This window comes from Alteromonas sp. ABH4_456 (assembly GCF_056160645.1).
The window spans coordinates 1-57,671 of record NZ_JBSWXO010000019.1; the positions used below are offsets into that span (position 1 = coordinate 1).

The window sequence follows — 57,671 nt, forward strand, 5'->3', positions numbered from 1 at the left end:
ATATCGAAAAACTTTTATGAATCGTCGGTTGACACTCTTAACGAGTGCCCACACAGATTGTCTTGTTATAAATTTTTAAAGAACAATTGCTTAAGCCTTGCTGTTAGCCGTCTCAAGCGGGATGCGTATGTTACTCTGCATCACTTTTTTGTCAATCATTTTTTTGAAGTTTTTTCTTCTCAAAACGCTTTCCAAAAACTCGTTTTCGGTGCTTTGTTTCAGCTCCCTGAACCGAGGACGCGCATTCTACTCACATGAACCTTCCCGTCAACCCTTAATTACCGTAAAAAGTAAAAAAGCGACCTGAGCGGTCGCTTTTCAAACACATTGATAGTTAAATAAACAAAACGTCTTAATTTCGCCTGTTCTGATATCTCTTTTCTAGATTATTTCAGGTAACCGGTGCTATGACTTATGCTCTGGTTCATCATTATCAACAGTTTTTTCATCTGCCTTATCATCATCAACAGAAAAATCGGCGTCCTTCTCTTCATGATCCCCCACTACATCCTGAAGCGTTACCTTATCAACCGTACGGAATGTATTAATGGGTCCGGCAAGTGCATAAAGGGCAAAGACAAGGAAAAGCACTAATGCAGGCTCTGTCGCCACAATTACAAATATAAGCATAATAATAAGAAGCGCAACAAAAGGAACTTTGCCGTTCCAGTTTACTTCTTTAAAAGAGTTATACTTAAAGTTACTTACCATAAGTAAGCCGGCCGCACCGGTTATCAGTGCTACAACAAAACCGTAATCGTTGCCATTCACATCATATTCAACGCCTACCCAGACCAACCCGGATACAACGGCTGCAGCAGCCGGGCTTGCCAACCCCTGAAAGAATCGTTTGTCAGCAATACCCACCTGCGTATTGAACCGCGCCAGACGTAACGCTGCACCAGCTACATATATAAAGGCGGCGAGCCATCCCAGCTTACCTAATTCACTTAAACCCCAGTTGTAAGCAACAAGCGCCGGAGCAACCCCAAAGGACACCATGTCGGCCATAGAGTCGTATTCAGCACCAAACGCACTTTGGGTGTTGGTGATCCTGGCAGCCCTTCCATCGAGTCCATCAAATATCATTGCAACGAAAACGGCAACCGCAGCAGCTTCGAAACTGCCGTTCATAGACGCGACTACGGCATAGAAACCCGAGAACAACCCTGCGGTGGTAAGTAAATTAGGCAACAGGTAGATGCCTTTCCTTTTTGTGTCCGTCATAAAACCTCAAGTTAATTAATACTGACCAATCCATTATTTCATACATACCCGCACTACGCACGGTTCAAATATATCGGAGAATGATTATTACTTAGTATGAGCTGACATACCTCAATTTAATTTGCAAGATCTTCCAGTAAAACATTGAATTATAACAAATAAAATTAATTTAACTACTTTTGTATCATGTCAGTATTTTTTACGTAGGAATTTTCAAACTTAGATCCAGCCCCAACTTTTTATTTAAAAACAATAACATGAACAATGGCACAGTAAGTGCTTAAATCGGATTGAGGTATGAAATCGAGGTATAAAAGGGGTTTTTAATATGAAGATAAGTAAGATCGCGTCAGTGACGACACTCGTCCTTGCAAGTGCTATTACTGCACCGGCTATGGCAACTGGCTACAAAGGCAATTGGCATAACGGCTGTGGTAATGGTGGCAACACAGGTGATAGCTGTAATGCAGCTGACTATTTCGCAGATGACTTAATGTACAGTCTGGCCAGTGATGGTATCAGCAATGCAGTAGTTGATGGTGTAACCATCAATGCTTCTGCTTACTCTGATACAGCAGCTTCAACTAAATATACTTCTGGTAACTATGTTTACAAAGACGAAAATGTTGAAGCAGCCACACTTCAAAACTATGGTGATGGCTATGGTGTAATCAATGCAGACGAAGGAACATCATCTCCGGCTCACTCTGCTGATAACCAGGAAATCATTAACTCTTCATGGTGGAGCAGTAAGAAATATGTGGAAACAGATTTTGACTACGTACTGATCTCCTTCGACGAAGAAGTAAATGTTACCGGTGCAACTTTTAGTTGGCTGTGGAAGGAAACGGATACACAGGTTTCTGTTGCAGCACTAAGTGATACATCTATGCTTACTTCAGGCGTGAATACATGGGGCGACATAGCAGGTGATGCGCTGGCAGTCGGTTCATTTGATGTTCTGAACTGTGACGATACTGATTTAGCAGAAATCAGCGGTCTGGATAATGTTTATTCTCAATACTGGATTATCGGAGCGTATAACACAGTCTTCGGCGACATCGGTTACGATATGTTCGATGACGGTTTCAAGTTAGCCAGCGTAGGCTTTAACAAAAAGCCAGGTGAAGAGCCACCAACAACGCAGGTAACTGAACCAGGTACATTCGCAATGTTGTTCATGGGCGGCGCCCTGGCAATGTGGCGCAGAAGACGTAGTGCTTAATCGTAATGATTAAGCCTTAACAGGCATTACCCGTAAAAAGGTGGCTTAATGCCACCTTTTTTGTTCGGCAAATTCAGGTGAATTATGAAAAATCAACGGATGTTAGCTTCACGCGTGCGCTGCGCGCTCTTCGGTCTGGCCGGACTGAGCCTTATTGGATCAGCCCATGCTACAACCTTTGAAGATTATGAACAGGCACTGGAAGCCTACAATGCAAAACGATATGAAGAATCGTTTGTTCACCTGAAAAATAGTCTGCAAAAAGATCCTGATAACCTGACTTCCAAGATATTAATGGGTCGCCTGCTTCTGCAAAACGGTTATGTGCGTGCTGCTGAACTGGAGTTTCAGGAAGCCATCGACATGGGCGCTGACCTGAATCTGGTTGCAGAACCGCTGGGAACAGCCTGGTTGTTTATGAACCGCTTCCGCGACATTCTTGATTTTCAGGAGTACAAGCGTCTGGGCTCTAAACAAAAATCAAGCTGGCTACAGATCCGGGCAACAGCCTGTACCAAACTTGACGATGACGTCTGTGCCGAACAAGCTTATCAGGACATGCTTGCCATGCCCTATAATAAGGACAATGCGCTGAACGGACTTGCTGCAATTGCAATGCGGGCCGGTGATACAGATACCGCTGAAGACTTTCTCGCACAATCCCGCGAAATTGATGATAACAGTGCCATTCTGTGGCGCCTGACAGGTCAGCTCAGCTACCGTCAGGGCGACGTTGATACCGCTATCAAAGACTTTAAACGTGCACTTGAAATAAATTCAGACGATCCTATTGCTCTGCGTAATCTGGTTAATATCTACATTGCCAGAGATGACTTTGAAAGTGCCCGTGCCTATGTGGATGAAATAATGTCCCGTACTCCGGACGATCCACTGGCTATTCTGCTTAACAACTGGTTGATGACACAGGAACAGACGGTCACATCAAACAGTACTGAAATTCAGAAACTGAGTAATACACTCTCCGAGTTGTCGCCGGACGTAGTTGAATCCCAACCGCTACTTATTTATATCAGCGGCCTTACTGCCTATTTTAATGGCAACATCGAAAAAGCGGTTGGCGATTTCGAACGTTACCTGGGTAAGGTGCCTGATGACTTGCAGGCAATAAAATTACTGGCCAAAGCATATATTTCTACCCAGCGCCCTAAACTGGCTTTAACACTGCTGGAGAAAAAGCAGTCATTGTTGATGCAGGATTTAAATGCAGCCCTTTTGCTGGGTGATTTGCTTATAGAGCAGAACAAAAGCTTCCGGGCAGACAGTCTTGTTCGCGCATTGGAAGAAGAATTTCCTAATACCCTGCAATTGCAACTATTTAAAATTAAGTTGATGACAGTACGGGGAATGGAAGAACAGGCGCTGGCGCTGCTAGATAAAAATTATCCTGCTCAGCAACTTAATCCGACCTTCCTGTTTACCTACGCATCTATGAAAATGCGATTCGGCATGTATGATGATGCTCATAAAGCAGTAGATGCGCTCATCGACATTTTTCCTGACAAAGCCGATGTTTATAATTTAAAAGCTACGTTATTTATACAACAGGAAGAATTTGCCAAAGCCCGTAACTTGCTGGATAAAGCCCTGAGTATCAATGAGAGCAGTTTTTCAGCCAGATTCAACCTTGCAGCTCTGGATGCTAAGACGGGTAACCTGCCTGCATCGCTGGAACTCCTCGATGCGTTACTGGCACAAGTTCCCCGTCATGTTCCTTCGCAACTGTTGAAAGCACAAAACTTGCTAAGACTTAAAGATATTGATAATGCGGTACTGATATACAAAGATGTGCTTACCTTGCATCCGAACAACCAGGAAGCGCGGGTAAAACTGGTTCAGGTTGCCGCAGCCAAAGGCGACATGAGTGGTGCACTCTACCAGTTAGACAAACTCCTTAAAGAGGATTTTGACAATCCTGCATACTTGCTGCAGAAAGCCGACATTCTGATCGGTATGGACAGAGCTGACGAAGCCGAACAGGCCATTGTGCTTGCCAGGGACTTTATCCAGACTAATTCAAAATATCTGGAGCGTTACGGCAACATCCTGATTAAACTTGGGCGTCCTGATGAAGCCTTGGCTGCATTCACAACTGCCAGAGAAATCTCTCCTTACGATAATGATCTTGCCCTGCATACGGCTAAACTGCAGATCGCAATGGGTAAAGTATCTGACGCGGCGAACACTATTGCTTCACGTATCGAGAAAAACCAGAACAACGCAGACTTCTGGTATGTGGCCGGCCTGCTGGCAGAAAGTCGCAACAGTTTTGATAAAGCTGCTCAGGCATATGGCCGCTCACTGACTATCGCACCTGTTTATGCTCAACCTCTTCTGGCGGCTTATAAAATGGCTGAACGGGGCAACAACCCTGACGGTTTTGTATCGATTGCCAGAAAATTAATGAAAGAACAGCCTGAATACCTGTTACCGGCTAATTTACTTGCACAGTATTTCTATAATGCCGGGGAATTTGAGAAGTCGATACCTGTATATATCGAGCTGGCTAAATTACCCAATGTATTGAACAAACCGAAAGTATTGAATCGTCTGGCAGAAATGTCAGCTCAGACAAATACCATTCAGGCCAGTCAGTGGATTAAAGAGGCATTTCAGTTGAATGCCAGCGATCCGGAAATACTGGATACTTATGGCTGGGTACTGGCGAACGAAGGAAAATATGCTGAAAGCCTGGAAATGTTGAGACGGGCGTTCAGTCGTCAGGCGACTAACCCGAAACTCCGCTTCCACCTCGGGTACACGCTGGTGAAGATGGGACGCGAAGCTGAAGCGCAGGAACACCTTGAATTGGCTGCCAACTCTGAAGTGGAATACAACGGCAAGACGCTGGCAGTCAGACTACTTAACGGTATATGACACACCGCACCTGACTCTGAAATAATCAGGCCGCACTGAACCCCGTTTTCCGTGCGGCTTTTTTGTTCTTTTATCCTGCACAGCACACCCGCGCTCTGTATTCATCCTGTCCCCTTTGTATAAAGACGCATACTTCATAAAGGGCCCGCCCAAACTACAATACAAGCCTGTATTCCGTTCAGCATACGGGTGCCTCCAGGCGTCACGTAAGAGATTTCTGTCGCAACCCTCCGGGTGTAAGAGCAGGAAGATAAACGGTTAATTGTACTCAAAGTGAAGACAGTGATTCATTGTCCCCACGTAAGGTTTTATTTATGAAGTTTAATAAAATTATGAGTGTCACCACACTGGTTGCGTCAGGGATATTCATCGTACCTGCACAGGCTACCAGTTGGAGCAGTAAGTGTGGCGATAATCACACCGGCTGCTCAGCCAGTGACTACTTTGCTGAAGATTTGCGTTACATGATTGCCAACGATGGTATCAGCAGCGCCGTTGTCGATGGCGTGACAATCAGTACAACAGCGTATTCGGATACGGGAGGCCGGGGCTTTTCTTCCCGTAATTACGATTACACCTACAACCAGTCCAACGGCAAGCACTACCTGAGCGACGACATTGTAGAAACAGCCAGCCTGATTAATTATGGCGACGGTTACGGTATCATCAATAAAGATGTGACTAACACGCCGTTTACCAGTGACACCCGCAGTGGCGAATATGGTGTCCCCCAGCATGCCGCAGACAATATTAATCTAGACTGGTATGCCAGCGGTTATCACATAATTGAAACCGATTACGATTTTTACCTTATCTCCTTTGATGAAGAGGTTAATGTAACCGGAGCAACGTTCAGCTGGCTCTGGAACAGCGGTGATACACAGGTATCTGTAGCAGCTCTGAACGACACCTCTATGCTTACATCCGGTGCAAACACCTGGGCAGATATAGCCGGAGAGGCGCTGGCAGTGGGTTCGTATGACGTACTTAATTGCGAAGACACCAATCTGGCGATGGTGGATATGGATACAACCTATTCCCAATACTGGCTGATTGGAGCGTATAATCTGGTGTTCGGAGATATTGGCGGAACCTTGTATGACGATGCCTTTAAACTGGCTTCTATCGGTTTTTCCAAAAAAGAAATGCCACAAACCGATGTACCTGAACCCGGTACTCTGGCGCTGTTCCTGATGGGTGGCTCACTGGCATTCTGGAGACGCAAACAACAAAAGTCTTCAGTGACTCAATGAACTCAGATCATTAATGAATAAAAAAGACCCCTCTGCCAGGCAGAGGGGTCTTTCATTTTGTCCGGACATCTTATTTCCAAACCAGAGACGGAATGGCTTACATCACGATAAGGTGATCGTCCTTCACATCAATACGAATTGTTGATTCAGGTAACAACACACCGGATAACAGCTGCTGTGCCAGCGGGTTTTCGATTTGTGTCTGAATAGCCCGCTTCAGTGGACGGGCACCGAACACCGGATCAAAACCTGCGTCCGCCAGCTTATCCATGGCCGCACCGGACAACTCCAGTTTGTAACCTTTTTCAGATAAACGCTGACGTAATGATGCCAGCTGTATTTTAGCAATGGATTTAATTTGCTCTTTACCCAGCGGATGGAATACCACCAGATCATCCACACGGTTAATAAACTCGGGCCTGAAGTGCTGTCCGACCACGCCCATCACTCGTTGCTTCATTTCATCGTACTGACTGTCGTCGTGGGTGTCCTGAATCACGTCAGAACCCAGGTTTGATGTCATGATCACAACGGTATTTTTGAAGTCTACCGTACGCCCCTGCCCGTCTGTCAGACGACCATCGTCTAACACCTGCAACAAAATATTAAACACATCAGGATGGGCCTTTTCGACTTCATCCAGCAGGATCACGGAATACGGTTTACGCCGCACAGCTTCAGTGAGATAACCCCCTTCTTCGTAGCCAACATAGCCCGGAGGCGCCCCCACTAAACGGGATACCGAATGCTTCTCCATGAACTCAGACATGTCGATACGTACCAGTGCATCTTCCGTGTCAAACAGGAAACCGGCCAGTGCCTTCGACAGTTCGGTTTTCCCTACACCGGTAGGCCCCAAAAACAGGAACGAACCAATGGGTCGGTTTGGATCTGCCAGGCCAGCCCGTGAGCGTCTGATAGCGTTGGACACAGCATTTACCGCTTCCGCCTGCCCCACTACCCGCTTATGAAGTACATCTTCCATTCTGAGTAGTTTTTCCCGTTCACCCTCAAGCATTTTGGATACGGGAATACCTGTCCAGCGGGACAGCACATCTGCAATTTCAGCGTCGGTAACCTTGTTTTTCAATAGGAAGGTTTCTTTTGTTTCGTTCTCCGCCGCTTTTTCCAGCTTCATTTCCAGCTCAGGAATACGACCGTACTGCAGCTCTGACATACGATTCAGATCTGACGCCCGGCGGGCGATTTCCAAATCGAGTTTCGCCTGCTCCAGTTCAGACTTGATGGTTTGCGTGCCCTGCATCGCATCCTTTTCTTCGCGCCATATTTTATCCAGACCGGACAATTTGTTTTCAGCCTGTTCACGCTCCAGCTCGATCATTTCCAGGCGCTTGTGGCTGGCATCGTCTGTTTCTTTTGCCAGTGCCTGCTCTTCCAGTTTTAACTGGATGATGCGGCGCTCAAGCCTATCCATATCTTCAGGCTTGGAATCAATTTGCAGACGAATGCTGGAAGCCGCTTCATCAATAAGATCGATAGCTTTATCAGGCAACTGACGGTCACTGATATAACGGTGTGACAATGTAGCCGCCGCGACAATGGCCGGGTCGGTGATATCTACCGAGTGGTGAAGCTCATAACGTTCTTTCAAACCACGTAAAATGGCGATGGTATCTTCCACACTCGGCTCATCCACCAGCACTTTCTGGAAGCGACGTTCAAGAGCAGCGTCTTTCTCGATATACTGACGGTATTCGTCCAGCGTGGTTGCGCCCACACAATGCAGTTCACCGCGAGCGAGCGCTGGCTTAAGCATATTACCGGCATCCATCGCGCCGTCGCCTTTCCCGGCGCCGACCATGGTATGAAGCTCATCAATGAACAGAATGACACGGCCTTCTTCTTTGGCCAGTTCATTGAGTACCGCTTTCAGCCGTTCTTCAAATTCACCACGGTACTTCGCACCGGCCACTAACGCGCCCATGTCGAGGGACAGTACCCGCTTATCCTTCAGCCCTTCCGGTACTTCACCATTAATAATACGCTGGGCAAGTCCTTCAACAATGGCGGTTTTACCTACACCGGGTTCACCAATTAACACCGGGTTATTCTTGGTCCGGCGTTGCAATACCTGCACGGTGCGGCGGATTTCATCATCACGGCCTATCACCGGGTCCAGCTTGCCCTGTTCTGCCCGTTCGGTCAGATCAGTGGTGTATTTTTCCAGCGCCTGACGCACATCTTCAGCGTTAGGATCTGTCACTTTCTGACCGCCACGCATTTTATCAATGGCCGTTTCGATTTGATCCTTTGTCACATTCAGGCTTTTCAGCAAATCACCTAATTTGCCTTTGTCCTGAAGCGCTGCCAGCACAAAAATTTCAGATGTGATGTATTCATCTTTGCGCTGCTGGGCAATCTTGTCGCACAGGTTCAGCAAAATTCCGCTGTCCTTGCTTAACTGTACATCGCCACCGATGCCGTCAACCCGTGGAAGCCGCTCGATCGCTTCAGCCAGAGAAGAGCGTAACGCATTCACATTTACGTGGGCTTGATCGAGTAACGGACGTACAGAGCCGCCCTGTTGATTCAGCATGGCTGTCATCAGGTGCACGGGCTCAATAAACTGATGATCCCGACCCAGTGCCAGAGACTGTGCGTCGGAAATCGCTAATTGAAATTTACTGGTAAATCTATCTAATCGCATGAAAAATCCCCTGCAAAAGTAGTGCTATTTAAATAGGTATCGTACACATGCTATTCAAGTTCATTACGCAAAAAATTAGTGACGAACCTATCCACTTATTGACGTCAGTCAATCTTTTTAGTGGGTCATTTCGATTCTTCCTTCCACAATCGAAAAATTTACAAACGGCTCTCACGTTTCGCGTACAGCGTTCAGGTTATGAACATGCCAGACAATCGCATTGTTCATTAACTGGACATTTTCGATACCTATTGCCCGAAAACAGCGGCTGGCACAGGTGATGCTGTTAATAAGGTGTACATCGACACCGATGAATCATTCACTGGCTCTGAGAGCCTGAGCGAAAGAGGTTGTAATGACAGAATCATTCATTGCCAATGCGATTTGGCAGGAAAAACTATTTACCGGCAAATGGGTATCTGGTTCAGCCAAGCCGGTTATTGTGACTGAACCTGCGTCGGGAAAAGAACTTGGACAAATCGCCATGGCGAGTCCGGAAGATGTGAGTCAAAGTTGTACTGCAGCGAAAAAAGCCTTCCCTGCGTGGTCTACCACCCACTTTGAAGAGCGGGCTGCGGTATTGCGCAAAGCCGCTCAGGTGATGCAAGAGCACTTTAACGACATCACCGATGTGTTGATCCGTGAAAGTGGTTCGATAAGGGCAAAGGCCGAATTTGAAGTTTCACTCAGTATAAAAGTACTGAACGAAAGCGCAGCCTTGCCTTCACAAAGCCAGGGAGAAGTCTTACCTGCCGCGCCGGGCAAAATCAGTATCGCCCGTCGTAAACCTCTGGGTGTTGTAGGCGTTATCTCGCCATTTAACTTTCCATTGTATCTTGCCATTCGGGCGGTTGCTCCGGCGCTTGCAGTGGGCAATGCGGTTGTGCTTAAACCTGATCCCCGAACCGCCGTGTGCGGCGGCGTTACTATCGCCCGGGTGTTCGAATTAGCCGGATTACCTGAAGGTATACTGCATATGTTACCGGGTGATGGCGCGGCCGGCGCCGCATTAACCGGGCACCCGGATGTGGCGATGATTCAGTTTACCGGCTCGACCAGCGCAGGTAAAAAAGTAGGCGAAGCTGCCAGCCGCCACCTCAAAAAAGTGTCCCTGGAACTGGGTGGAAAGAACTCACTGATTATTCTGGAAGATGCCGACATAGATCTTGCTATCGCGAACGCGACCTGGGGCGCCTGGCTACATCAGGGGCAAATTTGCATGTCAACCGGTCGTATTCTTGTGCAGCGTAAAATCTATCAGGTGTTTGTCAGTAAGCTGGCAGAAAAAGCCGGGCAACTGCCTGTAGGAGACCCTGCCACCGGGCAGGTCGCACTTGGCCCAATCATTAATGAGCAACAGCGAGACAACATTAGCCGGATTCTCAAGGCGGCAGTAGAAGACGGCGCCAAGATAGAGGCTGGCGGCGATTATTCAGATTTGTTTTTCCAACCAACCGTCCTCAGCGGTGTGACGCCGGAAAATCCGGCTTTTAATGAAGAAATTTTTGGTCCGGTTGCCGTTGTTATCCCTTTCGATACTGACGAGGAAGCGGCGCAACTGGCGAATCAAACCGAGTATGGCTTATCAGCGGGCATCATCGCCACTAATGTGGGGCGGGCGCTCAACTTAAGTCAGCAACTCAACACCGGTCTGCTTCATATAAATGATCAGACTGTCAATGATGAGGTAGTTAATCCATTTGGTGGAACCGGGGCATCCGGTAATGGCACCAGTGTGGGTGGCGCTGCTAACTGGGAAGAATTCACCCGGTGGCAGTGGCTGACTATCCAATCTGAAGCCCCCCGCTATCCATTATAAGGAACAAGATAATGTCTGAAATTACTAAAATCCGCGCGGCTGTGACTCGCGCCAAAGGCGCACCTTTCGAAATAGAAGATGCGCAGATCCGTGCACCAAAAGACGATGAAGTATTGGTGAAAGTAGTGGCAACCGGTATGTGCCACACGGATATGATTGTGCGTGATCAATACTATCCCGTCCCTCTCCCTGCGGTATTAGGCCACGAGGGTTCCGGGGTGATTACGGCGGTCGGCCCGCTGGTAAAAGATCTTAAGGTTGGCGACCACGTGGTACTCACTTTCGGTTATTGCACACACTGTAAACCCTGTAACCACGGTCATGCCACCTACTGCCAGGAATTTTATCCCCGCAACTTCAGTGGGGTCGGAACAGATGGCGAAACCGCTATTCAGGATGCCAATGGCAAACCGCTGCACGATCATTTCTTTGCTCAGTCGTCCTTTGCCACTTATGCGCTGAGTTTAGAAGGTAACGCCATCAAGGTCAGTAAAGATGCCAAACTGGAACTGCTAGGTCCGCTAGGTTGCGGTATTCAAACTGGTGCCGGTGCGGTGATTAATTCACTGAAAGTTACCCCGGGTAGCAGTTTTGTGTCTTATGGTTCAGGTGCGGTAGGCTTGTCGTCGGTGATGGCGGCCCGGGTTGCCGGTGCTACCATGATTATTGCAACCGACGTGGTTGAATCCCGTCTTGAACTGGCAAAGGAACTGGGTGCAACCCATGTTATTAACAGCAAAGACGAAGACGTGGTTGAACGGGTAAAAGAAATCACCGGTGGTGGCGCCGACTTTGCCCTTGAGTCAACCGGTCGCCCCGCGGTGTTAAGACAAGGGATTGATGCCCTTGGCCTGATGGGCACCATTGGTGTAGTCGGAGCGCCAGCATTAGGAACCGATGCTACCTTTGACGTGAATGATGTTCTGCTCGGCGGTAAATCGATTCGCGGTATTGTTGAAGGTGATTCCACCCCAAAAACCTTCATTCCACAACTTGTAGAGTTGTTTAATCAAGGCCGCTTTCCATTCGATAAATTAGTTAAATTCTACGAATTTGGCGATATCAATCAGGCTGCTGAAGATAGCGAAAAAGGCATTACTTTGAAGCCCATCATCAAAATCGGCGAACTGTAACCTTGCCGCCACAGGAAGGGGTGAAATCACTCCTTCCTGCCATCAATAGCCATCCGTTATTTTTACATTGTGATAACATCGAAACCAGATAAAGTGGTAAAGGTGTTGCCGTGTTCAATAACAATGATCAAGAACTTATGATAAATCCTGATTTGCTGGATGATGCAAGGCGCCAGTTATTATTGGGGCACCCTCTTCCAGAAAATCTGTTACCGGATGCGGTAGCCCGTTCATGGCAGCGCTCCCGGGACGCGGGTTTACATCCCTGGGAAAGCCGGTTAGTAAACCGGGTGAATGACGACTACCCGCTGTCAGAAACCGATGAACACTTAGCGGCCACCGCCCAACCGGAAATCGACCGTTTATGGGACGTCTTCGGCGGTGAAGATTGGTGTCTTTTCTGTGTAAATAGTGACGCGGTGATTGTAGGGAGCAAAACCAATGCCGGGACCCCGCCGCTGAGCATGCTAAAAACAGGTGTACGTGTGCAGGAAGCGGATATCGGTACCACGGCGCCAGCATGCACTTTGCGGGAAAAGAGGGCTTTTGTCTTCACCGGACCGCAGCATTATCTAAAAGAATTTGACCGGTTTTTCTGTGTATCGGTGCCGGTTTTCGGGCCTGACAATCAACTGGCCGGAGCCCTCGATATGACGGGCATTGGCGAACGTAATACTCAGGTTGTGTTCGAACAGCTTCGCTTATCGGCAATGGCAATAGAAAACCAGTTATTCACCGATCACTATGCAGGTTGTGATATTTTCAGTATTCAGTCCTCTCCCGCATTATTAAACACACCCTTTCAAGGTTTAGTTGCTTTGTCAGCAAACGGCGATTTTGTGGCTGCCAGTCACTCTGCAAGACAATTGCTACAACTACGCATTTCTTCCCGGTCATTACCGTTTAATCAGAGCAGCCTGAAAAACCTTGGTGCCAGAACCGAAAAGCGCGCTTTACCCGATGGCACCTATATCTATGTGCGCAATCTTGCCACTGGTGTCACCACATTTAGAAATGAGCGGCATCAAAGCTATGTACCGTTGAGTGTGAGTTCCGAACCGGCCATCGAAAAACAGTTCGGTATTGCGGTAAAAGCGTGCAAAGCTGATATTCCCATTATGATTACCGGTGAAACAGGTACGGGTAAAGAAGTTTTCGCCAAAGCACTACACGACACCATTGATGCTGACTCGCCCTTTATTGCAATTAACTGTTCAGCGATACCTGAAAACTTAATTGAATCGGAATTATTCGGTTACGAAGAAGGCAGTTTTACAGGTGCTAAAAAAGGCGGGGCAAGAGGAAAACTGGAAGACGCGGATGGCGGCACTTTACTACTTGATGAAATCGGTGACATGCCACTTCGATTACAAACCCGCTTACTCCGGTTTTTACAAGAGCGACAAATCACCCGCATCGGCAGCTCAATGAGTCGCCCGCTATCAATTCGCATCATTTGCGCTACCCACAGAGATTTACCGGCCATGGTGGCAAAGCAGTTGTTCCGCGAAGACTTGTATTATCGTCTGAAAGGTATGCAGGTAAAGTTGCCGCCACTGCATCTTCGTCAGGATTTGCGCCGATTGATCGCCACCATCGTTGCATCGTTTAACCACGGTGAAATTACTGAAGATGCCATACAATGGCTGATCAATCAGCCCTGGCCGGGCAACATCAGGCAATTGAGACAAACCATTCATTTAGCCACGGTAATTGCTGAAGGTGAGAAAGCGCTAAGACCTGAGCATTTTGTCGAATTCGACGCCGGACCTCAGGAAGCAGAGCCGCTGACGTTGGCTGATGTTGAGAAAAACGCCATTGAGGCTGCAGTGCAACGGCACCATGGAAATCTCACTGCGGCAGCGCGTGAACTGGGAATATCCCGCACAACCCTCTATAAAAAGCGGGGAAATTAACCCGGCTCTATGGCTTTAATACCAATAACAGACACCATTCTGCCCGTGGTTTGATGATGCTGATGGGTTGCACGGCGGTGAGAAAAAAACCGGGTTTTGTCTTGATAAGTGCATAAACCAGAGTTCACCACATGCTCTACACCACAAGCTGTTAATTGTCTCGCGGCTATACCAGCTAAATCAAGTAATGACTTTCCGGCGACACCCGCAGGCTTGATTACACCGTCGTATTGGGCAAATCGATCCGCAAGGGAGTCGGGTACTTCATAACACGCCTGACTGATAGCAGGACCGATCCAGGCGATTAAATCCTGACTACAGGTATGCACATGTTTAACGGTTTCAGCAATTATCTGACTTTCCAAACCCTGCCAGCCAGCATGAATCGCTGCGACTTCAGTCCCCGCTTTGTTAGTAAGCAATACGGGAACACAATCAGCAGTCATGATTGCGCAGGCAACATCTGGCGTTCGACTGAACGATGCATCCGCATCAATGGCACCGGCTTCAAGTGCGAGTGATGCGGCATCCAGTTCCACAACCGTGTTGCCATGAACCTGATTGAGCCATACCAGCCTGTCAGATTCCGGCAAGCCCGCACGATTAGCAAGCACGTAACTAGCATTGTCACTAACATGCAGACCCACGTTGCGTCCGGCATAAACACCTGTGCTTTCACCACCCTGCCGGGTCGAGGTATAGGCAAAGATGTTTGATGGCGCAGGCCAGTCCGGAATAATCAGTGATAACAATTAATAGTCACCCATACCTTTGATTTTGGTGTCTTCACGCACAGTGGCGATCAGTTGCACCATGTCATCAGGTAGCGGCGCCTGCCAGGTCATCCATTCATCGGTTTCAGGGTGGAACAGAGACAATTGCGCTGCGTGCAAGGCCTGGCGGGGGAAAGCACGTAGTGCTTCAACACACTCCTCTGTGGCGCCTTTTGGCAGCCGGGTTCTGCCGCCATAGGCAGTATCACCCACCAGCGGGTGCTTGAGGTGTGCCATGTGCACGCGGATCTGGTGTGTACGGCCAGTCTCGAGTTTCAGGCGCAAGTGCGTATGTGCACGGAACTTTTCGATAACCCGATAGTGAGTGACTGCCGGCTTACCGGTTTCACGAACGGCCATGAGTGTGCGCTTAGTTGCATGACGACCGATAGGCGCATCGACGATGCCACCGGCAACCATAGTGCCGTATGCCAGCGCCTCATACTCCCTGCTCATCACCCGGTCCTGAAGTTGATTAACCAGATGGGTTTGCGCCGGAACGGTTTTCGCCACCACCATCAAACCCGTAGTATCTTTATCCAGACGATGCACAATGCCCGCCCGTGGCACCACTTCAATACCCGGTACATGGGCCAGCAACGCATTCAGCAAAGTGCCGTCCTGATTACCTGCCCCGGGGTGAACCACCAGATCAGCAGGCTTATTAAGAATTAAGATCGAATCATCTTCGTATACAATGTTCAGGTCGATTTTCTGTGGCAGGCTGGCGGTCTGCACTTCCATTTCAGCCGTGACCTGTACATATTCATCACCCAGCATTTTTTGCCGGGGAGTGGTCAAAACATCGCCATCCACAGTGACATTCCCTTCCAGAATCCAATTTTTTAACTTTGAACGGGAATATTCAGGGAACAAATCAGCCAAAACCTGATCTAACCTCTGACCAAAATGGTGTGGCCCGGTGTTTGCCTCAAGCTTGACGGTGTTTACAGGCTGGGTCATATAACTCTTTCGCTGTTACAAAAAAGCGCATTATACCAATCTTTACGTTAGTTAAACGGAAAGTTTCCGGTTTTTATGTGGAGTTTGCGTGTTTGAGTGCGCTAGAATGCCGCTATAATGAAAATGCAGTTAAACGTATCAGTCGGTTAAGCAGGAATAGACAACAGATATGAAATCAATTCGATTAGTGATGCCCCTTGTTGTTGGTGTCATGATTAGCGTAACGGGCTGCAGCTCGTCTGACGATTCAGAACAACGCGCGGCGCTGGCGAACATGGGTTCCCAGCAAATGTATGATAATGCCAAACGTAATATGCAGAACGGAAATTTCGGTGCTGCGTCTACCGCACTCAGTGAACTGGATTCACGCTACCCGTTTGGTCCGTTGTCCAATCAGGTTCAACTTGACCTGATCTACAGCTACTACAAGTCAGGTAAAATTGATGAAACGCTGGCGACCATTGACCGCTTCATCCGTTTGAACCCGAACCACTCTGACGTGGATTATGCGTTCTACATGCGCGGACTGACCAACATGGAAGCCGACGCAAACATGTTTCAGCAACTGATGCAGATTGACCGCTCAGACCGTGATCCAAGTAAATCGCGGGAAGCTTTCACAGATTTCAGACGTCTGATCCAGCAGTACCCTGACAGTAAATATGCTGCTGATGCTAAAAAGCGCATGGTGTTTATCAAAGAAAGGCTGGCGAAGTATGAAATTGCCATCGCCCGATTCTATATGCGCCGGGAAGCTTTTGTCGCGGCGGCAAATCGCGGACGCTACGTACTGGAAAACTACTCCAATACAGATCAGGTGCAGGAAGCGCTGGAAATCATGGTATCAAGCTATGACCAGTTAGGTCTGACTGAGCTGAAAGAAAATGCTATGCAAACACTGCGTCTGAATTTTCCGGACAGTGATTTCATCAGTTAATCAGATGATAAACGAAAAAGCGCTACGGCGCTTTTTTTGTGTCTTAAGCATGCTCACAGAGCCGCGAGGAAGGCTTATCTGAAGAAAAGATGACTGAACGGATTCAACAGTCTGGCGATACCTGATGTGAAATGCAGCGGTTCGTCCAGTAAGGTAAATACCAGACATCCACTGATGTGATCCGAATAAGGCGCATGGGTATCTTTGCCATCCATCACCACAAAGTCTCCGGTGCGGTAATGGTGCTTGCCGTCATGAAATTCACCGTCAAGTACCAGCGTATATTCGACACCACGGTGTGTATGCTCTGGTACACTGCCTCCCCGCCCCATGTAAATAAAGTTGGCGACACCGGCATATCCGAGATCGACCGGAGCCTGCCACAATTTACCAACAAGCCCTGACCATGAACCCGTTTTGTGGATAACACGCTGTAACGTCGGCGGGAGTTCGAAAGTCTGACCATCCAGTTCAATGGTTTTCTCTCCACGTCCGCGTTTCGCAGTGATAGAGCTTACAGAGGCGGCCTTTGTTACCGGCTTTGCCGTAGCAGGGAGTTGGGTAATGTCAGCAAGCATGGCGCTGTAACTTTCTAGTTGCTCGTCTTGAGACAGTGATGAAAAATCAAATACCTCTGCAGCGAACCGTGAAGTTTCTTCTGACACTATTTTTCTGCATCTGGGACACAGATCGCAATGCGCCGAGACAATGAATGACTCGGCGGGGGATAAACTACCTTGAACAAATTGTGAAAGCTGGTTTTGTTCCGGATGGTGATTAATCATGGTCCTGTAGCATGCCTTTCAGGCGTTGCAGTGCAAGTCGGGTACGGGATTTAACAGTACCCAACGGAATATGCAGTTCATCTGCAACTTCCTGTTGAGATTTACCATCAATATAGATGGCTTCAATAACAGATTTTTGTTTCTTCGGTAACTCTTCAAACATATACCCGATTTGTTCAAGGGTAATCTGTTCGTCCAGCGACTGTTCATTCACGTCTGGTGTCTGCTCACAAAGAACCGGCCACAAGTCGTCAGAACACACATCTTCTTTTCTGTTCTGTAATTTCCGTAACATGTCAAAACGGATGTTACGGGCAATCGTAAAAATCCAGGTTGAAGGACTTCCCTTCTCTGCATTAAACAGATGTGCCTTTTGCCATACGTTGGACATGGTATCCTGGACCATTTCCATAGCTAAAGCTTCATTACCCATCTGCTTTAACGCATAAGAACGTAAACGCGGAGCAAAATATCCAAACACCCTTGCAAACGATGCTTTGCAGCGCTGTTCGGCAACTTTAACAATATAGTCTGACATTTCTGCCGCACAATCTTTCGGCTTAATTACACTGTTACTTTGTTCCACTGGGATTCCAACTAACATAAGTATTTGTCCATATCCTATCAAGTTAATAGTTGCTACAGACGAGTGTTTCAAGCAGATTACAGAATTGTAATGGTTTCATGCCCCTACCATGTAAAGTTTACACGGCGATTTACTGCACAAGTGCTTTTAAGTAATCCAGTAACTTATGGCAATTGCGTTGAGCAAGAAAATACTGTTTCTGTTTAGCGTCTACGGGCAATAATTCGAGCCAGCGGTACATTACCCAAATGGGATTCCGGAACTCCGGAACATCATATAACTGGCCTACCTCAGCGTAGCGCTCAAAAATCTCCTGTAAACGTTCGTCTATAGGTGAAATCTGTTGAGAAGTAATATCACAGTGCCAGTCTGGTAGTGACTGACAGTGTCCTGTACGTAGCCCGTCGGACTCAGTCTTCACATTACTTATCTCTACACAATTAACACCAGCAACCTTTATGCCAAGCAACCCATCATCGAGCATATCGAAGTCGACAACAGTCGCTGCAGTGCCTACAGGATAGAAGTGTGTATTGGCTTCTTTTTCACCCTGTGTGTTGAGCATACAAACCACCATTTGACCATTACCGGCACATACCTCTTTAACCATGCGCACGTAGCGTGGTTCAAAGATTCTGAGTGCCATCCGGCCACCGGGAAGAAGGTGTGCTGACAAGGGAAATAAAGGGAGATTTTGAGCCGTCATAAACACAGTATTTTCATTATTCACTGAGCTTAACTACGGCGAAAAATAAATTTGGATCGGAGTATTTACACGCTTTAATAATTTGACTGCCGACCTGATTCTGATCCGCGTGTAAGTAAAATTGGTATACATTCAGGACGATTTTACATACTTCATTACTCAGTCAGTAAATATTGCATCATGAGCATCATTAAACGGTTTTGTGAATTTTATTCTGAATTACATAAGGTCAACCCCGACCACCTTGATAGCATTTATACAGCTGACATCGAGTTCATAGACCCTATCACCACTCATCACGGGCTGGATAATGTGATTGTGTATTTCAGTAAGTTACTGAATGAAACCCAATCATGCCGGTTCGATATTCACGAAACCCTGCTGTCTCAGAAAGATAACACCAGCACATATACTGTTACCTGGACAATGCATTTAGTGCTGGCGAAACCTGCGAAAACTATCACGCTGGATGGTGTCAGTGTTGTGAGGGTTCGTGATGACAAAATTTTCTACCACCGGGATTATTACGACATGGGAGAAATGGTTTATGAACACATTCCGCTTCTCCGCTGGATTATCAAAAAAATAAAGGCAAGGTTAGCTTCATGAAAACAATGTTGGTTACCGGTGCAACGTCAGGCATAGGAAAAGCTTTCACACTGCATGCCGCCCGTCAGGGATATCATGTTATTGCTTGTGGCAGAAATGAGGAAGCGCTGGCGGAGCTGGCATCTGAATCCAATATCACCACCGCAAAATTTGATTTAACAGACCTTGATGCTACCCGCACCGCCATCGCGCCGCTGCAATTTGATATCGCAGTACTGAATGCCGGCAATTGCGAATATGTTGACGTAGATAAATTTGAACCTGACATATTCAGACGGGTGTTTGAGATCAACTTTTTCGGGATTATCCACAGCGTCGACGCATTATTGCCTAAACTTAAAAAAGGCGATCAGCTGGTAATCGTAGACAGTATGGCCAGGCTCATTCCGTTTACCCGCACAGAAGCTTACGGAGCAAGTAAAGCGGCTGTGCATTATTTTACTAAGAGTCTGGATGTGGATCTGGCGGAAAAAGGCATTATTGTTCAGTCAGTGTCTCCGGGCTTTGTAGAAACACCGCTGACAGATAAAAATGATTTTGATATGCCTATGAAAATAACGGCAGAAGAAGCGGCAAAAGCGATGCTCGACGGCATTGAAAAACAAAAGAAGAGTCTGTTCTTCCCTACAGGGTTTGGCTGGATTATGCGCACGCTGCATAACCTGCCAGCAGGCATACAGAGGTGGCTGTCTCTGAAAATGAGACAACAGCAGTAAGGTACGAGAATAATGCATCGGCGAATTGCGATTATCGGAACAGGGATTTCCGGACTTACGTGCGGATATTTATTGCACAAAGAACATCAGATCACTGTGTACGACGCCAACGATTATATTGGCGGGCACACGGCAACAAAATTAATAGACGTGAAAGGCAGACAGTGGCCCGTGGATACGGGCTTTATCGTTTTCAATGACTGGACTTACCCCCGCTTTATAAAATTAATGGATAAACTTGGGGTCCGGCGGCAGCCCACTGAGATGAGCTTTTCTGTCCGCAGCGAAAAAACCGGCCTTGAGTATAACGGTAACAACCTGAATACTCTGTTTGCACAAAGACGTAATCTCTTCAGACCACGATTCTGGCGGATCGTACGGGATATTTTGGCATTCAACAAAGCCTGCAAAGAACGCGCTGCGGAAAATCAACAAAGTGATTTCGACATCACACTCTTTGACTATATTAAGTCCCTCGGGCTCAGTGACGACTTCGCTAATTACTACATTCTGCCAATGTGTGCGGCAATATGGTCTGCCAGTCTGGAGCAAACGAAGCAGTTTCCTCTCGCCTTCTTCCTGCAGTTCTTCAACAACCATGGTCTGCTTAACGTCACTGACCGCCCCCAGTGGTACACCCTGATTGACGGCTCTCACAGCTATATTCCTAAGCTGACAAAAGGGTTTGCAGACAATATAAAGTTGTCGACACCGGTTTCACGGGTAGAAAAAAACGGTAACGGCTGGCTGGTAACGGTAGGCGGTCTGGAACCTGAGCAATATGATGAGGTCATCTTCGCCTGCCACTCAGATCAGGCGCTGGCCATGCTGGCTGAGCCTACGCCTTCACAATCTGCCATTCTCAGTGCGATTCCTTATGCTAAAAATGAAGTCGTGCTGCACATGGATACCACCCAGCTACCCGACAGAAAGCTGGCATGGGCAAGCTGGAACTACCGACTGAAAGAAACACCTGAAGAAAATCATGCCCCGGCGGCTGTTACCTATAATATGAACATATTGCAGCGTTTCGATACCGCACCGGTGACCTTTTGCGTCACGCTCAATAATACTGCTGCCATTGATCCGGCAAAAATTCTGCGACGCTACGATTACGCCCATCCTCAATACAGTGCGCCCATGGTCGCAGCCCAGCAGCGGCGCGGCGAAATCTGCGGGAAAGAAGGTCTGCATTTTTGCGGCGCTTACTGGTACAACGGATTTCACGAAGATGGCGTCAGAAGCGCTCTGGATGTGTGCGAACGCTTCGGGGCAACTTTGTGAGTCAGCAAGTGGTTTCTCAGACGGAAAGCGGCATCTACCTGGGCAAAACGTTCCACCAGCGGTTCAGGCCGGTGGAACACAAGTTTGAATACGATATCGCTTTATTCTGGCTGAAACTGTCGGAAGCAGACAGTCTCGGTGAATCACTTAAGTGGTTTTCCGTACACAGGAGAAATTTCACCCGCTTCTATCGACCCGATTATTGTGGCGACGCCAGTGTGCCCCTTGAAACTGCGGTAAAGTCTAAAATGACGTTACTGAACAAGGGAGCTGAACTCGACGGTGATGTTTACTTTCTCGGCCAGTTGCGCACCCTTGGCATGTACTTCAGTCCGGTAAATTTCTATTTTTTACGGGACCCTGCCTCAGGCATCTATACTCACATGATGGCTGAAGTCAGCAATACACCCTGGAATGAAAGACATTATTATCTGGTCGATATGGCCAGCCAGCAGGATACGGAAAAAGCATTTCATGTGTCGCCGTTCAACCCGCTGGAGATGACCTATAAATGGCAGATAACGCCGCCGGGTGAGCGCTTTTCCTTATCCCTGTCCTGTCACACAGAGAAAAAGGATTTTGTAGCCGGCGTGAACATGACAAGAATTTCACTTAATAATGAGAATCTGCGCTCTACACTGAGACGTATACCCAGTATGACAATAAAAACCGTAGCCGGTATCTATTGGCAGGCACTGAAATTATTTATCAAGCGCGCGCCAATTTACGATCACCCTAAAAGTCAGGAACCGAGATAATGTCACACGGCGAATCCACTTTTATATTTCAGCAGGAAGCCAGCAGTATTGACCGCGCTTGCAGAAGTGCATTTTTTAAAGTGTTGTCACTGTTACCCGAAGGTCACATGACAATCAAAGAACATGGCACTACCGTAGCCCAATTTGGCGATCCGGAAAGTGAGCTTAAGGCCGATGTAAACATACTCAACGTAAAAGCTTACCGCCATTTGCTGTTTGGCGGCAGTGTGGCATCAGGTGAAACTTACATTGACGGATTATGGACCAGCCCGGACCTGACTTCAGTGATCAGAGTGTTCGCCCGTAACTTACCCGTACTGGACAAATGGGAAGAGAAATTCCGTCTGCTGGTGCTCCCTCTCCAGAAGGTACAGCATTTCTTACGCCGTAATACTGAAAGTCAGGCGAAGAAAAATATTGAAGCTCATTATGACCTGGGTAACAAGTTATATACGCGGTTCCTTGATCAGACCATGATGTACTCTTCAGCTATTTATCCGGATCCTAACGCTTCGCTGAGCGATGCCCAGACTCACAAACTAAAAACAATCTGTGACAAATTACAGCTGAAACCATCGGATCACCTGATGGAAATCGGCACCGGCTGGGGCGGTCTGGCTGTTTATGCAGCAAAGCACTATGGCTGCAAAGTCACCACCACAACCATCTCTGAAGAGCAACATGCTTATGCTGCGGCCTGGATAGAAAGAGAAAATCTGGGTGACAGAGTCACCCTGCTAAAACAGGATTACCGGACACTCGAAGGCCAGTATGACAAACTGGTGTCCATCGAGATGATTGAAGCTGTAGGTAAACGTTATCTGGGCAACTTTTTTGATAAATGTGCCTCACTACTGAAAGCCGATGGTTTGATGTTATTGCAGTCTATTGTCATTGATGACCGCCGTTACGACAGTTACAGCAAGAGTGTGGATTTTATTCAGAAATATATTTTCCCGGGCGGTTTTCTGCCCTCGCAGCTGGTTATCAACGACTACCTCAAACGTTTCAGTGACTTATCTGTAAGAGATTTACAGGATATCGGGCTGGATTATGCCAGGACGCTGGATGACTGGTACAAGGCTTTCATCAATGCCAAAGAACCGCTGATGCAGGATGGTTATGACGAGCGCTTCATGCGCATGTGGACTTACTATCTTAAATATTGCGAAGGCGGGTTTCTGGAGCGGACTATTTCGACGGTTCAGCTGGTCCTGTCAAAACCTCACTTCAGAGACACAATACAACGGGGAGCGTAGCGCTTAATCGTTGCGCCCTTTCCCCGCGCAGCTATTCTTCCAGCACCGAAATAGGTTCAGACAATAACGGTTTGCCCTGATTGATGTTAATTTCGACCCGGCGATTGCGGGCACGGTCGTCGGCAGTGGCTGCGTTTTCAACCAGAGGTTTAGTGTCAGCCAGACCGGTCACGGACATACGTGACTCATCAAAACCCGGCGCTTTACGGATCTCTTCCGCCACGGCCACAGCGCGTTGTGCAGACAAATCCCAGTTAGAGCGGTACAGCTCATTGGCAATATGCTGGCCGTCACTGTGTCCTGAAATTTCTATTTCCCCGGGCATTTCTGCCAGTAAGGTACCGATTTTTCTCAACACAGGCTTAAACTGAGGCTGCAAAAATGCCGAACCGGCGGAAAATGAACCGTTTTCTCTGATCCGGATAGTCAGTTGCTGACCCAAAGACTCCATTTCAATAGAGCCGTCCGCCACTTCTTTTTGCAGTTGTTCAGCCACCTTCTTCATCATTTCGTTGTCCTGCTCTTTGTCAGAGCTTTGTGACGATGAAGCGGCGGAGTCTGATGCAGTTTGCTGAGCCTGACCACCACGCTGGGACCCGCGCTGTGTCTGCCGGCCACCGGATGAGTCCTCATCCCCGGCCTGAAATTCCAGCGTTGGCTGAGTCATATCGATGGTTTGCTGCTGAATGGTTTCAATAGGCGTCGGATCCGGACGGCCCGGGCGAAACTCCATCGCGATAACACTGGTTCCCTTGGGAATGTCTTTGACTTCAATTTTATTCTGCACACCGAAGGCAAACTTCATGGAGCCGGCGATTTGCTTAAATTTCAGTACATCCATTTCCGAGAAAGACAGCAGCAGAACGAAGAAGCACATCAACAGTGACATCAGGTCAGCGAACGTCCCCATCCACGCTGGCAGGCCGGGAGGGGGACATTTAGGGCATTCATCTGACATAGCAGATTACTCCTCGTCCCCGCCGCCACGTTTACCGGCAGCGATGTAATTTTTCAAAATTCCCTCAATGACTTTCGGGTTCTGACCGTCAGCAATACCGACGATACCGTCAAGGACCAGAGACTGATTCAGTTTCTCTTCCTCTTTACGGTTGTCCAGTTTAGCTGCAATCGGCAAACAGATAACGTTTGCCAGGAAGGCGCCGTAAAGTGTTGTTAAAAGTGCTACCGCCATGGCAGGACCGATTGATTTAGGATCATCCATGTTTGATAACATGGCAACCAGACCAACCAGTGTACCGATCATCCCCATCGCCGGCGCAACATCGGCCAGACCTTTAAAAATTGAACCACCGAACTCATGGCGCTCGGTGGTCATCTGAATATCTTTTTTCAGCGTTTCTCTGACCACTTCAATGTCGTGGCCATCTACCAGCATATCTACGCCCTTTTGCATAAAGGCATTATCGATTTCGGCTTCTTCCAGTGCGAGAAACCCGCCCTTACGGGCCGCATCAGCCATTTCAACGATTTTTTCAATCAGCACTTCCGGCGGATCGATTTTGAACATGAACGCTTTGCCGGCCACTTTACCGGCACCGAAAAACTGGCCCAGCGTAAACTGAGACATTACTACGAAGATAGAACCACAGAATACAATGAGCACTGAGGCAACATCGACGAACATGCCCAAATCCCCACCCAGGATCATGGCCATGACAATAAAGCCGATACCACCTAACATGCCTATGACGGTTGCTAAATCCACTTATTGCTCCTCAAAAAACTCTCTTATCGCGATGCCATTATCTCTATCGGCCGGTATTATGAATTCTATAATCAAAATACAAGATTACCAGATGAATGCTGATTATTAGGTATCACCAATAAAACCAGAGAGATACCCGTCGTTTGACCACACAGGAACAGGACAAACCAATTGACCCCGCGTGCCTGCCCGGTTAATGTGCGCGATTATCATTAAAACTGCACCGGGTATCCGACGTGACCACAGAAAAAACGCCATCTGCGCCCTCTTTTGAAGCATCACTGGCAGAACTTGAAGCCATCGTGACGGAAATGGAATCGGGAGAACTGCCGCTGAATGAAGCTTTAGAAAAATTCGAACGTGGCGTAAAATTATCCCGTCTGAGTCAACAGGCTCTCGCGCAGGCAGAACAGAAAGTCAAAATATTGCTCGCTGAGCAAGGTGAACAAACACTGGTTGATTTCACCCCTTCTGAAGACTGATAAAATCTGGCGGAGAGACCGCTCCGCTCCACCTTGTTATACAGGTAATTCATGACAAATATAGACAGCTTACGTCAGAAGATTAAGCACGACACTGACGAAAGCTTGCTGCGCCTCGTTGCCGCACTTCCTGATCACGCACCACAACTTCGCGCAGCCATGGAATATGCGCTCCTTGCCGGTGGCAAGCGTATGCGTCCGTTACTGGTACATATCATCGGCAATACACTGGATATTCCCGGTCAGGATCAGGCCGCAGTGAGCATGGCGATAGAATGCATTCATGCCTATTCTCTGGCCCATGACGACCTGCCGGCAATGGACGATGACGATCTTCGCCGAGGAAAGCCCACCTGTCACATTCAGTTTGATGAGGCGACGGCTATCCTTGCCGGAGATGCCTTGCAAACCCTGGCGTTCAGTATTCTTGCTGATGCACCCATGAGCGACTTTGCCAATGGTCAGCGCGCAAAACTGGTCAGCATTCTTGCCAGAGCCTCAGGTTACGCCGGCATGTGCGGTGGTCAGGCGATAGACCTTGCAGCTACCGGTTCCACCATCGACATTGCGTCTCTAACCCGCCTGCATCGCTTGAAAACCGGCGCATTGCTACAGGCCTGTGCGGAAATGATTACGGTACTTTGCAATGATCTTAAACCGGAACACCGCGAAGCACTGACGGGTTACGCGGGAGACATGGGGCTGGCCTTTCAAATTCAGGATGACATTCTGGATGTGGAAGGTGATGCCGAAGTCACCGGTAAACCGCAGGGTTCCGATATTGAACTTGGCAAAAATACGTTTCCGGCATTACTGGGAATGGCACAGGCGAAGGCTGAATTAAACCGTCTTCATGCCAGCGCCCTTCAAGCTTTAGACAGTTTGCCCTACAATACCGGATTGCTGTCTGAGTTTACGGACCTGATGGTAAAACGGACATACTGATTTATGCTAAACAACATAATGAAACGATAACAATGAGTTTAGAATTAACGCACTATCCTGTTCTGGCACAGGCACTGACGCCGGATGAACTCAGAAAGCTGCCACAGGAAAAACTCCGTGAACTGGCTGATGAGTTGCGACAGTTTTTACTGGCTTCAGTTAGTCAGACCAGTGGCCATTTTGCTTCCGGCCTTGGCACAGTAGAACTGACCGTGGCTTTACACTACGTGTATAACACCCCATTCGACCGTTTATTATGGGATGTAGGCCATCAGGCTTACCCGCATAAAATTTTGACCGGCCGTGCCGGCCGCATGTCGACGATCCGACAAAAAAATGGTCTGCACCCGTTCCCGTGGCCTCCGGAAAGTGAGTACGACACCTTTGCTGTCGGTCACTCGTCCACATCCATCAGCGCCGCGCTGGGTATGGCTGTAGCAGCAGAAAAAGAAGGCAAAGACCGCAAAGTGGTTGCCGTCATCGGCGACGGTGCAATGACAGCGGGTATGGCGTTTGAAGCGTTGAACCATGCCGGGGACATTAATAAAGACCTGGTGGTGGTACTTAACGACAATGAAATGTCTATTTCGGAAAACGTCGGTGCACTGAACAGTCACCTGGCACGTCTGCTTACCGGTAACTTTTTCAATAAAATCCGCGATGGCGGTAAAAAGCTGCTGAGTAACGTTCCACCGATTAAAGAGTTTGCCAGCCGTGCAGAAGAGCACATCAAAGGCATGGTAGTGCCGGGCACTATTTTTGAAGAGCTCGGGTTTAATTACATTGGTCCCATCGACGGCCATGATGTTAATGGCATGGTCGATACCCTGCGCAACATGCGTCAGTTCTCAGGCCCGCACATCCTGCATGTGGTTACACGAAAAGGGAAAGGCTATCCTGTAGCGGAACAGGATCCGATTAAATTCCACGCTGTACCAAAATTTAATCCGGAAGATAACGCCCTGCCTAAATCTGCACCTTCAGCCCCCACGTTTTCGGCTATTTTCGGCCAGTGGTTGTGCGATATGGCGGCTCAGGATCCCAAACTCATGGCCATTACCCCTGCCATGCGTGAAGGCTCAGGCATGGTGAAGTTTTCCCAGCAGTTCCCTGAACAGTACTTTGACGTAGCAATAGCAGAACAGCACGCTGTGACCTTCGGTGCCGGTCTTGCCAAAGAAGGGTATAACGCCGTTGTTGCCATTTACTCTACCTTCTTGCAAAGGGCTTACGATCAGTTGATCCATGATGTGGCGCTACAAGACTTACCTGTGCTGTTTGCCATCGACCGCGCCGGTGTGGTTGGTGCTGACGGTCCCACTCACCAGGGCGTATTTGATATCGCGTTTTTACGCTGTATTCCTAACATGATCATTATGACCCCTGCTGATGAGGATGAATGTCGTCAGATGCTTTATACCGGTCACAAGGCGCAGAAGCCTGCTGCTGTGCGTTATCCCCGCGGTGCCGGCAAAGGCATCACGCCGCAACAAAGCATGACTGAAATCCCGTTGGGCCAGTCACGTACGCTTCGCAAAGGTAACAAGCTTGCTATTTTGAATTTCGGTACATTGCTACCTTATGCAGAGAAAGCCGCTGAATCTCTCAATGCCACAGTGGTTGATATGCGGTTTGTTAAACCTCTGGATACTGCGGTTATTGATGAAATCTGCAAGGAGCACGAAGGCATCGTGACCTTGGAAGATGGCTGTATCATGGGCGGTGCAGGTTCTGCGGTAACCGAATATCTTCAATCTGCGAAGCAAAGAATGCACACACTTCATCTTGGTCTACCTGACAGCTTCATATTGCAGGGTACCCAACAGGAAATGTATGCTGAGCATGGTCTCGACACCGCCGGAATTGTCCGTCAGGTGCAGGCGTATTTTGGTGACTGAGAAAGGTTACTGTAAAACATAAACGAAAAAGCCGTTCTGCTTCAAACAGAACGGCTTTTTTATTCGATAAGTCCGTGAAAGTTAACCTATGGCGGGAACCAGCCATATGAGACCATGCAGGCACACACAAGCCATAATCCCAGCAAGAATATCATCCAGCATGATGCCAAGTCCCCCGTGAACCGTTTTATCAACGGGTCCGATAGGCCAAGGCTTCAAAATGTCAAAAATACGGAACAACACGAAACCGGCAATAAGCGTAGAAATACTCAGCGGAACAAACAGAAAAGTAAGAAGCATACCGGCCACTTCATCCCAGACAATGGAGCCGTGATCATGAACACCCATATCTGTGGCAGTTTTACCGCAAAAATACACACCCGCAATGCAGCTCAATATCGTCGCCGTGATAAAAATAACGTTACCGGCCGGCGCAAAGAGAAGAATTAAGGGAATCGCTGCCAGAGAACCAAACGTCCCCGGCATCAACGGGATCAGACCGGAGCCAAAGCCCAGTGCACAAAAATGCACCGGATTTTTCATTGATACTCTGGCACGGTACTCAGGTTGCATTAAAAATCGTGCTCGTAGCCCGCAACGTCTTTCAGTTGATACGGCTCGTCATACAATTTTAAGTCTGTTTTGCCTGCCTGGCCGGTTACCTGACCGATGCAGGTAGCCTTTACACCTGTGCTGGCCAGAGACGTTTCCAGATTGCCACGCTGCTCTTCGTTTACAGTGAAGACCAGTTCATAATCGTCACCGGCAGTCAGCGCATAACGGTAGGCATCCTGTGCACCCACACAATTGAATAAGGCCGAAGACACGGGTAAGCGGTCTACGTGCACAGTTGCACCGCAATTCGATGCTTTCAGAATGTGATTTAAATCGGCCAGCAGGCCGTCTGACACATCAATGCAGGAAGAGGCAATGCGTCGCAGCGCTGTTCCGACAGCTACACGCGGAGTGGGATACAAATGACGTTTAACCAGAAACTCCCTGTCTTCCTCTTTCGCTTCACGTGACCCTTTGAGAATATCCAGACCAGCGCCGGCATCACCGGTAGTGCCGGTAACATATATCCAGTCGCCGGGTCTCGCCGTGCTGCGCTTCAACGCTGCTTCAGGAGGAATAAAACCCTGCGCAGTGATAGTCATAGCCAGAGGACCACGTACCGTGTCACCGCCAATGAGCTGCACAGAATAGTATCTGGTCAGCTCATACAAGCCGCTGGCAAATTCTTCCATCCAGGTTTCGTCCACATGCGACATAGACAGGGAAAGAGAAATCCAGGCTGGCTCTGCACCCATTGCGGCGAGATCACTGAGATTAACAGCTACTGCTTTATAGGCTACGGATCTGGCAGGCGCATCTTTAAGGAAATGCACGCCGGACACCAGTGTATCAGTGGTAATGGCGAGCTGCTGATTTGCAGGAACAGACGTAACAGCACAGTCATCACCGATGCCGACGATTACGTCTTTTCGTTGATGGCCGCCATTTGCAAAGTAACGGCCAATAAGATCAAATTCTTTCACGTTTTACCGGTTAACTCAGTGTCGTCGTGTCATTACGTACAGGTACGTAAATGGATCGCTGTTAACGCTCGTGCTGACGTAACGTCTTCACCGCTTTATCTAACGCACCATTGATAAACTTATGGCTTTCTTCGGCACCAAAAGATTTAGCAAGTTCAATGGCTTCGTTAATAATTACGCGATAAGGCACGTCCATGCGCTCAGTTAATTCATAGGTAGCAATACGCAGAATCGCTTTTTCGATAGGATCCAGTTCTTCCGGTAAACGGCCAAGGTATGGCTTAATTTTTACGTCTAATGCTTCTGCATTTTCCGCAACACCGCGCAACATGGCCTGGAAATACACCATGTCGACTTTCTGCATATCGTTACTGGTCGCAAGTGATAACTCCACCTGGGCGATATCGTTCTTGCTCATTTGCCATGAATAAACACCCTGAAGGGCAAGTTCTCTGGCTTTATGACGTGCGGATACTTTCACGTAACCCCCGGTTAAAGATCGTTAAGCGCTGAAACAACGTTCACCATCTCAAGGGCACCCAGTGCAGCTTCTGCACCTTTGTTCCCCGCTTTGGTACCGGAACGCTCAATAGCCTGTTCGATAGAATCTGTGGTGATAACACCGAAAGAGACCGGAATACCATACTCCAGTGATACTTGGGCCAGACCTTTGTTACACTCACCGGCAACAAAATCAAAGTGAGGCGTACCACCGCGGATCACCGCACCTAAAGCGATAATCGCATCGAACTGGCCTTTTTCTGCCAGTTTTTTCGCTGCTACAGGTAATTCATATGCACCCGGTACGCGAACCAGGGTGATGTCATTGTCGCTGACTTCACCGTGACGCTCTAACGTATCCAGCGCACCTTCAAGCAAGCTTTCTACAACAAAACTGTTGAAACGTGACACAACAATCGCGAATTTCTTGCCTGTTGCGCGAATATTACCTTCAATTACCTGCATGGTATTCCACCCCTATGAAAAAACGGCGCGCAGTATAGCATAACTGCGCGCAAACTAAATCGAATGTTCACGAATTACACGGGAACTAATTATGAATGTATTCCACCACATCCAGTCCGAAGCCGGACAACGCGTGGTATTTAACCGGCTTGCTGAGCAAACGCATTTTTTTAACGCCCATGGTCGCCAGAATCTGGCTGCCAACACCTACGGTACGTGATGAACCGGTCCAGGTTTTTCCTTCCGGCTTTTCACCACGGTCTTCTGCAGCAAATTGTCTGACCTGCCCTTCCAGGTCTTCTTCTTTACCCAGCACCACCAGCACACCACCCTCGTCTGCAATGCGCTTCATGGCATCAGGTAACGTCATGGTACGGTTTATCGCGCGGGTAGAACCCAGTAAATCACTAAGCGTATTATGCAAGTGAACACGCACAAGTGTAGGTGTTTCCGGGTCAATGTCACCTTTCTTCAGCGCAAAGTGAATCTGATTATCGATAACATCTTTAAAGGTATGCAGTTCGAACTCACCATATTCCGTAGGCAGGCTGCACTGGGCAACTTTCTCTATAGTGGTTTCGTTCAGATTGCGATATTCAATCAGATCCGCAATTGTGCCGATTTTTATATCGTATTTTTCGGCGAATTTTTCGAGCTCAGGACGACGGGCCATGGTGCCGTCTTCATTGAGGATCTCGACAATAACAGCAGCTGGCTCACAGCCACCAAGACGGGCAAGATCGACGCTTGCTTCGGTATGACCTGCACGGTTCAGTACACCACCTTCTTTAGCGATTAACGGAAAAATGTGGCCCGGCTGCACAATATCAGTTGCTTTAGCATCCTTACCTACCGCGGCCAAAATTGTGGTCGCGCGGTCTGCAGCAGAAATACCGGTGGTTACGCCACGTGCTGCTTCAATGGAAACGGTAAAGGCGGTATGAAATTGTGCGCCGTTTTTATCTACCATCAGCGGTAAATTCAAACGTTCACAGCGCTCCTGCGTCATGGGCAGGCATACCAGTCCGCGGGCATGAGTAACCATAAAGTTAATCGCTTCCGGCGTCACATGCTCAGCGGCCATGATGATATCGCCTTCATTCTCGCGATCTTCATCGTCCATCAGGATAACCATTTTACCCTGACGGATATCTTCAATTATTTCAGCTGTGGTGTTGAGTGCCATAATTTCACTTATGTAGGGTTATTTTCTAAGAAAACCATTTTCGGCCAGGAAGGCCATACTAATGTCTTTTTTGGTGGTCTTTTCTGCTGCCTTGTCACCCATCATCAGGCGTTCCAGATAGCGGGCAACCACGTCTACTTCCAGATTGACCCGACTGCCGGCTTTATAAGTGCCGATAACCGTTTCCTGCAGGGTGTGAGGGATGATCCACAACATAAACTCATTGCCATCCACCTCATTCACAGTCAGGCTGACGCCGTCCACCGTGATACTGCCTTTATGGGCAATATACTTTGCTAACTCAGTGGGGGCAGAAATCCAGATTTCAATGTAAGTACTGTGTTTAACAATCTTTTTGACTTCACCAACGCCGTCCACATGGCCGGATACAATATGACCACCAAAACGATCGGTGGGGCGCATGGCTTTTTCCAGATTCACGGTACTGCCGGGCTTATAATTGGCAAAACCGGTGTAACGGATGGTTTCGGCTGACACGTCAGCACAATAATAATCTGTACCGAAGTCGGTTACTGTGAGACAGACGCCGTTTGTGGCAATACTGTCGCCAAGGGCCACATCAGACATATCCAGCTTTTCTGACGACACAGTCAGCTTGATGTCTTCGCCCCGGTGATCAAGAGACTGAATCGTCCCCAGGGCCTGAATAATTCCGGTAAACATCGTATACCCTCTACAAAAGCGTTACTTAATAATATCGTATGACAAGCGGATATCAGGGCCGGTTTGCCGTACGTCAGTCAGTGACAGTACCGGCGTTTCATCCAGCGACACAAATTCATCCAGCGTGAGCATGCTTTGTGCTTTGTCACCCAACAGTTTGGACGCCTGATACACCACAAGCCGGTCAACTTCACCGGCAGTAAACAATGCACCGGCAAGACCCGGGCCGGCTTCCACCCAAACATCATTAATTTGCCGCTCCCCCAGCTTCTCCATGAGCTGAGACAGGTCTATGTAATTGCCACGCATGGAGACGGCCAGTGCAGGGACACTGGTTTGCGGCGCAACTGGCTGACCGGTTACCCGCAGGGTTTTGTGTCCGTCTGTGAATAATTGCAGATCGTCCGGTAACCGGTTGTGGCTGTCTATCACGACCCTGAGCGGCTGCCTTACCGGCGAAACAGGATAATCAGAAAAATTGGCTTCATTTTCCCTGACCAGCAAAGACGGATTGTCGGCCAGTGCAGTGCCACTGCCGGTTAGAATGGCACAACTTGCAGCACGGTGTAATTGCACATCGCGACGGGATTCGGGACTGGTGATCCATTGACTGACGCCGTTAGACAACGCTATTTTGCCATCAAGACTGATACCCAGTTTCACCGTTACCCGCGGTTTGCCTGATACCATGCGTTTGATAAAACCGGGGTTCAATGCTGCCGATTCGGCCGCCAGAATATCAGACACCACATCAATGCCGGCATCCTGAAGTTTTTTTATGCCACGGCCGCTTACCTGAGGGTTCGGATCAGTCATGGCGATAACCACCCTGCTGACACCAGCCTCCACTAAAGCATCGGCACAGGGAGGCGTTCGTCCGAAATGACTGCAGGGCTCAAGTGTGACATAAGCCGTACCGCCACGGGCCTTATCGCCCGCTTCACGAAGAGCATGTACTTCCGCGTGGGGAGTGCCGGCCTGAATATGGTAACCCTGTCCGGCTAAGGCACCGTTACTGTCAAGAATAATACAACCGACACGGGGATTCGGAGATGTGGTGAACTGACCCTGCGTAGCCAGTCTGATGGCTTTCGCCATCCAGGCGTAGTCCTGAGAAATGGAAACAGCTGACGTGGTTTTCATGGCGGTTATCAGTCTCCTAAACGGGCAATTTCCTCACCAAACTCACGAATATCTTCAAATGAGCGGTACACTGACGCAAACCGCACATAAGCGACTTTGTCCAGCACCTTCAGTGCATCCATAATCAGATTACCAAGGAATTCACTGGAGACTTCCCGCTCACCGGTAGCACGCAATGCAGACTTGAGCGACAAAATCACTTCTTCCACTTTCTCCGTGCTCACAGGGCGCTTTTCCAGTGCCCGCTGCAAGCCGGCGCGCAGCTTATCTTCATTGAACGGCTCTCTCGAACCATCCCGTTTAATGACTCTCGGCATCACTAATTCAGCACTTTCAAAGGTAGTAAAGCGCTCGTGACAGATAACACATTCGCGACGGCGACGTACCTGATGCCCTTCTGCCACCAGACGGGAATCGATAACTTTGGTTTCCTGTGCCGAACAAAACGGGCAAAACATAGCAGGTCCTTTTAACAACAAAGCCGCCAGGCAGCACAGGCTGCTCTGACGGCATCAACTCTTACTGACTAAGAGCGGGGAATTTCATACTGATAAAACGGCTTACCCGTAAACCGGGAACGCTTTACACAGTTCAACAACTTCACCTTTAACACGCTCAACAACACTTTCATCACCCATGTTGTCCAGAATGTCGCAGATCCAGGTCGCAACCTGTTTCGCCTGCTCTTCTTTGAAGCCACGACGGGTAATCGCCGGACTACCGATACGCAGACCACTGGTCACGAACGGTGAACGTGGATCTTTTGGTACAGAGTTTTTGTTTACAGTGATGTTTGCACGGCCAAGCGCGGCATCAGCGTCTTTACCTGTGATATCTTTCTTAATCAGATCCAGCAGGAACAGGTGGTTTTCAGTACCGCCTGACACTACGTCGTAACCACGCTCCAGCACCACTTCAACCATGGCTTTTGCGTTTTTCACAACTTGCTGCTGATATTCTTTAAATTCAGGCTGAAGGGCTTCTTTGAACGCTACCGCTTTAGCTGCAATAACGTGACACAGAGGACCACCCTGGTTGCCGGGGAATACGGAACTGTTCAGTTTCTTGTAGATGTCTTCGTCGCCACAGGCAGACAGGATCAGACCACTACGGGGACCCGCAAGGGTTTTGTGAGTCGTGGTAGTCACTACGTGTGCATGAGGCAGCGGGCTCGGATAAACACCGGCAGCAATCAGACCGGCAACGTGTGCCATGTCGACCAGCAGGTACGCACCTACTTTATCTGCGATTTCACGGAAACGGGCCCAGTCAACCACTTTTGAATAAGCAGAGAAACCACCGATAATCATCTTAGGCTTGTGCTCTAAGGCCAGTGCTTCAACCTGCTCGTAATCGATTTCGCCGGTTTCTTCATTCAGACCATACTGTACCGCGTTGTAGGTTTTACCTGAGAAGTTTACGTGAGAACCGTGAGTTAAGTGACCGCCTTCAGACAGACTCATACCCAGAACAGTATCACCGGCATTAATTAGAGCCATAAACGCAGCAGCGTTGGCCTGAGAGCCTGCATGGGGCTGAACGTTGGCGTACTCAGCACCAAACAGTTGCTTAGCACGGTCAATCGCCAGTTGCTCTACCACGTCTACATGCTCACAACCACCATAGTAACGCTTACCGGGATAACCTTCTGCGTACTTATTCGTTAACTGAGAGCCTTGCGCCTCCATGACACGTGGACTGCAATAGTTTTCTGATGCGATGAGCTCAATGTGATGCTCCTGACGCTCAGCTTCTTTGGCCATGGCATCTGCCAGTTCCGGATCGTAATCCGCAATAGTCATATCGCGAGGTAACATGAAGGCTCCTTACTCTGCGTTTTATGGACAGCTAAAAAATGAGGGGCATATTTTAGTCATTTTAAGCCGCATGTATACTGCTTTATGCCCGTTTCGTTTATATCCGCAGCGGCAGCATTTCTTAACACTGCCCTACCGCTTATACGCCGCGGCCTGCGGCCATATATAACGTTTAATTACAATTCAGAAAGATTTAACCTTTTTCCAGCGCTTTCACACGGTTAAAGAGATCATCGATCTGACGGGTCCGTACAGTCACTTTACGCCAGTCGCGGTTTTTCATGGCCGGCTGACCGGATGAATAAACGCCGGACTCGGTAATATCCTGCACAATCATGGTATAACCGGTTACCTGCACATTGTCGCAAATGCTGATATGTCCATTCACACCACAGCCTCCGCCAAGTATGACGTATTTGCCGATATGACAACTGCCAGCAATGCCTGTAGCGCCGCAAATACAGGAGTGATCACCAATGATACAGTTATGTCCTACCTGTACCTGATTATCGATAATCACATTCTTACCGATGATGGTATCTTCCATTGCGCCACGGTCGATGCTGCTTGAAGCACCAATTTGTGAATCATCGCCAATCTGTACACTGCCGGTTTGCGGAATAGGCAGCCATGTTCCTTTGTCGTTTGCGTATCCAAAACCTGCCGCTCCAATAACGGTCTGGCTGTGAATAGTCACCCGCTTACCAATCACAATATCGTGATACACGGTGACGTTGGGATAAATGGTCGAACCCTCACCAATTTTCGTGCCTTTTCCAATCACGGTATTTGCGCCGATTCTGACGTTATCACCCAGCATGACATTATCTTCAATAATGACATTGTGACCCAGTGACACATTGGTTCCCAGCGTAGCAGAAGAAGCCACAACCGCCGTTTCAGCGATTCCGGATGCCACCTCAGGTGTGGTGTCGAACAACTGGGCTATGCGGGCAAAGGCTGCGTGGGGATTACTGTGAACCAGCGCAGGAACCGGACACTCGTCCAGCATTTTCTCATTCAGAATCACCGCTCCGGCGGCCGTATCAGCCAGTTGCGACTTATATTTTACGTTGGTCAGAAATGAAATCTGGTGGCCTTTGGACCCGGCCAGAGTGCCCACACCACTCAGCTTTGTTTCGTTGATACGGGCTTCATCACCCGCCACACTGCCACCCACGTGGTCAGCCAGCTCAGTTAAAGTGTATGTGCGTTTTGCGTGTGCCGTCATAGCTTAACCTGTTAGTCAATTTCCTGTGTGTATGGTAATGCAAAATCCCGGATTCGTCCTGACCCTCACCATTAATTTCCTGCCATCCGCCATGTAAACGTTCAAAATTAACCCATCATTGAAAATCACTGCTGGCTTTACTGGTCAGATTGAGGACAAAGCGAGTACAATAGATGGCATATCATTTACTTATATTGAAGCAAGGACACTGTTCGGAACATGTCATCACAATACGTATATTCCATGCACAGGGTTGGCAAAATTGTGCCACCCAACCGTCATATTTTAAAAGATATCTCTCTGAGCTTTTTCCCTGGCGCCAAAATCGGTGTTCTGGGTCTTAACGGTGCGGGGAAATCTACCCTGCTCCGCATCATGGCCGGCGTGGACACCGAAATAGAAGGTGAAGCCCGCCCGCAGCCGGGTATCAACATTGGTTACCTGCCACAGGAACCTAAGCTGGACGAGTCCAAAGACGTACGCGGCAACATCGAAGAAGCGGTTGCTGATGTAAAACACGCCCTTACCCGTCTTGATGAAGTGTATGCCGCCTACGCCGAAGCAGACGCCGATTTTGATGCGCTGGCAAAGGAACAAGGTGAGCTGGAAGCGATTATTCAGGCGAAGGACGGTCATAACCTGGACAACGCCCTGGAACGTGCTGCGGATGCCCTGCGTCTGCCGCCATGGGACGCCGATGTTTCCAAACTGTCCGGTGGTGAACGCCGCCGTGTAGCATTGTGTCGCCTGCTGCTTGAGAAGCCGGATATGCTGCTGCTTGACGAACCGACTAACCACCTGGACGCAGAATCTGTTGCCTGGCTGGAACGCTTCCTTCACGACTATGAAGGTACTGTGGTAGCCATTACCCACGACCGTTATTTCCTTGATAACGTTGCCGGCTGGATCCTGGAACTCGACCGTGGTCACGGTATTCCGTGGGAAGGTAACTATTCATCCTGGCTGGAACAGAAAGAAGCCCGTCTTGCCCAGGAAGAACGCACTGAAAATGCCCGCGTGAAATCCATGAAGCAGGAACTGGAATGGGTGCGCTCGAACCCGAAAGGCCGTCATGCTAAATCGAAAGCACGTATGGCCCGCTTTGAAGAAATGTCCACGTCTGATTACCAGAAGCGTAACGAAACTAATGAACTGTTCATTCCACCGGGTGAGCGACTGGGCGATAAAGTCATTGAAGTGAAGCACCTGAAAAAAGCTTATGGTGACCGTGTACTTATCGATGATATGGACTTCGTAGTACCGAAAGGCGCTATCGTCGGTATTATCGGTCCTAACGGTGCGGGTAAATCTACCCTGTTCAAAATGATCTCAGGTCAGGAGCAGCCGGACGAAGGTGAAGTGGTTATTGGTGATACCGTTCATCTTGCCAGTGTGGAGCAGTTCCGCGACCACATGAATGACAAGAATACCGTGTGGAAAGAAATCTCTGACGATTCTGACATTATCCGCATCGGTAACTTTGAAATTAACAGCCGCGCTTACTGCAGCCGCTTTAACTTCCGTGGCAGCGACCAGCAAAAGTTCATCGGCGATCTGTCCGGTGGTGAGCGCAACCGTGTTCACCTGGCCAAACTGCTGAAAGCCGGCGGCAACGTGTTGCTGCTCGATGAACCGACCAACGACCTGGACGTTGAAACCCTGCGTGCACTGGAAAATGCCTTATTGGAATTCCCGGGCTGTGCCATGGTTATCTCGCACGATCGCTGGTTCCTCGACCGCGTGGCCACGCATATCATTGACTACCGCGATGAAGGTAAAGTTAACTTCTTTGAAGGAAACTACACCGACTACGAAACCTGGCTGAAAGAAAACTTCGGACAGGACGTGGTAGAGCCACACCGCTTGAAATATAAGCGTATGGCGAAGAAGTAATACACAGGCCCCGCATTTGCGGGGCTTTTACTATCTGGTTGATTAATTTTCCGGCTTTCACAGGATTAATTTGAACGATCAGGTTGACCTTACCCCGTTGTTTACACTAATAATTAAGGGGTAAGTTATCAGGAAGAACAATTGTGGATAAACGACAGTTTCAGCGTGTAGATTTAAAGGTACCGGGAGAGCTCAGTCTCCATGGTAACAGCATACCTGTTACTGTTGAGGATGTATCACTGCAGGGCCTGCGCCTCAGCGCTGCAGAAGCCATGCTGGACATGTTGCCCTTCGACAGTCACGACCCTTACACAGTGATGTTTAAAGCAAATCCCGACAGTCCGTTAATGACACTGTATCTGATCCAGCTTTACCGCCAGTCTCCGCAAAAAGCCGGCGTCATTTATATCGGCTGTAAAGTTGATCACATCGATGTGGAATGTCTCGCCGAACTGCGCCGCCTGATCAATCTGAACAGCGGCGACGATGCGTTAAGCGAAAAAGACATGGACGCCCTGCTCAATGCAGTCTATCCCGGCAACTGAATGCTTAGCTGAGTGCATCCAGCGCTTCTGACAATTGACTCACCGGCACGACCTGCAATCCGGCTACCGGCTGTTTGGGCGCGTTGGATTTAGGCACGATAGCCCGTTTAAAACCGTGCTTGGCGGCTTCTGTGATCCGCTCACTGCCGTTCGGTACCGGTCTGATTTCACCGGCCAGACCCACCTCACCAAATACAATCAAATCCTTTGGTAAAGCACGGTTGCGGAAACTGCTGACCATCGCCAGCAATAAGGCTAAGTCAGCACTGGTTTCTGAAATTTTTACACCACCCACCACGTTAACAAATACGTCCTGATCGTTCATCTGTACATTACCGTGACGGTGCAACACTGCCAGTAACATGGCGAGCCGGTTTTGTTCCAGACCAACTGCAATCCGGCGGGGATTAGCCATCTGCGAATAGTCCACCAGCGCCTGAATCTCTACCAGCAACGGTCTGGTGCCCTCCCAGACTACCATCACACTGGATCCCGGAGCCTGATTTTCCCCCCGACTGAGGAAAATAGCGGAAGGATTGCTGACTTCTTTAAGACCTCTTTCCGTCATGCCGAAAACGCCAAGCTCATTAACAGCACCGAAACGGTTTTTATGACTGCGTAATGTTCTGAAGCGCCCGTCACTCTCGCCTTCCAGCATCATTGAACAGTCTATACAGTGCTCAAGGACTTTCGGGCCGGCCAGATTGCCATCTTTCGTTACGTGGCCAACGATAAACATGGCGATATGATGTTGTTTCGCAAAACGGGTCAGATAAGCGGCACTTTCCCTCACCTGCGATACGCTGCCGGGCGCAGACTGTACATCAGCCACATTCATTACCTGAATCGAATCAATAACCATAATTTTAGGCTGCTGTGTCAGTGCCAGCTCGCAGATAGTCTCCACATTGGTTTCTGCCAGCATCATCAGCTTATCAGTGGGTAACCCTAACCTTTGGGCACGCATGGCCACCTGTTGCAACGACTCTTCACCGGTAACATAAAGCGCGCTACGTTCTTTGGCTAACTGACACATCACCTGCAGTAACAGTGTACTTTTACCGGCACCGGGTGAACCGCCTATCAACATAGCCGCGCCGGGTACAATGCCACCGCCAAGTACCCGGTCCAGCTCTTTGAAGCCGGAGCTGAATCTGGGTAATGCTTCCAGATCGATGGCATTAAGAGGTTCTATACGGGCATTCGTCTGACCGGCGTAACCGCTGAATCCGGCCTTTGCTGTTTTAGCAGGGGAAACCACAAACTCTGAAATGGTGTTCCAGGATTTGCATTCGCTGCATTGTCCCTGCCACCTTGGAAACTCTGCGCCACAGTCAGAACAGACGTAGGCTGTTTTACGTTTTGCCATTTGAATTATTTTAAAGGTATTATTTTGCGCTATTCTAACGTTATTATGAAGGCACTGCATACCGGATTAAAGTAGGGATGGAGTCCGGGTAAATGTTCACTTACAGTCTCAGCGAAGTCTGCCGATAAGAAATACAACAGGGCAGCCAATTAAGAACAGTAGTTAAAATGGAAAAAGAACTTCAGCAATATGCAAACATTATAGAGCAGCTGAAATCATCAATCGGCGCCCCTGAATTCAATCAAGTTTTGATGCAACTGACGCAGAATCTTCCGTCAGAAAAACGCTTTCTCATCAAAATGGAGTTGAAAAGACTGGCCAAGCCCTGTGTACGCTCAATTGATCTGCGCGGTCAGGTGGACGGTGAATGCAAGCTTTTCGAATACCGTGGCAGGAAGCACTATCTCGATGACGTTGCCATAGACGTTTTTAACCGCCAGGTGAATATCTTCGGAAATTACACCTTTGGTGTTTACGAAACGGTGATGGCAACAGAAAACAACTTCAGGGTGATGCGGGAGCGGGCTGAACAACAAGCCTTGCAGGGCACGATTAAATCTGAAACAGAAACCAAGCAGGAAAACCTTCACCAGTACTCCATTCCTGTTGTCAATTTGCTGAATTATGCTCACCGTAATCAGGAACGGATGAACTTTGCTGTCGCAGTTGAAATACAGGACGAGAGCGGCAGTCAGTACAAAGCCAGCAGTGTGGATATTTCTACTGAAGGGCTCAGGTTGAAGTTACCGAAAGAATACCGCTTCCGGCCAGAACAGAAGTTACACATATTCTTCCGGGGCCTGGAAGATGAGTTTGCCATGGATAAGCGCTCGGGTATTGTTTATGAAGTCATTACCACCAAGTTTGAAAAATCAAATTATTACCTCATTCTTAAACGTAACCGTCAATTCCCTTCCCCGTCATTCGACAAGTTTCTCGATAACTTCATTCATGGCAACAAACGTCGTTATAAGGTTAACCTGACGAACACCATTGATGCCATCATCAATAAAACTGCAGAGCAGTATATTTCCCCCTGTAGTCCGTCGCTGCCGGTATTCATCGACAGTATCAATGACGCATTGCTTCCCCGTTATGCCATGCTCAATACCATCAACAAGGATATCCTGGATTACTGGAAGGATGAGACCGGTGAGATCAAACTGGGCTATTTGCTGAAACCTTCGCGACTGGCAAAATTGCAGGCTGATGCAGATAAACATAACGAACTGTATGTTTATTGTTTCACCCACATCCAGAACGGTGCGGTGTATTTCTACTCGGCGTCCACACGTGAACTGGAACAAAAAGAATCACTCAAGTCTGTTTTCATCGGATTTGGTTCCCGGAAAGTCAGCTGGCGGGTATTTAAACTGACAATGAGCACCATGTCACCGGATGAAGCGCATTGTCCGCTTTCTATTCCGGATGACGTAGGCAGTGTGGCAAAGAAACAAAACACGCCGCCTTCAGCCCGCCTGATGGCAAAACTAAAACGTCTTCAATACCTTGTGCATATTACAGATGTCACCTCTGAAAGCGGTCAACGGCAATATGCGGCGTTAAAATTTGACCGTAGTAACCTCGCCCATCTTCGCATTTTTGCTCACCCCAGAAATAAGCAACCTGCCCCTATCCGCCCTTACCGTTATCGTTTTCAGGAACAACGGATGGAAACCCGCTACATTCTGCGGTCGCCAGTTGTGTTAAGTGGCCTGAATGAAACCATGCAGTGCAAGGGGATTTCTGAAGATATCTCCATATCCGGCCTGCGCCTTGAAATTCCCGGCGAGTTTGACGGAGAAAAAGGCAGCCTGGTGAAAATTGCGCTGCCTGAACTGCAAGCGCTGACGACCAGGCACGATGTGACTGGATTGATTTACGAAGTGGTTTATTACAATACAGACCGCAATATTGTGCATCTTCGTGCCGCCGAAGGTGAACCGGGCGCTGCAGCCAGAAAGTTTTTTGATAATCTGATCAAGCAGAACAAACAGGCACTGCAAACCTATCCGGAAGAAGAAGAAATTCCGGGTATCGGTCATGCCCTGCGTTGTATTAACGCCCGTCACACACCTAATTTCGCTTTTCTGCTGGCCAAAAATGGTATTCGCTACGAGGCGGATATGGCTGTCATGAACGGAGTGAATTCTGTATCAGCACGCATGTTGACCCATTTCACCGGCAGTCGTAAAACCAACGTTGAGTTTCTCTACCGGGATAAGAACCTGGAAGCTCCGCTCATGCTTCATGGCATTAAAACCATGAGACTGGAAAATCAACCATTACGGCAAGAGCTTTTTATTGCTTATGATCCGGCCCGTAAAAACAGCAAACTGGCCATATTGCCTAAGCTGGATAAAGATTTTGCCAATGATGACACCAGAAAGTCCTTTATCACTGAAGCACTGGCAAGAGGTCACTTTATTGCCATGCAGGTTATTTTAACGACCACAGGTAAACCGGATCTGGACATGCTGCAAGCCGAATTAAGCTATGTCAGCATGTACGCATTGCACCGCGCTAAAGAACTGGAAGAGAAGATCTGGGGTATGGGCGCATCTGTGCACCTTGTCGACATGACCAGCGAAGTAATGACGCGTTTTGGCTATGACAAAGCAACCATTTCCCGTAACAGTCAGCTAAAGGCCATCAGCGAATCGACAGCGCAGATTGAAAAAATCCTCAACAATTAAACAAAGAAGACATGCTCACGGCATGCCTTCATCGCTTTGCTCTGTTTCAGGTTGTTATTCAGCCAGCAAATACAGCATGCCGTGCAAACCTGAGAACCGGATGGCGGTATCAGCTTTTTCCCTTACCAGCGGTTTAGCATGACAGGCCACGCCTAATGCGGCCTTTGCCATCATCACCAGATCATTAGCGCCGTCTCCCATAGCGACGGTTTGTGACATAGGTATTTGCCATTCGCTGGCCAGAGACTCAACCGTGCGCGCTTTCACTTCAGCATCCACGATTTCACCGGTCACCTCTCCGGCAAGCACGTCGCCATCGGTTTTCAAGGTATTGGAGAATGCTGCATCCAGGCCAAGCCGTTCTTTTACGTGTTCGGCAAAATAAGTGAACCCGCCGGAGGCAATAGCGATTTTCCAGCCATGCTCTTTTAACACGGATACCAGTGGTACAACGCCCGGCATTAACGGAATACTGTCACGGATTTGGGCCAGCTGTGAAACCGGTACACCTTTCAGGCAGGCCACCCGTGATATTAAACTTTCACTGAAAGCCAGTTCCCCGCGCATGGCCCTTGCGGTTACAGCGGCAACCTTGTCACCGAGGCCGGCCAGTTTGGCTATCTCATCAATACACTCAATTTGTATGATGGTGCTGTCCATGTCCATCACCAGCAAACCGGGCACAGACAACGATGGCCGGGCAGCCTGAACGACTATATCGACCCGCAACGATTCAGCCAGTTTTTCCAACAGCGGCTTTAACGCCGGCACATCAGCCGTTGTTATTGAACCCGTTACGACGGTTTCGTGGAACTTACCGCTAAGGGCATGTAACCGGAAACCAGAAAGCGTTGCGACTGGTGCCAGTGCGTCAGACACTTTTTCAAGTTGCCAGGCGGTCAGCGCCGGCGCATAGACAGTGATAACAGCGTCATTATTGTCTGAAGAGACTGCACCTGTGCTCTGCCACTGGCCGCCTGAAAAAACGATGCCGGCGGGATGCGTTTCCAGCGCAGTTATTAGCGCAGCATGAGAATGTACTGAAGATAAAGCTACTGAATTCAATGTAAGAGGTTCCGCTACTCAAAGTATGCGTATCCTAGCGAATTCAGTGACCGGGGAAAACTGCCATTTATGAATAGATTATGCTCAAGATGGCAAAAACGGTATTATGACGGCAAATGCGCTTTTTCTCTGACTATGACTGATAAATACGCGGCCTGGAGAACACCGGCCCCGGAAAAGAAACACTGGTTTGCCTGGTTGCAACGCAGAAGTGTGCACATTACTGCATTCACCCTGCTGATTATGGCACTGGTGAGCCTGTGTGTGATTGAGTCGCGGCATGCTTTACGTGAAGCGGGACAGGCAGCGTCAGTCCCGGTCGACGTGCTGGGCGAACAATACGCCCTTATTCTGGCAGGTCCGGTTTATTCAAAGAATGGCGATGTCATTGCACTACATTTAAGCCGCCTTGCAGAAACAAACTTCATTCTCGCTGCGGCAGTATTCGATAATAAAGGCAAACGCCTCGGTGTGGTGACACAGAAATCTTCAGTAACTGAAGAGTCTCCGGAACAAAATCAGCTGGTAAGATTATTTTCCGTAACAGACGACAACGGCAGTCAAACCGGCGTGTTGCAGATCACCGTTGACAGTGCCCGACTTCTCAACGACGAATACGCACTAATGCAGTCTGAACGTGCAATTCAGGCGGGGATCTTAATGACCGGATTATTTGCCGGATGCATTCTGACCGCAGCGGGCTGGCGATACCGCTACTATTTTATCAATAAAATGCGTTAGCCAGTGCAGCTCAGGGCTGAACAAACAGGTCACTGAAATTGGCAATGGTTTTCGTTGTAACCTCAGCCACAGACACACCAAATGCTTCTGCCAGCACCTGTGCAATTTGCACCAGCCGCGCCGGTTCATTCCGTTGCCCCTGAAACCCTAGCAGGGGCATGTCCGGAGAATCGGTTTCCAGCAGAATATTATCCAGCCCCGTCTCAACCAGAGCATCCAGTGTTTTCTTACCACGGGGATAGGTAATTGTGCCCCCTGCACCTAATTTAAAGCCCATTTCAACATACTGAGCAGCGACCTGTGCATTGCCGGAAAAAGCATGCACCACACCGCCACAGGAAAAGCCTGCCTGTTTAATCATTGCGGGCAAACGATGATGAGTTTTAAGGTGGTGAAGGATAACCGGTAATTCACACTGCTTTGCCACGTCCAGTTGTGCGAGTAACCACTTCTCCTGTTCCGCAAGAGGCAGTTCTATTGTGGCATCGAGACCAATTTCGCCGATAGCGCATACTGACTGGCGGTGTTCTGCGACCGCCTTTTGCAATTTTGACACAGCATCATCAAGGGAGCCGCGAATAAACCAGGGATGGATGCCAAAAGCGAGGAAGATATCAGAATGTCGGGCCTGAATGGCAAGCTGTATTTCCCAGCCTGCCGGTGTGGTGCCGGGGATCAGGAAGCCACTGACCCCTGCCTCCCCTGCCCGTTTAAGCACACCATTCAGGTCGTGTTCAAAGGCGGGTAAATCGAGGTGACAGTGGCTGTCTATCATGTTGCGGGCATATCTCAGGGCATAAGCCGCTGAGTACTCCATGTACCGTCTTCTGTTTTATTGTATTCGAAACGATCGTGAAGCCGGTCTTCACCACCCTGCCAGAATTCAATCTGATGCGGCTTTACACGGAAACCTCCCCAGAAATCCGGCACAGGAAGTTCTTTATTAGCAAACTTGTTTTTTAATTGCTGAAATTGTGTCATCAGCAATTCACGGGTTGCAATGGGTTGACTTTGTTTTGACGCATAAGCTGCCAGCTGGCTGTCTTTCGGGCGGGAAAAGAAGTACTTTGCATTTTCCGCAGTACTCAATTTTTCGGCCACGCCGCATACCCGCACCTGCCGCTCCATGAAAAACCAGGGAAAATGCAGAGAGATTTTATTATTCTGTCCCAGCTCTCTGGCCTTACGGCTGCCAAGGTTGGTATAGAATAAAAAGCCTTCTTCACTCACATCTTTCAGCAGCACAATACGCTGGGATGGTTGCCCGCTGCTGTCTACAGTTGCCACAGTCATGGCTGTAGGATCCGGAATATTTGCGTTAATGGCATCGTTCAGCCACTGCCGGAACAACGCTACCGGATGCTCAGTTAACTGAGTATCATCCAGACGGCCAGCAGAATATTGCCGCCGCATATCAGAAAGAGACATAGCACCTCCTTACAACGGTGAAACAAAAAGTAGATTAATCGTCGCCGTAGCCTAATGAACGCAAGGCCCGGTCATCGTCCGCCCAGCCTTGTTTCACTTTAACCCAAAGTTCAAGAAACACTTTGTTGTCGAACAGGTTTTCCATATCTTTGCGGGCCTGCTCGCCGATAGTTTTAATATGATTTCCGGCTTTGCCGATGACCATGCGTTTCTGGCTGTCACGCTCAACCAGGATAAGACCGTTAATACGGTATACCCCGTTTTCCATCATTTTGAATTGTTCTATTTCAACCGTAGTGGAATAAGGCAGTTCATCACCGGTGAAGCGCATCAGTTTTTCACGGATAATTTCCGCCGCCATGAATCGGCTCGAACGGTCGGTAATGTAATCTTCGGGGAAGTAAAATTCGCTTTCCGGCAAAGACTGCTGCACGGTTTCCCGTAACGCATCCACCTGCTTGCCGTTTTTCGCACTGACGGGGAAAATATGCTCAAACGTGTGCAGTGACGACAGCTTCTGGATCTGAGCCATCAGACTTTCTTTGTCTTCTACCTTGTCGACTTTATTGACCACCAGGTAACAGGGTAAACGGCTGTTTTTCACCTTTTCCAGTACCATGGCATCATCTTCGGTCCAGCGTGTGCCTTCCACCACAAACAGAACCAGACCCACTTCAGCCAGTGAGCTCGATGCAGCACGGTTCATGTAACGGTTAATGGCCCGTTTCTCGTCCTGGTGCAACCCGGGCGTATCCACGTAAACTGTCTGGCATTGTGCCTCGGTATCGATACCTAAAATACGGTGACGGGTGGTCTGGGGCTTTCTGGAAGTAATACTGACTTTCTGACCCAGGATACGGTTCAGTAATGTAGATTTACCCACATTTGGACGGCCGACAATGGCCACCAGGCCACAGCGGGTATCAACATCTTCATTCAGATGCATGTTCAAGCTTCTCCAACGTTTCTTTTGCAGCTTGCTGTTCTGCTTTACGCCGGCTGTTCCCTGTGCCGAAAACGGGCTTTTCAAGTTGCGCTACAGTGCAACTGACTTCAAAAGTCTGCGCGTGATCCTTGCCGCTTATTCCTACCACTTCATACACCGGAAGAGGTTCACGGCGTGACTGTAAATATTCCTGTAAACGGGTTTTACTGTCTTTCGGGTGTTCATTCGGATCGAGCCGGTCAATACGGGCAGACCACAAACTCAGAATCACTTTGCTGACGGTGTCTATTCCGGCATCCAGATAGATGGCACCCAGTATGGCTTCCACAGCATCAGCGAGGATGGAACTGCGGCGATGACCACCACTTTTCAGTTCACCCTGCCCCAGTTTAAGCAATTCACCTACGCCGGCTTCTTTCGCCATTTCGGCCAGGGTATCGCCCTTCACCAGGGTTGAACGCATGCGGGTCAATTTTCCCTCCGGTACAGACGGGAAACGGGCGAATAACGCATCTGCGATGACCATGCCTAATACGGCATCGCCCAGAAATTCCAGCCGTTCATTGTGCTTTTTCGCTGCACTGCGGTGGGTTAAAGCCTGCTCAAGCAAACCTTCGTCTTTAAAGCGGTAATCCAGTAATTTTGATAACCGTGCGTATCTGTCGATACCCTGCATTACTCTATGCCACCAATCCGGCTAAATCTGATACCTGTCGGTACCCATCCCGGTAACACGCTGTCTGCCGGACGTTCAAACTCAAAACTGATCCAGATAGCCACGGCTTTACCTACCAGATTATCATCAGGAACAAATCCCCAGAAGCGGCTGTCACGGCTGTTTTCACGGTTGTCGCCTAATACAAAGTATTGTCCTTCAGGAACAATCCACTCATTACTGCGGGTACCCGGTTGCGTGTAAAAATTTGATGCCGGAATACTGCGTCCGGGATTGCGCAAAATGTCGTGGGTCACATCGCCAAGTTGCTCGGTGTAGCGCAACAACGGCACCATGTCCTGCACAAATTCGCCGCGCTCTTTAAATTCCAGAGGTACCGGTTGCTGTTTCGGGCAGTCGCTGCCGCTTTCACAGTATGGCTTAATAAAAACTTGTTTGTTCTGATACACAATGGTGTCGCCGGGCAGACCCACTACACGTTTAATGTAGTCTACATTCGGATCTTCAGGGTATTTGAATACCACGACATCGCCACGCTCCGGTTCACCGGTTTCCAGAAACTTGGTGCGGAACACCGGGTCTTTTAAGCCGTAGGCATACTTTTCTACCAGAATGAAATCGCCTACCAGTAAGGTAGGCATCATAGAACCGGAAGGGATCTGAAACGGTTCGTACAAAAATGAACGTAACACCAGTACAAACGCGATGACCGGAAAAATTTGTTGTGATGTATCCACCAGCCAGGGCAACTCACTTTGAGGACCCGTTGATGAACCACCGGCTACCGCTTCACCACCTGCGAGCTTTTCCTTTCTTGCCGGTGCCCACAGCAAACTGTCCAGCAGCCAGATTAATCCGGTTGCTACTGTCAGGATCACCAACAAAATTGAAAAATAATTTGCCATTACTTACCTACCTTGAGAACAGCGAGGAACGCATCCTGAGGTAATTCAACATTACCTACCTGCTTCATGCGTTTCTTTCCTTCTTTTTGTTTTTGCAGCAGTTTTTTCTTACGGCTCACGTCACCACCATAACACTTGGCGATAACGTTTTTGCGCAGCTGTTTAACTGTGCTTCGTGCAATAATATGGTTACCGATAGCAGCCTGAATAGCGATATCAAACATCTGGCGCGGGATCAGTTCACGTAACTTTTCAACCAGTTCACGACCACGACCCTGACTGTTTTCACGGTGCGTGATCATGGCCAGTGCATCCACACGTTCGCCGTTGATAAGTACATCAACACGTACCATGTCAGACTGCTGGAAGCGCTTGAAGTTATAGTCCAGTGAAGCAAAACCACGGCTGGTTGATTTCAACCGGTCAAAGAAGTCCATTACGACTTCAGCCATCGGTATTTCATAGGTTACCGCGACTTGCTTACCATGATAAGTCATGCTGGTCTGCATACCACGCTTCTCAACGCAAAGTGTGATGACATTACCGAGGTATTCCTGAGGAACAAGAATGTTTGCCTCTACCATCGGCTCGTGAATCTCTTCGATTTCATTCACCGGCGGTAAATTAGAAGGGTTATCAACCTGTATGGTTTCCCCTTTGGTTGTAACAACCTGATAGATTACGGTTGGTGCGGTGGTGATAAGATCAAGATCATATTCCCGCTCCAGACGCTCCTGAATGATTTCCATGTGCAGCATGCCAAGGAAACCAATCCGGAAACCAAAACCAAGAGCGGCCGAGCTTTCCGGCTCGAAAAACAACGACGCATCGTTAAGGCTTAACTTAGATAATGCATCACGGAAATCTTCGTAATCGTCTGAACTGACCGGGAACACACCGGCATAAACCTGAGGTTTTACTTTCTTAAAGCCCGGAAGCGGCTTGTCAGCCGGTTCACGTGCCAGGGTGATGGTATCACCCACCGGGGCCCCGTGAATTTCTTTAATACCGGCAATGATAAAACCAACTTCTCCGGCACGGAGAACACCGGTTTCAGTTTGCTTAGGGGTAAATATCCCCACTTTGTCCGCCTGGTGGGTTTGACCGTTAGACATGATTTTAATTTTGTCTTTTACGTTCAGTTCGCCCTGTACAATCCGTACCAGAGATACAACGCCCTGGTAGTTATCGAACCAGGAATCAACAATCAGCGCTTTCAGCGGTGCATTTCTTTCACCTTCCGGCGGCGGAACACGGTTAACAATAACTTCCAGTACGTCTTCGATACCCACGCCGGTTTTGGCTGAGCAACGCACAGCATCAATGGCGTCAATGCCGACGATGTCTTCAATTTCTTCTGCTACACGCTCAGGTTCAGCCTGTGGCAAATCAATTTTGTTGAGGATTGGCACCACTTCCATATCCATATCTATGGCGGTGTAGCAGTTTGCCAGAGTCTGTGCTTCTACGCCCTGTCCGGCATCAACCACCAGCAGCGCACCTTCACAGGCTGCCAGTGAGCGGGATACCTCGTAAGTGAAGTCCACGTGTCCCGGCGTATCGATAAAGTTTAACTGATAGGTTTCACCATCTTTCGCGGTGTAGTTCAACGTTACACTTTGCGCTTTGATGGTAATACCACGTTCGCGCTCAATATCCATCGAATCCAGCACCTGTTCGGCCATTTCCCTGTCAGTCAGTCCTCCGCAATGCTGGATAAGACGATCAGACAGTGTAGATTTACCGTGATCGATGTGTGCGATGATGCTGAAATTACGTATGTGCGACTGTTGCATAATGCTGGAAAATGTCCTGCGAGAATTAAGTTAAACAAACCGGATTTTATTTGAACCGGCAAAACCACAATACTTCTGCCCGGGAAAGTTAATACGGCAGCGCAAAGCGTGCGGATTTTACCTATTTCTTCACTGAAAAGCGAATCAGTATGCAAGCCTTATCTGGTTCAGCTCAGGGCTGATGTCGCTGAACGGCTCCGTTAGCAGGAATGGAAGAAAGAATAACAGGACGGAAACGGGTCTGGTCGCGCTTTTTCAGGTAACCTGAAATTACCGTGAAGGCGAGAAAAGTGACACACAGGCTACCCAGTAAAACCCAAAATTCGCCGCTGAGTCCCACAGCCGGCAGCAGTGCAGTAAAGCTCAGCGCACTGGCAATAAAGATAATGAGAGGAATGACGTAAAGCCAAAGAGAAGCAGTCACAATGCCGGCTTCCGGCACGCCGATACTGACTTTGTCTCCAACCTTACAGGGCACCGGCGATTGTAAGGTCAGTTGCTGGGTTTTCGGCGACAATGCGCGGGAAATAACACCGGAGCCACAGTCAGATTGTGCCTGACAGGATGAACAGGTGGTTTTGATAGCGGCTTCGACGGTGATCACATCACCGTCAACCGCAATAACCGTAGCGGTTTCTTTAATCACCGCTGACCTCTTTGAGCTTCAAAGAAGTGGCAATAGCATTGGCCGTCTGCAGAGGAATTTCCCCGATGACTGTTACCTGGGCCTTACCATCGGTGAGAGTCAGAAACGTACTCAGGTCATGGCGCAGGACTAAATCGGAGCCGATGGCGTCACTGGCTGGCTGTACGTATACAGACACATCCACCAGCCCGTCAGAGAACAGTTTGTATTCCACCACTTGCCCAGTCATCGCCAGGCGGCGGATATCTCTTTTCACTTCGACCATACCATCAGGAAGATAATCGACTTCCCATCCTTGCTGACGGTTTGTGGACGGCGTCAAAGCCAGCGGCCTGGGAAGAGAAGCACGGTTCACACGGGCAAAGTACGCAGGCGGCGTGTCTGACATTGTCAGTGATGTAACCTGAATTTGCTCCAGCACATTGCCCTGTAAATCCAGCGTATTAAGTTTCAGCAACATCCCCGACTGTTCGTCCAGCCAAAGCTGGTAACTGAAACGGGTATTATCACGACTGACGATCCTGATCTGCTGAGCTGGCCGGCCGGCCACACGGGCTCTGCCCACAGACACAAACTCGTAGCCTTTGGTCAGAGAAACCGGTTCGTAAAGCAACTCTCCGGGTATAGGACCATTGATATACTGAGAATGCAGACTGTAAGGCTGGGTATCCGGTTCAAATATACTGACCACATCCCCTACCCGGATGAGCTCTCTTCCGGGGCCGTTTTGCAGATTCAACTGCTCAACGCTGGTACCGTCTTCAAGTACACCGTGTCGCCATAAATAGGGCACAGTTTCCTGATTTAACCGGCTGACGACATAGGCCACCTGAAAATTCAGTGTACGGGTCGCTGCAGTCATTTTCTCCAGCCATCCGGTCACCGACTCCGGCTTAACCTGCGCTGATCCAACAGACTCCGGTTCTGCGCTGTCATTGTGTGCTGCGGCTTTCTGGCTGATAGCTTCTTCCGCTGTCACGATAGAATCGGGAGGTAAAATATCCTGAGACACCGGATTCTGATCATCAGATTCTGCTTCGATTTCAGCAGCAACCTGCCGCGAAGCCCCTTCAGTCCCGTTTTCCTGAGCAGGAACAGGAGAAGAAAAAACGATAAAGGAAAACGTGCATGCCAGAAAAGCATGCCCTGAAAACGCGCGTACCAGCTCCACTGGAGCTGGTACGCGTTGTATAAATGATTTTGTCATTTAGCTCTTAATTTGGATTAGCGTCAGACTCAGCACGTTCTTCTACGGCTTTACTTTGATCTTCTGCCTGCTTCAGCTGAATCTGTTGTTCATGGTCAGCGATGATAGCATTGATCTTACGCTTTTTCTCCAGCACAACATTCATGTCATTGCGCGGAATCGTACGGGTCTGTTCCAGGCTAACCGGAGAAAGACCACCCAGACGGGTGTTCGTCTCAAACGTAGAGAACGGTTCTGCAGGTTCCGGCTGATTCATTTGTTGAACACCCAGAATCACCGCCACAGCTACAGAAGCAGCAACGGCGAATTGTCCACCTTGTTTGGCGAATGGCACCACACTACCGACCAGCGGCAATGATTTCCAGCCTGAACGCTTCGGCGCCATCACTGTAGGTTCACTTTCTAAGGCAGCGGCTACCGCAGCAGTAATGTCTAACTGAGGTGCGACCGTGGCTTCTTTACGTAAACCACTACGAATAACATGATATCGCTTCCACTTTGTTTTTAGCTCTTCATCATTAAGGATTGCATCCATGATGTCAGCGCTGTTTGTCTCGCCATCCATAAAGGCTGACAATTTTTCTTGCTGTTGCGTCATATTATAAAATCCTGATCGAAATGATCGTTTACCACCTTAACACAGCTAGTTAGTTCGTTTCATCCCGTGAAAGTTCAATTTCATCGTGAAAAAAAATCAATTTTCTAACAATGGCTGTATGACCTTGTCGATTGCCTCACGTGCCCGGAAGATCCGGGAGCGGACTGTACCGACAGGACACCCCATTACGCTGGCGATTTCCTCATAACTTAAACCTTCAATTTCCCGCAGGGTAATTGCCATACGTAAATCGTCGGGTAACTTCTCCACAACACGGAATAATGTAGCTTCGAGTTCATCAGACAACAAACTGCGTTCCGGCGTGGATTGCTCTTTCAGCGCATCACTGCCTTCATAATAGTCTGCGTCTTCAGCGTCGACATCATTTGCAGGCGGCTTTCGCCCCTGTGCCACAAGATAATTCTTAGCGCTGTTAACGGCAATGCGGTACAACCAGGTGTAAAACGCACTGTCGCCGCGAAAATTTGGTAACGCGCGGTAAGCCTTGATAAACGCATCCTGAGTGACATCTGCAACGTCACCGGAGTTTTTGACATATCGAGACACCAAATGCATCACTTTATGCTGGTAACGGGTTACCAGTAAATTAAATGCATTTTTATCACCGCTTTGTACCTTTTCAACAATCTGTTGATCGGTTATCTGCTCGCTCATCCGAGCTATTTCTCCTTAACATCTACCACATAAACAGCTCATGCAAGCAACAGGTAGACTGCATTATTCCCAATAAGTTCGCAAAAAATGCGGACAATCTTTAAATTATCAATAAATAATATAAGAAAAATCCTGCAGACGCGCGCTCTATGCTTTGCGTTTTGCTGTGCTTCCTTTAGACTTGCCGGACCTTAGCCTACAAGTAAACCGCTAAAATACCATGAAATCAGTGGCTTCTTCACTAACATCAGCGGATCCGAAAGGAATTGAGCACCAATGTGATGTTTTAGTCATCGGCAGTGGTGCTGCCGGATTAAGTCTGGCGCTCAAACTGGCAAATCATTGTAATGTGATTGTGCTGAGCAAAAGCGACCGCAATGAAGGATCGACCCGATACGCCCAGGGCGGTATTGCCGCCGTTTTCGACGAACATGATTCTGTTGAAGCACATGTTGCTGACACATTAAATGCCGGCGCAGGATTGTGTGAAGAAGACGCAGTACGCTTCACAGCCCAAAATGCTAAAGATGCACTGAACTGGCTGATAAATCACGGCGTACCTTTTGATACTGAAACTAATGAGCAGGGTGAGGAGCGTTTTCACCTGACCCGTGAAGGTGGTCACAGTCACCGCCGTATTTTACATGCTGCCGATGCAACCGGTGAAGCGCTGCAAATTACTCTGAATGATGCGGTGTCATCCCACCCCAATATCCGGTTTCTGGAACGGTACAACGCCATCGACTTAATTAAGTCCCGCAGTAATAACCTGCACTGTACCGGTGTGTATGCGTGGAATCTGGAACAGGCCCATGTGGAAGTTATCCGCAGCCGTTTCATTGTGCTGGCCACGGGCGGCGCGAGCAAAGTGTATCAGTACACATCTAATCCGGATGTGTCCAGCGGTGACGGTATTGCCATGGCCTGGCGTGCTGGTTGCCGTGTGGCGAATATGGAATTCAATCAGTTCCATCCCACCTGTTTGTATCATCCTCAGGCAAGAAACTTCCTGATTACCGAAGCACTGCGGGGTGAAGGTGCACAGCTGTGCCATGCTGATGGGACACGCTTTATGACACGCTTCGATGAGCGGGGCGATTTAGCGCCCAGGGATATTGTTGCCCGTGCCATCGACTACGAGATGAAACGTCTGGGTGCTGACTGTATGTATCTGGATATCAGTCATAAGCCGGCTGACTTCATTGAAAAGCATTTCCCGAACATTTACCGCAAGTGTCTGTCTGTGGGCATCGATATCACTAAGGAGCCTATTCCTGTGGTGCCTGCCGCGCACTATAGCTGCGGTGGTGTGATGACTGACTTTAATGCCAAAACTGACCTCGATAACGTTTATGCCATTGGTGAAGTAGCTTATACCGGCCTGCATGGTGCGAACCGCATGGCATCAAACTCTCTGCTGGAATGTGTGGTCTACGCCGCAGCTGCCGCGAAAGACATCCTTACTCATTTGCAGGACGACTACACTGAAGAGACGATCGCCCCCTGGGATGAATCACAGGTTACGAATTCAGACGAAGAAGTCATCATTCAACATAACTGGCATGAACTGCGTTTGTTTATGTGGGATTACGTGGGCATTGTCCGCACCAACAAAAGACTTGAGCGCGCACTGCGACGGATCCAGTTACTGAGTCAGGAAATTCAGGAATATTACGCACACTTCCGGGTCAGCAATAACCTGCTGGAACTGCGCAATCTGGTGACGGTTGCAGAGCTGATTGTACGTTGCGCAATGAACCGTAAGGAAAGCCGGGGCCTGCATTACAATGTGGACTATCCGGACCTGCTACCGCAAGCCAGACCCACAGTACTCAAACCATTACCGGCCAAATGTCAGCCTGAACCCGGTTCACTGGCCACCAGTACTTACCGGGAAGAAGAGCAGCTTTAACAACCGCCGGTTCAGTTTTTCGCTGAACCGGTTTCGCCGGATTTAACGGCACCTTTTATTAATGGCTCACCATTTGCTGAATTTTCCAACAGGAAATCTGTTGTGCCCTCTCCCCTGCTAATTTTAAGGTCCGCATTGCCGGGCAAAAAAAGTGGACGCTTAAAATCACAATTTATATCAGTGCTGTGATCAGCTTTGTCTGTTTCTGCATAACTCACCGCCATGGCCAGCGTCCACATGCCGTGGGCAATCGCTTTGGGAAAACCAAACAGCTTTGCTGTAAATGCGCTTAAATGAATGGGGTTGGCGTCTTCTGAAATCTTTGCATAACGCCGGCCGGCATCCGCCGGGGCAGAAAAACTAGCAATGCTCTGCCAGCGTTTTGCAACCTCTGTTTCCTCAGAGTGTTTAGCCACTTGCGCTGAAGGCTCCACACCGTCGCCCACATGTGGCGCTTTTACCCGCACCAGATAAGTAGCTTCTGCGCGGTAACATTCCCTCTCTTGTTGTGTTGCAGTGGTATACATATGAATATCCCAGCCCCGCCGGTGAGGTGTAACCGCAGAAAAACCCGTACGTAAGGTGACAGGTTTAGACAGCCTGATCCCGCTTTGCTGGCTGATTTGGTTTTTCCTGTGTACCAGGCCCAATAAGGGGAACGGACTTCGCGGGTGTGCCAGACACCGCATCTGCAATGGCAGAGATAGCATCTGCAGATAACAGGGGTGCAGTCTGTCCCCATGCTGCCAGTGAGTCATATCGCAATAACGATGATAATGTGAATGGTCAATCAGCTGTGTTTTACCGCCATGAACTCCCGGCACCGCAGGAGACTTAAATTGCTTCAGCAATTGTTTGTCAGGGCGGTGCGTCAGCGCCCGGTACAATAAACTCATCATAGTTACTTAATCCCCTTGCGACTGATTCTGAACCAGTCTCACCAGACGGCGATAATAAAGCTCTCTGCATTCCCCAGGTAACACCCAGCGATAGCAAGCTCTGCCATCATAATCTGTACCAGCAAGGTAAATACCGAAAATCGTCACTTTGCTGCCGGATGATATTGTCTGCGGCCTCACTGTACCGCTGCGGGCCGGCTCATACCACCGGTTTCCGTCAACCGTTATGCTTTCACAACCTTGCCGCATCTTTTGTTGTCCGGCAAGCAGGATTAGCAGAGAGAGCGGCACAACAGAGCACAGGAATACGGAAATAGCATAATCAGGAAACCACGAAGCGGCGCTGGCAGGCAATGAACATATCGCAATGCCTGCAGCCGCAAGAGGGATAGCTACCGCGGCCATCCGGATGGCACGGTAGCGGATAACGAAGCTATACTTTGACACGATCCAGAATGATTTTGACCATTCTTGCCAGTTCAGGGTCTTCACATTTCTGATGGCCCATGAACCAGGCAAACAAATCCGGGTCGTCACAGGTAAGTA

54 protein-coding genes (1 of these 54 running past the window's edge) are annotated in these 57,671 nt (G+C 48.8%); 20 read left to right on the forward strand and 34 right to left on the reverse strand.

The window, feature by feature from the left end; all coding sequences use genetic code 11:
* Positions 1–405 precede the first annotated feature (405 nt).
* The gene (gene pssA, locus ACXAG2_RS19785) at positions 406–1,227 is read right to left on the reverse strand and encodes a CDP-diacylglycerol--serine O-phosphatidyltransferase (protein ID WP_474869866.1); all 822 of its coding nucleotides are present in this window, start codon (positions 1,225–1,227) and stop codon (positions 406–408) included.
* Positions 1,228–1,555: 328 nt separating this feature from the next.
* Between pssA and xdp1 (ACXAG2_RS19790) the strand changes: the two genes are divergently transcribed.
* The 3 genes from xdp1 (ACXAG2_RS19790) to xdp1 (ACXAG2_RS19800) all read left to right on the forward strand — a co-directional run bounded on the left by xdp1 (ACXAG2_RS19790) (position 1,556) and on the right by xdp1 (ACXAG2_RS19800) (position 6,600).
* Positions 1,556–2,452 carry an exosortase-dependent surface protein XDP1 gene (gene xdp1 / locus ACXAG2_RS19790; protein ID WP_474869869.1) on the forward strand — a complete coding sequence of 299 codons (897 nt, stop codon included), beginning with the start codon at positions 1,556–1,558 and terminating at the stop codon, positions 2,450–2,452.
* Between the two features lie 84 nt (positions 2,453–2,536).
* On the forward strand, positions 2,537–5,347 hold the full coding sequence (locus ACXAG2_RS19795) for a tetratricopeptide repeat protein (RefSeq protein WP_474869872.1): 2,811 nt from the start codon (positions 2,537–2,539) through the stop codon (positions 5,345–5,347).
* Between the two features lie 314 nt (positions 5,348–5,661).
* Positions 5,662–6,600, forward strand: a complete 939-nt coding sequence (gene xdp1, locus ACXAG2_RS19800) for an exosortase-dependent surface protein XDP1 (protein WP_474869875.1) — start codon at positions 5,662–5,664, stop codon at positions 6,598–6,600.
* Positions 6,601–6,697: 97 nt separating this feature from the next.
* Here xdp1 (ACXAG2_RS19800) and clpB read toward each other — a convergent pair whose 3' ends face one another.
* The gene (clpB, locus tag ACXAG2_RS19805) at positions 6,698–9,268 is read right to left on the reverse strand and encodes an ATP-dependent chaperone ClpB (RefSeq protein WP_119501907.1); all 2,571 of its coding nucleotides are present in this window, start codon (positions 9,266–9,268) and stop codon (positions 6,698–6,700) included.
* Between the two features lie 355 nt (positions 9,269–9,623).
* Here clpB and ACXAG2_RS19810 point away from each other — a divergent pair, with 355 nt between their 5' ends.
* The 3 genes from ACXAG2_RS19810 (at position 9,624) to ACXAG2_RS19820 (ending at position 14,136) form a co-directional block, all read left to right on the forward strand.
* Positions 9,624–11,087 carry a benzaldehyde dehydrogenase gene (locus tag ACXAG2_RS19810; RefSeq protein ID WP_474869876.1) on the forward strand — a complete coding sequence of 488 codons (1,464 nt, stop codon included), beginning with the start codon at positions 9,624–9,626 and terminating at the stop codon, positions 11,085–11,087.
* Positions 11,088–11,098: 11 nt separating this feature from the next.
* A complete protein-coding gene (locus ACXAG2_RS19815; protein ID WP_474869878.1) occupies positions 11,099–12,220 on the forward strand; it encodes an NAD(P)-dependent alcohol dehydrogenase in 1,122 nt (373 codons plus the stop codon).
* Between the two features lie 137 nt (positions 12,221–12,357).
* Positions 12,358–14,136 carry a sigma-54-dependent Fis family transcriptional regulator gene (locus ACXAG2_RS19820; protein ID WP_474869881.1) on the forward strand — a complete coding sequence of 593 codons (1,779 nt, stop codon included), beginning with the start codon at positions 12,358–12,360 and terminating at the stop codon, positions 14,134–14,136.
* Here the strand turns inward: ACXAG2_RS19820 and pgeF are convergent.
* Both pgeF and rluD read right to left on the reverse strand, forming a co-directional pair.
* Entirely contained in the window at positions 14,133–14,888 is a 756-nt protein-coding gene (pgeF, locus tag ACXAG2_RS19825; RefSeq protein WP_474869884.1) for a peptidoglycan editing factor PgeF, read from the reverse strand. The genes ACXAG2_RS19820 and pgeF overlap by 4 nt on opposite strands.
* Positions 14,889–15,872 carry a 23S rRNA pseudouridine(1911/1915/1917) synthase RluD gene (gene rluD / locus ACXAG2_RS19830; protein WP_474869886.1) on the reverse strand — a complete coding sequence of 328 codons (984 nt, stop codon included), beginning with the start codon at positions 15,870–15,872 and terminating at the stop codon, positions 14,889–14,891.
* A 169-nt stretch (positions 15,873–16,041) separates the two neighbouring features.
* Here rluD and ACXAG2_RS19835 point away from each other — a divergent pair, with 169 nt between their 5' ends.
* The gene (locus ACXAG2_RS19835; RefSeq protein WP_474869889.1) at positions 16,042–16,809 is read left to right on the forward strand and encodes an outer membrane protein assembly factor BamD; all 768 of its coding nucleotides are present in this window, start codon (positions 16,042–16,044) and stop codon (positions 16,807–16,809) included.
* A 74-nt stretch (positions 16,810–16,883) separates the two neighbouring features.
* On the opposite strand, the gene ACXAG2_RS19840 is transcribed toward ACXAG2_RS19835, so the two are convergent.
* The 3 genes from ACXAG2_RS19840 to ACXAG2_RS19850 all read right to left on the reverse strand — a co-directional run bounded on the left by ACXAG2_RS19840 (position 16,884) and on the right by ACXAG2_RS19850 (position 18,886).
* Complete coding sequence (locus ACXAG2_RS19840; protein WP_474869891.1) at positions 16,884–17,594, reverse strand: ChrR family anti-sigma-E factor; 711 nt, start codon at positions 17,592–17,594, stop codon at positions 16,884–16,886.
* Positions 17,587–18,198, reverse strand: coding sequence for a sigma-70 family RNA polymerase sigma factor (locus tag ACXAG2_RS19845; RefSeq protein WP_119501911.1), 612 nt, complete (start codon positions 18,196–18,198; stop codon positions 17,587–17,589). Before ACXAG2_RS19845 ends, ACXAG2_RS19840 begins: the two co-directional genes overlap by 8 nt.
* Positions 18,199–18,310: 112 nt before the next feature.
* Positions 18,311–18,886, reverse strand: coding sequence for an LON peptidase substrate-binding domain-containing protein (locus tag ACXAG2_RS19850; protein ID WP_474869893.1), 576 nt, complete (start codon positions 18,884–18,886; stop codon positions 18,311–18,313).
* Between the two features lie 180 nt (positions 18,887–19,066).
* Between ACXAG2_RS19850 and ACXAG2_RS19855 the strand changes: the two genes are divergently transcribed.
* Genes ACXAG2_RS19855 through ACXAG2_RS19875 form a run of 5 tightly spaced genes read left to right on the forward strand, consistent with a single transcriptional unit; the run spans position 19,067 to position 23,512 of the window.
* The gene (locus ACXAG2_RS19855) at positions 19,067–19,495 is read left to right on the forward strand and encodes a nuclear transport factor 2 family protein (RefSeq protein WP_474869896.1); all 429 of its coding nucleotides are present in this window, start codon (positions 19,067–19,069) and stop codon (positions 19,493–19,495) included.
* A complete protein-coding gene (locus ACXAG2_RS19860; RefSeq protein ID WP_474869898.1) occupies positions 19,492–20,211 on the forward strand; it encodes an SDR family NAD(P)-dependent oxidoreductase in 720 nt (239 codons plus the stop codon). The genes ACXAG2_RS19855 and ACXAG2_RS19860 overlap by 4 nt, the downstream gene beginning before the upstream one ends.
* Before the next feature lie 12 nt (positions 20,212–20,223).
* Positions 20,224–21,495, forward strand: a complete 1,272-nt coding sequence (locus tag ACXAG2_RS19865; RefSeq protein WP_474869900.1) for an NAD(P)/FAD-dependent oxidoreductase — start codon at positions 20,224–20,226, stop codon at positions 21,493–21,495.
* Positions 21,492–22,253: a DUF1365 domain-containing protein gene (locus tag ACXAG2_RS19870; protein ID WP_474869902.1), complete on the forward strand. Its 762-nt coding sequence runs from the start codon at positions 21,492–21,494 to the stop codon at positions 22,251–22,253. The genes ACXAG2_RS19865 and ACXAG2_RS19870 overlap by 4 nt, the downstream gene beginning before the upstream one ends.
* Positions 22,253–23,512: a class I SAM-dependent methyltransferase gene (locus ACXAG2_RS19875; RefSeq protein ID WP_474869904.1), complete on the forward strand. Its 1,260-nt coding sequence runs from the start codon at positions 22,253–22,255 to the stop codon at positions 23,510–23,512. The genes ACXAG2_RS19870 and ACXAG2_RS19875 overlap by 1 nt, the downstream gene beginning before the upstream one ends.
* Before the next feature lie 31 nt (positions 23,513–23,543).
* Here ACXAG2_RS19875 and ACXAG2_RS19880 read toward each other — a convergent pair whose 3' ends face one another.
* Positions 23,544–24,470, reverse strand: a complete 927-nt coding sequence (locus tag ACXAG2_RS19880; RefSeq protein ID WP_119501917.1) for a flagellar motor protein MotB — start codon at positions 24,468–24,470, stop codon at positions 23,544–23,546.
* A 6-nt stretch (positions 24,471–24,476) separates the two neighbouring features.
* Positions 24,477–25,238, reverse strand: a complete 762-nt coding sequence (pomA, locus tag ACXAG2_RS19885) for a flagellar motor protein PomA (protein WP_474848069.1) — start codon at positions 25,236–25,238, stop codon at positions 24,477–24,479.
* A gap of 236 nt (positions 25,239–25,474) precedes the next feature.
* Here pomA and xseB point away from each other — a divergent pair, with 236 nt between their 5' ends.
* The 3 genes from xseB to dxs are packed head-to-tail and all read left to right on the forward strand — an operon-like array spanning position 25,475 to position 28,563.
* Positions 25,475–25,720, forward strand: a complete 246-nt coding sequence (gene xseB, locus ACXAG2_RS19890; RefSeq protein WP_119501919.1) for an exodeoxyribonuclease VII small subunit — start codon at positions 25,475–25,477, stop codon at positions 25,718–25,720.
* A 51-nt stretch (positions 25,721–25,771) separates the two neighbouring features.
* Positions 25,772–26,665 (forward strand): farnesyl diphosphate synthase, encoded by an 894-nt coding sequence (locus ACXAG2_RS19895; protein ID WP_474869907.1) that lies wholly within the window; start codon positions 25,772–25,774, stop codon positions 26,663–26,665.
* Positions 26,666–26,697: 32 nt separating this feature from the next.
* Positions 26,698–28,563, forward strand: a complete 1,866-nt coding sequence (gene dxs / locus ACXAG2_RS19900; protein ID WP_474869909.1) for a 1-deoxy-D-xylulose-5-phosphate synthase — start codon at positions 26,698–26,700, stop codon at positions 28,561–28,563.
* An 81-nt stretch (positions 28,564–28,644) separates the two neighbouring features.
* On the opposite strand, the gene ACXAG2_RS19905 is transcribed toward dxs, so the two are convergent.
* The 10 genes from ACXAG2_RS19905 to lpxD form a co-directional block, all read right to left on the reverse strand.
* On the reverse strand, positions 28,645–29,136 hold the full coding sequence (locus tag ACXAG2_RS19905; RefSeq protein ID WP_474869911.1) for a phosphatidylglycerophosphatase A family protein: 492 nt from the start codon (positions 29,134–29,136) through the stop codon (positions 28,645–28,647).
* Entirely contained in the window at positions 29,136–30,101 is a 966-nt protein-coding gene (thiL, locus tag ACXAG2_RS19910) for a thiamine-phosphate kinase (RefSeq protein ID WP_474869914.1), read from the reverse strand. Before thiL ends, ACXAG2_RS19905 begins: the two co-directional genes overlap by 1 nt.
* 61 nt (positions 30,102–30,162) lie before the next feature.
* Positions 30,163–30,582, reverse strand: coding sequence for a transcription antitermination factor NusB (gene nusB / locus ACXAG2_RS19915; protein ID WP_119501924.1), 420 nt, complete (start codon positions 30,580–30,582; stop codon positions 30,163–30,165).
* An 11-nt stretch (positions 30,583–30,593) separates the two neighbouring features.
* The gene (gene ribH, locus ACXAG2_RS19920; protein WP_119501925.1) at positions 30,594–31,067 is read right to left on the reverse strand and encodes a 6,7-dimethyl-8-ribityllumazine synthase; all 474 of its coding nucleotides are present in this window, start codon (positions 31,065–31,067) and stop codon (positions 30,594–30,596) included.
* Positions 31,068–31,152: 85 nt separating this feature from the next.
* Complete coding sequence (gene ribBA / locus ACXAG2_RS19925; protein WP_119501926.1) at positions 31,153–32,253, reverse strand: bifunctional 3,4-dihydroxy-2-butanone-4-phosphate synthase/GTP cyclohydrolase II; 1,101 nt, start codon at positions 32,251–32,253, stop codon at positions 31,153–31,155.
* Positions 32,254–32,271: 18 nt separating this feature from the next.
* The gene (locus ACXAG2_RS19930) at positions 32,272–32,937 is read right to left on the reverse strand and encodes a riboflavin synthase (protein WP_474848063.1); all 666 of its coding nucleotides are present in this window, start codon (positions 32,935–32,937) and stop codon (positions 32,272–32,274) included.
* A 21-nt stretch (positions 32,938–32,958) separates the two neighbouring features.
* On the reverse strand, positions 32,959–34,080 hold the full coding sequence (ribD, locus tag ACXAG2_RS19935) for a bifunctional diaminohydroxyphosphoribosylaminopyrimidine deaminase/5-amino-6-(5-phosphoribosylamino)uracil reductase RibD (protein WP_474869916.1): 1,122 nt from the start codon (positions 34,078–34,080) through the stop codon (positions 32,959–32,961).
* An 8-nt stretch (positions 34,081–34,088) separates the two neighbouring features.
* Positions 34,089–34,538, reverse strand: coding sequence for a transcriptional regulator NrdR (gene nrdR, locus ACXAG2_RS19940; protein WP_119501929.1), 450 nt, complete (start codon positions 34,536–34,538; stop codon positions 34,089–34,091).
* A gap of 102 nt (positions 34,539–34,640) precedes the next feature.
* A complete protein-coding gene (gene glyA, locus ACXAG2_RS19945) occupies positions 34,641–35,897 on the reverse strand; it encodes a serine hydroxymethyltransferase (RefSeq protein ID WP_303573109.1) in 1,257 nt (418 codons plus the stop codon).
* A gap of 193 nt (positions 35,898–36,090) precedes the next feature.
* The gene (gene lpxD, locus ACXAG2_RS19950) at positions 36,091–37,128 is read right to left on the reverse strand and encodes a UDP-3-O-(3-hydroxymyristoyl)glucosamine N-acyltransferase (RefSeq protein WP_474869918.1); all 1,038 of its coding nucleotides are present in this window, start codon (positions 37,126–37,128) and stop codon (positions 36,091–36,093) included.
* 219 nt (positions 37,129–37,347) lie between these two features.
* Between lpxD and ettA the strand changes: the two genes are divergently transcribed.
* Positions 37,348–39,021, forward strand: a complete 1,674-nt coding sequence (gene ettA / locus ACXAG2_RS19955; RefSeq protein WP_119501932.1) for an energy-dependent translational throttle protein EttA — start codon at positions 37,348–37,350, stop codon at positions 39,019–39,021.
* Positions 39,022–39,164: 143 nt separating this feature from the next.
* Entirely contained in the window at positions 39,165–39,566 is a 402-nt protein-coding gene (locus ACXAG2_RS19960; RefSeq protein WP_232373373.1) for a PilZ domain-containing protein, read from the forward strand.
* A gap of 4 nt (positions 39,567–39,570) precedes the next feature.
* Here the strand turns inward: ACXAG2_RS19960 and radA are convergent, their stop codons facing one another.
* Complete coding sequence (gene radA / locus ACXAG2_RS19965; RefSeq protein ID WP_474848059.1) at positions 39,571–40,935, reverse strand: DNA repair protein RadA; 1,365 nt, start codon at positions 40,933–40,935, stop codon at positions 39,571–39,573.
* A 167-nt stretch (positions 40,936–41,102) separates the two neighbouring features.
* On the opposite strand from radA, the gene ACXAG2_RS19970 reads away from it, so the two are divergent.
* Positions 41,103–43,631 carry a PilZ domain-containing protein gene (locus tag ACXAG2_RS19970; protein WP_474869920.1) on the forward strand — a complete coding sequence of 843 codons (2,529 nt, stop codon included), beginning with the start codon at positions 41,103–41,105 and terminating at the stop codon, positions 43,629–43,631.
* A 54-nt stretch (positions 43,632–43,685) separates the two neighbouring features.
* Here ACXAG2_RS19970 and serB read toward each other — a convergent pair whose 3' ends face one another.
* Positions 43,686–44,696, reverse strand: a complete 1,011-nt coding sequence (gene serB, locus ACXAG2_RS19975) for a phosphoserine phosphatase SerB (protein WP_474869922.1) — start codon at positions 44,694–44,696, stop codon at positions 43,686–43,688.
* Positions 44,697–44,765: 69 nt separating this feature from the next.
* Between serB and ACXAG2_RS19980 the strand changes: the two genes are divergently transcribed.
* Positions 44,766–45,437 carry a hypothetical protein gene (locus ACXAG2_RS19980; RefSeq protein WP_474869925.1) on the forward strand — a complete coding sequence of 224 codons (672 nt, stop codon included), beginning with the start codon at positions 44,766–44,768 and terminating at the stop codon, positions 45,435–45,437.
* 10 nt (positions 45,438–45,447) lie between these two features.
* Here ACXAG2_RS19980 and ACXAG2_RS19985 read toward each other — a convergent pair whose 3' ends face one another.
* From ACXAG2_RS19985 to rpoE, 10 genes are all read right to left on the reverse strand, one after another.
* On the reverse strand, positions 45,448–46,254 hold the full coding sequence (locus ACXAG2_RS19985) for a TatD family hydrolase (RefSeq protein WP_474869927.1): 807 nt from the start codon (positions 46,252–46,254) through the stop codon (positions 45,448–45,450).
* Positions 46,227–46,865, reverse strand: a complete 639-nt coding sequence (gene pdxH, locus ACXAG2_RS19990) for a pyridoxamine 5'-phosphate oxidase (protein ID WP_119501938.1) — start codon at positions 46,863–46,865, stop codon at positions 46,227–46,229. Before pdxH ends, ACXAG2_RS19985 begins: the two co-directional genes overlap by 28 nt.
* Before the next feature lie 34 nt (positions 46,866–46,899).
* Positions 46,900–47,811, reverse strand: coding sequence for a GTPase Era (gene era, locus ACXAG2_RS19995; RefSeq protein WP_119501939.1), 912 nt, complete (start codon positions 47,809–47,811; stop codon positions 46,900–46,902).
* Positions 47,798–48,487: a ribonuclease III gene (rnc, locus tag ACXAG2_RS20000; protein WP_119501940.1), complete on the reverse strand. Its 690-nt coding sequence runs from the start codon at positions 48,485–48,487 to the stop codon at positions 47,798–47,800. The genes era and rnc overlap by 14 nt, the downstream gene beginning before the upstream one ends.
* Positions 48,487–49,392 (reverse strand): signal peptidase I, encoded by a 906-nt coding sequence (lepB, locus tag ACXAG2_RS20005; RefSeq protein WP_474869930.1) that lies wholly within the window; start codon positions 49,390–49,392, stop codon positions 48,487–48,489. The genes rnc and lepB overlap by 1 nt, the downstream gene beginning before the upstream one ends.
* A complete protein-coding gene (gene lepA, locus ACXAG2_RS20010; RefSeq protein WP_474842491.1) occupies positions 49,392–51,188 on the reverse strand; it encodes a translation elongation factor 4 in 1,797 nt (598 codons plus the stop codon). The genes lepB and lepA overlap by 1 nt, the downstream gene beginning before the upstream one ends.
* A 172-nt stretch (positions 51,189–51,360) precedes the next feature.
* Complete coding sequence (locus ACXAG2_RS20015) at positions 51,361–51,834, reverse strand: SoxR reducing system RseC family protein (RefSeq protein WP_474842493.1); 474 nt, start codon at positions 51,832–51,834, stop codon at positions 51,361–51,363.
* Positions 51,827–53,041, reverse strand: coding sequence for a MucB/RseB C-terminal domain-containing protein (locus ACXAG2_RS20020; protein WP_474869932.1), 1,215 nt, complete (start codon positions 53,039–53,041; stop codon positions 51,827–51,829). The genes ACXAG2_RS20015 and ACXAG2_RS20020 overlap by 8 nt, the downstream gene beginning before the upstream one ends.
* A 7-nt stretch (positions 53,042–53,048) precedes the next feature.
* Complete coding sequence (locus ACXAG2_RS20025) at positions 53,049–53,639, reverse strand: sigma-E factor negative regulatory protein (RefSeq protein ID WP_119501945.1); 591 nt, start codon at positions 53,637–53,639, stop codon at positions 53,049–53,051.
* A gap of 96 nt (positions 53,640–53,735) precedes the next feature.
* The gene (rpoE, locus tag ACXAG2_RS20030; RefSeq protein WP_119501946.1) at positions 53,736–54,314 is read right to left on the reverse strand and encodes an RNA polymerase sigma factor RpoE; all 579 of its coding nucleotides are present in this window, start codon (positions 54,312–54,314) and stop codon (positions 53,736–53,738) included.
* A 220-nt stretch (positions 54,315–54,534) separates the two neighbouring features.
* On the opposite strand from rpoE, the gene nadB reads away from it, so the two are divergent.
* Entirely contained in the window at positions 54,535–56,226 is a 1,692-nt protein-coding gene (nadB, locus tag ACXAG2_RS20035) for an L-aspartate oxidase (protein ID WP_474869935.1), read from the forward strand.
* Positions 56,227–56,237: 11 nt separating this feature from the next.
* On the opposite strand, the gene ACXAG2_RS20040 is transcribed toward nadB, so the two are convergent.
* The 3 genes in view from ACXAG2_RS20040 to ACXAG2_RS20050 are tightly spaced (at most 6 nt apart) and all read right to left on the reverse strand, a layout consistent with a single transcriptional unit that may run on beyond the window.
* Entirely contained in the window at positions 56,238–57,125 is an 888-nt protein-coding gene (locus tag ACXAG2_RS20040; RefSeq protein ID WP_474869936.1) for a MaoC family dehydratase, read from the reverse strand.
* A 6-nt stretch (positions 57,126–57,131) separates the two neighbouring features.
* On the reverse strand, positions 57,132–57,572 hold the full coding sequence (locus ACXAG2_RS20045; RefSeq protein ID WP_474869938.1) for a protein YgfX: 441 nt from the start codon (positions 57,570–57,572) through the stop codon (positions 57,132–57,134).
* On the reverse strand, positions 57,559–57,671 hold the 3' end of the coding sequence (locus tag ACXAG2_RS20050) for an FAD assembly factor SdhE (RefSeq protein WP_119501950.1). 139 nt of this gene lie beyond the right edge of the window; the window shows 113 of its 252 coding nt (coding positions 140–252); the start codon falls outside the window, past its right edge; it ends in the stop codon at positions 57,559–57,561. Before ACXAG2_RS20050 ends, ACXAG2_RS20045 begins: the two co-directional genes overlap by 14 nt.

What these genes read in the sequence shown, in the direction of transcription:
- pssA (WP_474869866.1), bottom strand. Translation starts at nt 1,227, where the DNA reads ATGACGGACACAAAAAGGAAAGGCATCTACCTGTTGCCTAATTTACTT.
- xdp1 (WP_474869869.1), top strand. Translation starts at nt 1,556, where the DNA reads ATGAAGATAAGTAAGATCGCGTCAGTGACGACACTCGTCCTTGCAAGT.
- ACXAG2_RS19795 (WP_474869872.1), top strand. Translation starts at nt 2,537, where the DNA reads ATGAAAAATCAACGGATGTTAGCTTCACGCGTGCGCTGCGCGCTCTTC.
- xdp1 (WP_474869875.1), top strand. Translation starts at nt 5,662, where the DNA reads ATGAAGTTTAATAAAATTATGAGTGTCACCACACTGGTTGCGTCAGGG.
- clpB (WP_119501907.1), bottom strand. Translation starts at nt 9,268, where the DNA reads ATGCGATTAGATAGATTTACCAGTAAATTTCAATTAGCGATTTCCGAC.
- ACXAG2_RS19810 (WP_474869876.1), top strand. Translation starts at nt 9,624, where the DNA reads ATGACAGAATCATTCATTGCCAATGCGATTTGGCAGGAAAAACTATTT.
- ACXAG2_RS19815 (WP_474869878.1), top strand. Translation starts at nt 11,099, where the DNA reads ATGTCTGAAATTACTAAAATCCGCGCGGCTGTGACTCGCGCCAAAGGC.
- ACXAG2_RS19820 (WP_474869881.1), top strand. Translation starts at nt 12,358, where the DNA reads ATGATAAATCCTGATTTGCTGGATGATGCAAGGCGCCAGTTATTATTG.
- rluD (WP_474869886.1), bottom strand. Translation starts at nt 15,872, where the DNA reads ATGACCCAGCCTGTAAACACCGTCAAGCTTGAGGCAAACACCGGGCCA.
- ACXAG2_RS19835 (WP_474869889.1), top strand. Translation starts at nt 16,042, where the DNA reads ATGAAATCAATTCGATTAGTGATGCCCCTTGTTGTTGGTGTCATGATT.
- ACXAG2_RS19840 (WP_474869891.1), bottom strand. Translation starts at nt 17,594, where the DNA reads ATGATTAATCACCATCCGGAACAAAACCAGCTTTCACAATTTGTTCAA.
- ACXAG2_RS19845 (WP_119501911.1), bottom strand. Translation starts at nt 18,198, where the DNA reads ATGTTAGTTGGAATCCCAGTGGAACAAAGTAACAGTGTAATTAAGCCG.
- ACXAG2_RS19850 (WP_474869893.1), bottom strand. Translation starts at nt 18,886, where the DNA reads ATGACGGCTCAAAATCTCCCTTTATTTCCCTTGTCAGCACACCTTCTT.
- ACXAG2_RS19855 (WP_474869896.1), top strand. Translation starts at nt 19,067, where the DNA reads ATGAGCATCATTAAACGGTTTTGTGAATTTTATTCTGAATTACATAAG.
- ACXAG2_RS19860 (WP_474869898.1), top strand. Translation starts at nt 19,492, where the DNA reads ATGAAAACAATGTTGGTTACCGGTGCAACGTCAGGCATAGGAAAAGCT.
- ACXAG2_RS19865 (WP_474869900.1), top strand. Translation starts at nt 20,224, where the DNA reads ATGCATCGGCGAATTGCGATTATCGGAACAGGGATTTCCGGACTTACG.
- ACXAG2_RS19875 (WP_474869904.1), top strand. Translation starts at nt 22,253, where the DNA reads ATGTCACACGGCGAATCCACTTTTATATTTCAGCAGGAAGCCAGCAGT.
- ACXAG2_RS19880 (WP_119501917.1), bottom strand. Translation starts at nt 24,470, where the DNA reads ATGTCAGATGAATGCCCTAAATGTCCCCCTCCCGGCCTGCCAGCGTGG.
- ACXAG2_RS19895 (WP_474869907.1), top strand. Translation starts at nt 25,772, where the DNA reads ATGACAAATATAGACAGCTTACGTCAGAAGATTAAGCACGACACTGAC.
- dxs (WP_474869909.1), top strand. Translation starts at nt 26,698, where the DNA reads ATGAGTTTAGAATTAACGCACTATCCTGTTCTGGCACAGGCACTGACG.
- ACXAG2_RS19905 (WP_474869911.1), bottom strand. Translation starts at nt 29,136, where the DNA reads ATGCAACCTGAGTACCGTGCCAGAGTATCAATGAAAAATCCGGTGCAT.
- ribH (WP_119501925.1), bottom strand. Translation starts at nt 31,067, where the DNA reads ATGCAGGTAATTGAAGGTAATATTCGCGCAACAGGCAAGAAATTCGCG.
- ribBA (WP_119501926.1), bottom strand. Translation starts at nt 32,253, where the DNA reads ATGGCACTCAACACCACAGCTGAAATAATTGAAGATATCCGTCAGGGT.
- ACXAG2_RS19930 (WP_474848063.1), bottom strand. Translation starts at nt 32,937, where the DNA reads ATGTTTACCGGAATTATTCAGGCCCTGGGGACGATTCAGTCTCTTGAT.
- ribD (WP_474869916.1), bottom strand. Translation starts at nt 34,080, where the DNA reads ATGAAAACCACGTCAGCTGTTTCCATTTCTCAGGACTACGCCTGGATG.
- nrdR (WP_119501929.1), bottom strand. Translation starts at nt 34,538, where the DNA reads ATGTTTTGCCCGTTTTGTTCGGCACAGGAAACCAAAGTTATCGATTCC.
- glyA (WP_303573109.1), bottom strand. Translation starts at nt 35,897, where the DNA reads ATGTTACCTCGCGATATGACTATTGCGGATTACGATCCGGAACTGGCA.
- lpxD (WP_474869918.1), bottom strand. Translation starts at nt 37,128, where the DNA reads ATGACGGCACACGCAAAACGCACATACACTTTAACTGAGCTGGCTGAC.
- ettA (WP_119501932.1), top strand. Translation starts at nt 37,348, where the DNA reads ATGTCATCACAATACGTATATTCCATGCACAGGGTTGGCAAAATTGTG.
- radA (WP_474848059.1), bottom strand. Translation starts at nt 40,935, where the DNA reads ATGGCAAAACGTAAAACAGCCTACGTCTGTTCTGACTGTGGCGCAGAG.
- ACXAG2_RS19970 (WP_474869920.1), top strand. Translation starts at nt 41,103, where the DNA reads ATGGAAAAAGAACTTCAGCAATATGCAAACATTATAGAGCAGCTGAAA.
- ACXAG2_RS19980 (WP_474869925.1), top strand. Translation starts at nt 44,766, where the DNA reads ATGAATAGATTATGCTCAAGATGGCAAAAACGGTATTATGACGGCAAA.
- ACXAG2_RS19985 (WP_474869927.1), bottom strand. Translation starts at nt 46,254, where the DNA reads ATGGAGTACTCAGCGGCTTATGCCCTGAGATATGCCCGCAACATGATA.
- pdxH (WP_119501938.1), bottom strand. Translation starts at nt 46,865, where the DNA reads ATGTCTCTTTCTGATATGCGGCGGCAATATTCTGCTGGCCGTCTGGAT.
- era (WP_119501939.1), bottom strand. Translation starts at nt 47,811, where the DNA reads ATGCATCTGAATGAAGATGTTGATACCCGCTGTGGCCTGGTGGCCATT.
- rnc (WP_119501940.1), bottom strand. Translation starts at nt 48,487, where the DNA reads ATGCAGGGTATCGACAGATACGCACGGTTATCAAAATTACTGGATTAC.
- lepB (WP_474869930.1), bottom strand. Translation starts at nt 49,392, where the DNA reads ATGGCAAATTATTTTTCAATTTTGTTGGTGATCCTGACAGTAGCAACC.
- lepA (WP_474842491.1), bottom strand. Translation starts at nt 51,188, where the DNA reads ATGCAACAGTCGCACATACGTAATTTCAGCATCATCGCACACATCGAT.
- ACXAG2_RS20020 (WP_474869932.1), bottom strand. Translation starts at nt 53,041, where the DNA reads ATGACAAAATCATTTATACAACGCGTACCAGCTCCAGTGGAGCTGGTA.
- ACXAG2_RS20025 (WP_119501945.1), bottom strand. Translation starts at nt 53,639, where the DNA reads ATGACGCAACAGCAAGAAAAATTGTCAGCCTTTATGGATGGCGAGACA.
- rpoE (WP_119501946.1), bottom strand. Translation starts at nt 54,314, where the DNA reads ATGAGCGAGCAGATAACCGATCAACAGATTGTTGAAAAGGTACAAAGC.
- nadB (WP_474869935.1), top strand. Translation starts at nt 54,535, where the DNA reads ATGAAATCAGTGGCTTCTTCACTAACATCAGCGGATCCGAAAGGAATT.
- ACXAG2_RS20040 (WP_474869936.1), bottom strand. Translation starts at nt 57,125, where the DNA reads ATGATGAGTTTATTGTACCGGGCGCTGACGCACCGCCCTGACAAACAA.